The sequence below is a fragment of the Pseudomonas syringae genome (genome assembly GCF_001698815.1).
GTDB lineage: Bacteria > Pseudomonadota > Gammaproteobacteria > Pseudomonadales > Pseudomonadaceae > Aquipseudomonas > Aquipseudomonas syringae_A.
This window is the reverse complement of record NZ_LGSI01000015.1, coordinates 1-56,579: the sequence shown is the minus strand read 5'-3', so window position 1 is coordinate 56,579 and position 56,579 is coordinate 1. Positions and strand designations below refer to the sequence as shown.

At 59.5% G+C, this 56,579-nt stretch carries 53 protein-coding genes and 1 riboswitch (1 of these 54 running past the window's edge); of the genes, 26 read left to right on the top strand and 27 right to left on the bottom strand.

Annotated features, from left to right (window positions below; all coding sequences use genetic code 11):
• On the top strand, positions 1–908 hold the 3' portion of the coding sequence (locus AFK24_RS03820; protein ID WP_065831973.1) for a GlxA family transcriptional regulator. Its footprint begins 73 nt before the window's first position; only the last 908 of its 981 coding nucleotides appear in the window; its start codon lies off the left edge, out of view; it ends in the stop codon at positions 906–908.
• 373 nt (positions 909–1,281) lie between these two features.
• On the opposite strand, the gene AFK24_RS03815 is transcribed toward AFK24_RS03820, so the two are convergent.
• Positions 1,282–1,461, bottom strand: a complete 180-nt coding sequence (locus tag AFK24_RS03815) for a hypothetical protein (RefSeq protein ID WP_065831972.1) — start codon at positions 1,459–1,461, stop codon at positions 1,282–1,284.
• Positions 1,462–1,489: 28 nt separating this feature from the next.
• Here AFK24_RS03815 and AFK24_RS03810 point away from each other — a divergent pair, with 28 nt between their 5' ends.
• Genes AFK24_RS03810 through AFK24_RS03800 form a run of 3 tightly spaced genes read left to right on the top strand, consistent with a single transcriptional unit; the run spans position 1,490 to position 5,170 of the window.
• The gene (locus AFK24_RS03810) at positions 1,490–2,839 is read left to right on the top strand and encodes a gluconate:H+ symporter (RefSeq protein WP_065831971.1); all 1,350 of its coding nucleotides are present in this window, start codon (positions 1,490–1,492) and stop codon (positions 2,837–2,839) included.
• Positions 2,840–3,700, top strand: a complete 861-nt coding sequence (locus AFK24_RS03805) for a MurR/RpiR family transcriptional regulator (RefSeq protein ID WP_065831970.1) — start codon at positions 2,840–2,842, stop codon at positions 3,698–3,700.
• 3 nt (positions 3,701–3,703) lie between these two features.
• On the top strand, positions 3,704–5,170 hold the full coding sequence (locus AFK24_RS03800) for an N-acyl-D-amino-acid deacylase family protein (protein WP_065831969.1): 1,467 nt from the start codon (positions 3,704–3,706) through the stop codon (positions 5,168–5,170).
• A 96-nt stretch (positions 5,171–5,266) separates the two neighbouring features.
• On the opposite strand, the gene fahA is transcribed toward AFK24_RS03800, so the two are convergent.
• Both fahA and hmgA read right to left on the bottom strand, forming a co-directional pair.
• Positions 5,267–6,565 (bottom strand): fumarylacetoacetase, encoded by a 1,299-nt coding sequence (fahA, locus tag AFK24_RS03795; protein WP_065831968.1) that lies wholly within the window; start codon positions 6,563–6,565, stop codon positions 5,267–5,269.
• The gene (hmgA, locus tag AFK24_RS03790) at positions 6,562–7,869 is read right to left on the bottom strand and encodes a homogentisate 1,2-dioxygenase (protein ID WP_065831967.1); all 1,308 of its coding nucleotides are present in this window, start codon (positions 7,867–7,869) and stop codon (positions 6,562–6,564) included. The genes fahA and hmgA overlap by 4 nt, the downstream gene beginning before the upstream one ends.
• Positions 7,870–7,998: 129 nt before the next feature.
• On the opposite strand from hmgA, the gene AFK24_RS03785 reads away from it, so the two are divergent.
• Positions 7,999–8,796, top strand: coding sequence for an IclR family transcriptional regulator (locus tag AFK24_RS03785; RefSeq protein ID WP_065831966.1), 798 nt, complete (start codon positions 7,999–8,001; stop codon positions 8,794–8,796).
• A 135-nt stretch (positions 8,797–8,931) separates the two neighbouring features.
• Here the strand turns inward: AFK24_RS03785 and hppD are convergent, their stop codons facing one another.
• The 3 genes from hppD to glcC form a co-directional block, all read right to left on the bottom strand.
• Positions 8,932–10,008, bottom strand: coding sequence for a 4-hydroxyphenylpyruvate dioxygenase (gene hppD / locus AFK24_RS03780; protein ID WP_065831965.1), 1,077 nt, complete (start codon positions 10,006–10,008; stop codon positions 8,932–8,934).
• Between the two features lie 141 nt (positions 10,009–10,149).
• The gene (maiA, locus tag AFK24_RS03775; RefSeq protein WP_065831984.1) at positions 10,150–10,785 is read right to left on the bottom strand and encodes a maleylacetoacetate isomerase; all 636 of its coding nucleotides are present in this window, start codon (positions 10,783–10,785) and stop codon (positions 10,150–10,152) included.
• 566 nt (positions 10,786–11,351) lie between these two features.
• A complete protein-coding gene (glcC, locus tag AFK24_RS03765; protein WP_065831963.1) occupies positions 11,352–12,119 on the bottom strand; it encodes a transcriptional regulator GlcC in 768 nt (255 codons plus the stop codon).
• Between the two features lie 45 nt (positions 12,120–12,164).
• Here glcC and AFK24_RS31130 point away from each other — a divergent pair, with 45 nt between their 5' ends.
• The 6 genes from AFK24_RS31130 to AFK24_RS03740 all read left to right on the top strand — a co-directional run bounded on the left by AFK24_RS31130 (position 12,165) and on the right by AFK24_RS03740 (position 18,981).
• Complete coding sequence (locus AFK24_RS31130) at positions 12,165–12,314, top strand: hypothetical protein (RefSeq protein WP_170826281.1); 150 nt, start codon at positions 12,165–12,167, stop codon at positions 12,312–12,314.
• Positions 12,315–12,379: 65 nt separating this feature from the next.
• The gene (gene glcD, locus AFK24_RS03760) at positions 12,380–13,879 is read left to right on the top strand and encodes a glycolate oxidase subunit GlcD (RefSeq protein WP_065831962.1); all 1,500 of its coding nucleotides are present in this window, start codon (positions 12,380–12,382) and stop codon (positions 13,877–13,879) included.
• Positions 13,879–14,949, top strand: a complete 1,071-nt coding sequence (gene glcE / locus AFK24_RS03755; RefSeq protein ID WP_065831961.1) for a glycolate oxidase subunit GlcE — start codon at positions 13,879–13,881, stop codon at positions 14,947–14,949. Before glcD ends, glcE begins: the two co-directional genes overlap by 1 nt.
• 3 nt (positions 14,950–14,952) lie before the next feature.
• On the top strand, positions 14,953–16,170 hold the full coding sequence (gene glcF / locus AFK24_RS03750; RefSeq protein ID WP_065831960.1) for a glycolate oxidase subunit GlcF: 1,218 nt from the start codon (positions 14,953–14,955) through the stop codon (positions 16,168–16,170).
• A gap of 50 nt (positions 16,171–16,220) precedes the next feature.
• Positions 16,221–16,622, top strand: coding sequence for a heme-binding protein (locus AFK24_RS03745; RefSeq protein ID WP_065831959.1), 402 nt, complete (start codon positions 16,221–16,223; stop codon positions 16,620–16,622).
• A gap of 181 nt (positions 16,623–16,803) precedes the next feature.
• A complete protein-coding gene (locus AFK24_RS03740) occupies positions 16,804–18,981 on the top strand; it encodes a malate synthase G (protein WP_065831958.1) in 2,178 nt (725 codons plus the stop codon).
• Positions 18,982–19,129: 148 nt separating this feature from the next.
• Here the strand turns inward: AFK24_RS03740 and AFK24_RS03735 are convergent, their stop codons facing one another.
• Positions 19,130–20,146, bottom strand: coding sequence for a LacI family DNA-binding transcriptional regulator (locus tag AFK24_RS03735; protein ID WP_065831957.1), 1,017 nt, complete (start codon positions 20,144–20,146; stop codon positions 19,130–19,132).
• Between the two features lie 274 nt (positions 20,147–20,420).
• On the opposite strand from AFK24_RS03735, the gene AFK24_RS03730 reads away from it, so the two are divergent.
• On the top strand, positions 20,421–20,912 hold the full coding sequence (locus tag AFK24_RS03730) for a gluconokinase (protein ID WP_065831956.1): 492 nt from the start codon (positions 20,421–20,423) through the stop codon (positions 20,910–20,912).
• A gap of 104 nt (positions 20,913–21,016) precedes the next feature.
• On the top strand, positions 21,017–22,369 hold the full coding sequence (locus tag AFK24_RS03725) for a GntP family permease (RefSeq protein WP_065831955.1): 1,353 nt from the start codon (positions 21,017–21,019) through the stop codon (positions 22,367–22,369).
• Between the two features lie 193 nt (positions 22,370–22,562).
• Here AFK24_RS03725 and ligD read toward each other — a convergent pair whose 3' ends face one another.
• Positions 22,563–25,187, bottom strand: a complete 2,625-nt coding sequence (gene ligD, locus AFK24_RS03720; protein WP_065831954.1) for a DNA ligase D — start codon at positions 25,185–25,187, stop codon at positions 22,563–22,565.
• Positions 25,188–25,492: 305 nt separating this feature from the next.
• Between ligD and csrA the strand changes: the two genes are divergently transcribed.
• The 4 genes from csrA (at position 25,493) to AFK24_RS03700 (ending at position 28,150) form a co-directional block, all read left to right on the top strand.
• Entirely contained in the window at positions 25,493–25,681 is a 189-nt protein-coding gene (csrA, locus tag AFK24_RS03715) for a carbon storage regulator CsrA (RefSeq protein ID WP_002554157.1), read from the top strand.
• A 425-nt stretch (positions 25,682–26,106) separates the two neighbouring features.
• Positions 26,107–26,853: a hypothetical protein gene (locus tag AFK24_RS03710; RefSeq protein WP_065831953.1), complete on the top strand. Its 747-nt coding sequence runs from the start codon at positions 26,107–26,109 to the stop codon at positions 26,851–26,853.
• Positions 26,853–27,269 (top strand): phage holin family protein, encoded by a 417-nt coding sequence (locus tag AFK24_RS03705; RefSeq protein WP_065831952.1) that lies wholly within the window; start codon positions 26,853–26,855, stop codon positions 27,267–27,269. The genes AFK24_RS03710 and AFK24_RS03705 overlap by 1 nt, the downstream gene beginning before the upstream one ends.
• Entirely contained in the window at positions 27,266–28,150 is an 885-nt protein-coding gene (locus AFK24_RS03700; RefSeq protein WP_065831951.1) for a DUF3618 domain-containing protein, read from the top strand. Before AFK24_RS03705 ends, AFK24_RS03700 begins: the two co-directional genes overlap by 4 nt.
• Before the next feature lie 73 nt (positions 28,151–28,223).
• On the opposite strand, the gene AFK24_RS03695 is transcribed toward AFK24_RS03700, so the two are convergent.
• The 3 genes from AFK24_RS03695 to AFK24_RS03685 all read right to left on the bottom strand — a co-directional run bounded on the left by AFK24_RS03695 (position 28,224) and on the right by AFK24_RS03685 (position 31,071).
• Complete coding sequence (locus tag AFK24_RS03695) at positions 28,224–28,466, bottom strand: DUF465 domain-containing protein (RefSeq protein WP_065831950.1); 243 nt, start codon at positions 28,464–28,466, stop codon at positions 28,224–28,226.
• Positions 28,467–28,540: 74 nt separating this feature from the next.
• On the bottom strand, positions 28,541–29,476 hold the full coding sequence (locus AFK24_RS03690; RefSeq protein ID WP_065831949.1) for a ketopantoate reductase family protein: 936 nt from the start codon (positions 29,474–29,476) through the stop codon (positions 28,541–28,543).
• A 167-nt stretch (positions 29,477–29,643) separates the two neighbouring features.
• On the bottom strand, positions 29,644–31,071 hold the full coding sequence (locus AFK24_RS03685) for a pyridine nucleotide-disulfide oxidoreductase (RefSeq protein ID WP_065831948.1): 1,428 nt from the start codon (positions 31,069–31,071) through the stop codon (positions 29,644–29,646).
• A 935-nt stretch (positions 31,072–32,006) separates the two neighbouring features.
• Here AFK24_RS03685 and AFK24_RS03680 point away from each other — a divergent pair.
• Entirely contained in the window at positions 32,007–32,318 is a 312-nt protein-coding gene (locus tag AFK24_RS03680; protein ID WP_065831947.1) for a hypothetical protein, read from the top strand.
• 334 nt (positions 32,319–32,652) lie between these two features.
• Here AFK24_RS03680 and AFK24_RS03675 read toward each other — a convergent pair whose 3' ends face one another.
• Positions 32,653–32,922 carry a DUF1652 domain-containing protein gene (locus AFK24_RS03675; protein ID WP_065831946.1) on the bottom strand — a complete coding sequence of 90 codons (270 nt, stop codon included), beginning with the start codon at positions 32,920–32,922 and terminating at the stop codon, positions 32,653–32,655.
• Positions 32,923–33,249: 327 nt separating this feature from the next.
• Positions 33,250–33,732 (bottom strand): GNAT family N-acetyltransferase, encoded by a 483-nt coding sequence (locus AFK24_RS03670; protein WP_065831945.1) that lies wholly within the window; start codon positions 33,730–33,732, stop codon positions 33,250–33,252.
• 417 nt (positions 33,733–34,149) lie between these two features.
• On the opposite strand from AFK24_RS03670, the gene AFK24_RS03665 reads away from it, so the two are divergent.
• Complete coding sequence (locus tag AFK24_RS03665; protein WP_065831944.1) at positions 34,150–35,082, top strand: hypothetical protein; 933 nt, start codon at positions 34,150–34,152, stop codon at positions 35,080–35,082.
• Between the two features lie 179 nt (positions 35,083–35,261).
• Here AFK24_RS03665 and dctM read toward each other — a convergent pair whose 3' ends face one another.
• The 8 genes from dctM to AFK24_RS03625 form a co-directional block, all read right to left on the bottom strand.
• Complete coding sequence (gene dctM / locus AFK24_RS03660; RefSeq protein ID WP_065831943.1) at positions 35,262–36,545, bottom strand: C4-dicarboxylate TRAP transporter large permease protein DctM; 1,284 nt, start codon at positions 36,543–36,545, stop codon at positions 35,262–35,264.
• On the bottom strand, positions 36,545–37,177 hold the full coding sequence (locus AFK24_RS03655) for a TRAP transporter small permease (protein WP_065831942.1): 633 nt from the start codon (positions 37,175–37,177) through the stop codon (positions 36,545–36,547). The genes dctM and AFK24_RS03655 overlap by 1 nt, the downstream gene beginning before the upstream one ends.
• Before the next feature lie 80 nt (positions 37,178–37,257).
• Entirely contained in the window at positions 37,258–38,250 is a 993-nt protein-coding gene (locus AFK24_RS03650) for a TRAP transporter substrate-binding protein (RefSeq protein ID WP_065831941.1), read from the bottom strand.
• Between the two features lie 196 nt (positions 38,251–38,446).
• Complete coding sequence (locus AFK24_RS03645) at positions 38,447–39,274, bottom strand: HpcH/HpaI aldolase/citrate lyase family protein (RefSeq protein WP_065831940.1); 828 nt, start codon at positions 39,272–39,274, stop codon at positions 38,447–38,449.
• A 244-nt stretch (positions 39,275–39,518) separates the two neighbouring features.
• Positions 39,519–40,718: a CaiB/BaiF CoA transferase family protein gene (locus tag AFK24_RS03640; protein ID WP_065831939.1), complete on the bottom strand. Its 1,200-nt coding sequence runs from the start codon at positions 40,716–40,718 to the stop codon at positions 39,519–39,521.
• Positions 40,719–40,861: 143 nt separating this feature from the next.
• Entirely contained in the window at positions 40,862–42,211 is a 1,350-nt protein-coding gene (locus tag AFK24_RS03635) for an MmgE/PrpD family protein (protein ID WP_065831938.1), read from the bottom strand.
• A gap of 10 nt (positions 42,212–42,221) precedes the next feature.
• A complete protein-coding gene (locus tag AFK24_RS03630; protein ID WP_065831937.1) occupies positions 42,222–43,385 on the bottom strand; it encodes an acyl-CoA dehydrogenase family protein in 1,164 nt (387 codons plus the stop codon).
• 64 nt (positions 43,386–43,449) lie between these two features.
• Complete coding sequence (locus tag AFK24_RS03625; RefSeq protein WP_065831936.1) at positions 43,450–44,289, bottom strand: FAS1-like dehydratase domain-containing protein; 840 nt, start codon at positions 44,287–44,289, stop codon at positions 43,450–43,452.
• 147 nt (positions 44,290–44,436) lie between these two features.
• On the opposite strand from AFK24_RS03625, the gene AFK24_RS03620 reads away from it, so the two are divergent.
• Entirely contained in the window at positions 44,437–45,354 is a 918-nt protein-coding gene (locus AFK24_RS03620) for a LysR family transcriptional regulator (RefSeq protein WP_065831935.1), read from the top strand.
• On the opposite strand, the gene AFK24_RS03615 is transcribed toward AFK24_RS03620, so the two are convergent.
• Complete coding sequence (locus tag AFK24_RS03615; RefSeq protein WP_240500330.1) at positions 45,335–46,192, bottom strand: DMT family transporter; 858 nt, start codon at positions 46,190–46,192, stop codon at positions 45,335–45,337. The two genes, AFK24_RS03620 and AFK24_RS03615, sit on opposite strands and share 20 nt — an antisense overlap.
• A gap of 214 nt (positions 46,193–46,406) precedes the next feature.
• Between AFK24_RS03615 and AFK24_RS03610 the strand changes: the two genes are divergently transcribed.
• A complete protein-coding gene (locus AFK24_RS03610; protein ID WP_065831934.1) occupies positions 46,407–47,276 on the top strand; it encodes a LysR substrate-binding domain-containing protein in 870 nt (289 codons plus the stop codon).
• 245 nt (positions 47,277–47,521) lie between these two features.
• On the top strand, positions 47,522–48,478 hold the full coding sequence (locus AFK24_RS03605) for an alpha/beta hydrolase (protein WP_065831933.1): 957 nt from the start codon (positions 47,522–47,524) through the stop codon (positions 48,476–48,478).
• Here AFK24_RS03605 and AFK24_RS03600 read toward each other — a convergent pair whose 3' ends face one another.
• Complete coding sequence (locus AFK24_RS03600; protein WP_065831982.1) at positions 48,479–49,210, bottom strand: CatB-related O-acetyltransferase; 732 nt, start codon at positions 49,208–49,210, stop codon at positions 48,479–48,481.
• A 225-nt stretch (positions 49,211–49,435) separates the two neighbouring features.
• Between AFK24_RS03600 and AFK24_RS03595 the strand changes: the two genes are divergently transcribed.
• Positions 49,436–50,188 carry a DUF899 domain-containing protein gene (locus tag AFK24_RS03595; RefSeq protein ID WP_065831932.1) on the top strand — a complete coding sequence of 251 codons (753 nt, stop codon included), beginning with the start codon at positions 49,436–49,438 and terminating at the stop codon, positions 50,186–50,188.
• On the opposite strand, the gene tam is transcribed toward AFK24_RS03595, so the two are convergent.
• The 4 genes from tam to pcsA all read right to left on the bottom strand — a co-directional run bounded on the left by tam (position 50,185) and on the right by pcsA (position 53,039).
• Positions 50,185–50,949 (bottom strand): trans-aconitate 2-methyltransferase, encoded by a 765-nt coding sequence (tam, locus tag AFK24_RS03590; protein WP_065831931.1) that lies wholly within the window; start codon positions 50,947–50,949, stop codon positions 50,185–50,187. The two genes, AFK24_RS03595 and tam, sit on opposite strands and share 4 nt — an antisense overlap.
• A gap of 76 nt (positions 50,950–51,025) precedes the next feature.
• Positions 51,026–51,772 carry a DUF72 domain-containing protein gene (locus AFK24_RS03585; RefSeq protein WP_065831930.1) on the bottom strand — a complete coding sequence of 249 codons (747 nt, stop codon included), beginning with the start codon at positions 51,770–51,772 and terminating at the stop codon, positions 51,026–51,028.
• 6 nt (positions 51,773–51,778) lie between these two features.
• Complete coding sequence (locus tag AFK24_RS31125) at positions 51,779–51,955, bottom strand: hypothetical protein (RefSeq protein ID WP_170826280.1); 177 nt, start codon at positions 51,953–51,955, stop codon at positions 51,779–51,781.
• 364 nt (positions 51,956–52,319) lie between these two features.
• On the bottom strand, positions 52,320–53,039 hold the full coding sequence (pcsA, locus tag AFK24_RS03580; protein ID WP_065831981.1) for a phosphatidylcholine synthase: 720 nt from the start codon (positions 53,037–53,039) through the stop codon (positions 52,320–52,322).
• 187 nt (positions 53,040–53,226) lie between these two features.
• Positions 53,227–53,418: riboswitch (cobalamin riboswitch) on the top strand.
• A 184-nt stretch (positions 53,419–53,602) separates the two neighbouring features.
• Here pcsA and AFK24_RS03575 point away from each other — a divergent pair.
• Genes AFK24_RS03575 through AFK24_RS03565 form a run of 3 tightly spaced genes read left to right on the top strand, consistent with a single transcriptional unit; the run spans position 53,603 to position 56,447 of the window.
• Positions 53,603–54,619: an ABC transporter substrate-binding protein gene (locus AFK24_RS03575; RefSeq protein ID WP_065831929.1), complete on the top strand. Its 1,017-nt coding sequence runs from the start codon at positions 53,603–53,605 to the stop codon at positions 54,617–54,619.
• Positions 54,616–55,659 carry a FecCD family ABC transporter permease gene (locus AFK24_RS03570; RefSeq protein ID WP_065831928.1) on the top strand — a complete coding sequence of 348 codons (1,044 nt, stop codon included), beginning with the start codon at positions 54,616–54,618 and terminating at the stop codon, positions 55,657–55,659. The genes AFK24_RS03575 and AFK24_RS03570 overlap by 4 nt, the downstream gene beginning before the upstream one ends.
• Entirely contained in the window at positions 55,656–56,447 is a 792-nt protein-coding gene (locus AFK24_RS03565; RefSeq protein WP_065831927.1) for an ABC transporter ATP-binding protein, read from the top strand. Before AFK24_RS03570 ends, AFK24_RS03565 begins: the two co-directional genes overlap by 4 nt.
• Positions 56,448–56,579: the final 132 nt, after the last annotated feature.

Genomic DNA, 56,579 nt, shown 5'->3' with positions numbered 1-56,579 from the left:
TGCAAGTCTTCGCCTCGGCCAATCTCCAGGCGGCTCAGCAAGGCATGCCGCCCGCCTATGCGCTGAAGGTGATCGCCGTCGCTCAACACGGCGTGGAGTCTTCCGCTGGTCTGGGCCTGCAAACCTGGCCGTTGCCGGATGCCGACGAGCCCACCCATACCTTGATCGTCGCCGGTGGCCGTGGCGTGCATGTGGCCGCAGCCGATCCCCAGTTAGTGCATTGGCTGCGAATTCGTGCGCAAAGCGCTCGGCGCGTGGCATCGGTGTGTACCGGGGCTTTCCTGCTGGCGGCCACCGGATTGCTGGATGGCCGTGCGGTGGTTACCCACTGGAACAGTTGCGAAGAACTGGCGCGGCGTTATCCGGCACTGCGCGTTGATCCTGATCCGATCTTTATCAATGACCAGCACTTCTGGACGTCTGCCGGGGTGACCGCCGGGATCGATCTGGCCTTGGCGCTGGTGGAAGCGGATCTGGGCCATGCCATGGCGCTGGCGGTCGCTCGGGACCTAGTGGTGTTTCTCAAGCGTCCGGGTGGCCAATCGCAATTCAGCAATGCACTTTCCTTGCAGACCAGCGGCGGCGATACACGGTTCGCCAGCCTGCACGCCTGGGTCAACGAACATCTTGCCGGTGACCTTTCAGTGTCGACGCTGGCGGCGCAGGCTGGAATGAGTGAGCGCAGTTTCGTCCGCCACTACCGCGCCCAGACCGGCAGCACTCCCGCCAAGGCCATCGAACAACTGCGTGTCGAAGCGGCGCGTCGCCTGCTGGCGGATAGCTCGATGCCAATCAAACGTATCGCCGCGCGCTGCGGCTTTGGCACCGAAGAAACCCTGCGCCGCAGCCTTCTGCGAGCGCTGGCGGTGACGCCGCAGGCTTATCGCGAGCGGTTCAGCAGAGTTTGAAGCTGGATGTTGCGCTGTAGATACTCTGTTGCAGAGTATTGGAATCGCACACATATCCACTATCCCTGCGGGAGCGAGCGGGCGGCGTTCCGACTTGCCCGCGAATCAGACGCCTCGGTGACCCAGCGCTACCGCGTCATCGTTCTTCGCGGGCAAGCCTCGCTCCAACGGGTGCNGCGAATCAGACGCCTCGGTGACCCAGCGCTACCGCGTCATCGTTCTTCGCGGGCAAGCCTCGCTCCAACGGGTGCCGGTGTTTGCTGCGCGACAACGCGGCGTCAGGACGACGGGGGATCTCCCACAGGTGAAATGAAGTGCACCCCACGTTGGCTCCCTAACCAAAAGAAATTAACTTTCATTTATTGATATCTATTTAAGTTTTAGTGTAAATTAATTTCATAACGAAAACAGAGATAACAATAATGATTACCTGTGATCGCATCACCTGCTGCACCTTTGCTCCGTCTTGCGAGCCTTTAGCGATACCTCTGCCGAGATCTTCTGGAACGCCGCTGCCTTGATGGGTTAACGCCCACCGAGTTGCGCTTTTCATACCTCCCTCTTGAGCAAGGAACCGCTGTATGCCGCCCTCCTCTGGCCTGTCGCTGCTGATTTACGCTGCTGTCGCGATCATCGCCTTGATTGTCCTGATCGCGCGCTATCGTCTTAATCCGTTCATTGTCATCACGCTTATCTCCATTGGCCTGGCGCTGGTCGCCGGCATGCCAGCCACCGGCGTGGTCGCAGCCTATGAAGGCGGCGTCGGCAAAACCCTTGGGCACATCGCGCTGGTGGTGGCGTTGGGCACCATGCTTGGCAAGATGATGGCCGAATCCGGCGGTGCCGAGCAGGTGGCGCGCACGCTGATCGACCGCTTCGGCGAGCGCAATGCCCACTGGGCGATGGTTTGCATCGCATTCCTGGTCGGCCTGCCGCTGTTCTTCGAAGTCGGCTTCGTGCTGTTGGTGCCGATTGCCTTCACCGTGGCGCGTCGCGTCGGGGTGTCGATTCTGATGGTCGGCTTGCCGATGGTGGCTGGCTTGTCAGTGGTGCACGCATTGGTGCCGCCGCATCCCGCCGCGATGCTGGCGGTGCTGGCGTATCAGGCGTCTGTGGGGCAAACGCTGTTCTACGCGATTCTGGTCGGCATTCCGACGGCGATTATCGCAGGTCCGCTCTACGCCAAATTCATCGTGCCACGTATCCAGCTGGCCGACGAAAATCCGCTGGCCAAGCAGTTTCTGGACCGCGAACCGCGCGCGAAACTGCCCAGCTTCGGCCTGACCATGACCACGATTCTGCTGCCGGTGGTGTTGATGTTGCTGGGCGGTTGGGCCAACCTGATCAGCACGCCGGGCAGCGGCTTCAACAGCTTTCTGTTGTTCATCGGTAACTCGGTGATCGCCCTGCTGCTGGCGACATTGCTGAGCTTCTGGACGCTGGGTATCGCTCAGGGCATCAGCCGCGACTCGATCCTGAAATTCACTAATGAATGCCTGGCTCCCACCGCGAGCATTACGCTGTTGGTCGGCGCGGGTGGCGGTTTGAATCGGATTCTGGTCGACAGTGGTGTGACCAACGAAATCGTTGGCCTGGCTCAGGATTTCCATCTGTCACCGCTGCTCATGGGCTGGTTGTTTGCGGCCTTGATGCGCATTGCCACCGGCTCGGCAACAGTGGCAATGACCACCGCATCAGGTATTGTCGCCCCCGTTGCGCTCGGGCTTGGCTATCCGCACCCGGAACTGTTGGTGCTGGCCACCGGCGCAGGCTCGGTGATTTTTTCCCACGTCAACGACGGTGGTTTCTGGCTTATCAAGGAGTATTTCAACATGACCGTGGCGCAAACCTTCAAGACCTGGACGGTGCTGGAGACGCTGATTTCCGTGATCGCGTTCGCCTTCACCCTGGTGCTGGCGCAGGTACTCTGAGTGGACATTCTTTACCAGATCCGCGCGCGCCAGGACTCGTTCAGTGCCGGTGAAGGACGCATCGCCAAACTGATCCTCAGCGATGTGGCCTTCGCCGCCAGTGCCAGCCTGGAAGAACTGGCGGCGCAGGCCGAAGTCAGCAGCGCTACCTTGTCGCGGTTCGCCCGCAGCATCGGTTGCCGTGATCTGCGCGACCTGCGCCTGCAACTGGCCCAGGCCACGGGCGTCGGCAGCCGCTTTCTGAACCCGGAACGCGCACCCGAGCAGTCGGCATTTTTCACCCAGATTGTCGGCGATATTGAATCGACATTGCGTCAGCACCTGGCGGGCTTCGATGAAGCGCGCTTCGCGGCGGCGGTGGCGCTGTTGAGTGGCGCGCGGATGATCCACGCGTTTGGCATGGGCGGCTGTTCCAGCCTGTGCAGCGAAGAATTGCAGACCCGACTGGTCCGCCTCGGCTATCCCATCGCCGCCTGTCGTGATCCGGTGATGATGCGTCTGATCGCCGCCACGCTGGGTGCCGAGCAGAGTCTGATTGCCTGCTCACTGAGCGGGCGCACCCCGGAACTGCTGGAAGCCGTGAAGCTGGCGCGCAGCTATGGCACGAAAATCCTGGCGATTACCTTGCCCGATTCGCCCTTGGCGCAGCTAGCGGACGTGCTGCTGCCCCTGCAAATCGCCGAAACCAATTTCATCTACAAACCCACGGCAGCGCGCTACGGCATGCTGCTGACCATCGACGTGCTGGCCACTGAACTGGCCTTGGTCGCCCCTGAAGAAAATCAGGAACGACTGCGGCGGATCAAGCTCGCCCTTGATGACTATCGCGGCGGCGAAGATGGCTTGCCGCTTGGAGACTGAATCATGCTTTACGACCTGATCATCCGCGATGCGCTGGTCATCGATGGTAGCGATACCCCCGGCTTTCGCGCCGACGTGGCCATTCGTGAAGGACGCATCCAGCGTATCGGCAGCCTCGACGGCGTTTCCGCCAGCGAAGAAATCAATGCGGCGGGCCGCGTACTGGCACCGGGTTTTATCGACGTGCATACCCACGACGACACCGTGGTGATTCGCAAACCCGGCATGTTGCCCAAGATTACCCAGGGCGTGACCACCGTGATCGTCGGCAATTGCGGGATCAGTGCGGCGCCGGTGAAACTGGCGGGTGATCCGCCTGATCCGATGAACCTGCTGGGGACGGCCGACGCGTTCGTCTACCCGCGCTTTATTGATTACCGCAACGCCGTGGACAAGGCCCGCCCGGCAGTGAACGTCGCCGCGTTGATTGGCCACACGGCGCTGCGCAGCAACCACATGGCGGATCTGCTGCGCACCGCCACCGCCGAAGAAATCAGCGCGATGTGCGAGCAACTGCGCGACAGCCTGGAAGCCGGTGCGCTGGGGCTGTCCACTGGTCTGGCCTACGCCTCGGCCTTCAGCGCCGAAACCGATGAGGTCAAGCAGTTGGCCGAAGAGCTGACGGCGTTCGGCGCGGTCTACACCACGCACTTGCGCAGTGAATTCGAGCCGGTGCTGGAAGCCATGGATGAGGCGTTCGCCATTGGCCGTCACGCCAAGGCGCCGGTGGTGATCTCGCATCTGAAATGTGCCGGCGCGGGAAACTGGGGGCGCAGTCCGCAACTATTGGCGGCCCTGGAAAAAGCGGCGTTGGATCATCCCGTGGGTTGTGACTGTTATCCGTATGCCGCCAGCTCTTCAACGCTGGATTTGAAGCAGGTCACCGATGCCTTCCGCATCACGATTACCTGGTCGACGCCGCATCCGGATCAGGGCGGCCGCGACTTGCAGGACATCGCCGCCGACTGGAATCTTTCGCTGCAGGACACGGCACGCAAACTACAACCCGCAGGCGCGGTGTACTACGGCATGGATGAGCAGGACGTACAAAATATTCTGCGCCATCCGCTGTCGATGATCGGCTCCGACGGCTTGCCGGAAGACCCGTTTCCGCACCCGCGTTTGTGGGGCGCATTCCCCCGCGTGCTCGGGCATTTCAGCCGCGACCTTGGCCTGTTCCCGCTGCACACAGCCGTGCACAAGATGACCGGGCTTTCTGCAGCGCGTTTCGGGCTGCATGAACGCGGGCTGATTCGCGAAGGTTATTGGGCTGATCTGGTGTTGTTCGACCCTGAAACTGTGCGCGACATCGCGGACTTCAAAAACCCGCAACGGGCAGCCGAAGGTATTGATGGCGTGTGGATCAACGGGCATTTGAGCTATGCCGATGGCAAGGCTCAGGGTGAACGGCAAGGCAAATTCCTGCCGCGTGAAGGGTCGTTGGTGGCGGGATTCACGAAGGCCGAATGATTGTTGGAGCGAGGCTCGCCCGCGAACAACGATGACGCGGTGGATCTGGGCAAGCGAGGCGCCTGATTCGCGGGCAAGCCTCGCTCCTACAAATCATCAGCCCTGCACAACACCTCGGCATTCACCAAACCCGATGGACACCTGGCCTTCGCGCTTGCAGCGGGCGCGCAGGATTACTTCATCGCCGTCTTCAAGGAAGCGCCGTACTTCGCCGCTCGGCAAGGTGACGCTATTTTTGCCGCCTTCAGTCATCTCCAGCAGGCTGCCGAACTGGCCGGCCTGCGGGCCGGACAACGTGCCGGTGCCGAACAGATCACCGGGCTGCAACTTGCAGCCGTTGACGCTGTGGTGGGTGACCATCTGCGCCAGGGTCCAGTACATATTCAGCGTGTTGCTCAGGGCCAGGCGCTCGGCGGGCAAGCCTTGCGCCTTCATCTGCCGCGTCTGCAGGAGGACTTCCAGTTCGATATCCAGCGCACCGCTCTGTTGATCCGCTGCATCAAGCAGATACGGCAGCGGCTGCGGATCGCCATCAGGCCGTGCGGGTTGCGGGCTGCGGAATGGCGCGAGGGCTTCAGCCGTCACCACCCAGGGCGACACTGTGGTGGCGAAGCTTTTCGACAGAAACGGACCCAGCGGCTGGTATTCCCAGGCCTGGATATCCCGCGCCGACCAGTCGTTGAGCAGACATAAACCGGCAATGTGTTGCGGCGCCTCGGCGATATCGATTGCCGCGCCGCTGGCATTGCCCGGTCCGATCCACACACCCATTTCCAGTTCGTAATCCAGTCGCTTGCAGGGACCGAACTGCGGCACGTCCTGGCCCGGCGGCAGCGTCTGGCCGTTGGGCCGTTTGACTGGCGTGCCCGAGACACACAGCGTCGAGGCGCGACCGTGATAGGCAATCGGCACATATTTATAGTTGGGCAATAGCGGGTTGTCGGGGCGGAACAGCTTGCCGACGTTCATGGCGTGATGAATGCCAACGTAGAAATCGGTGTAATCGCCGACCCGCGCTGGCAGGTGCATCTGGCACTCGCTCATCGGATGCAACAACCCATCGGTTGCTGCTTGCAGGCGCGCGCGCTGCGGGCTGTTTTCATCCAGCAAATGCAGCAATTCACGACGCAACGCCTGACGTGCACCCGCGCCCAGAGCGAAGAAATCATTCAACTGATCGCGGCTGACGGCCTCGGCGGCGGCGCGGGCGGCACCGTTGAAAAAACCCGCTTCGAGTGCGGCCTGCAGATCAAAAATCGAATCGCCGATGGCCACGCCGCCGCGCGGAGTCAAACCTGGGCGACTGAACACACCCAAGGGCAAATTCTGCAACGGGAAATCAGCGTGGCCGTTGGCGGACTCGATCCAGCTGCGAGTGTTTGAAGAAGCATTCATTGCGGCATTTCCCTGTTGAAAGTCTTGGCCATGCCGGTCCAGCAGGCGTCGTAGTCGGGTTGCAGTTGCGGGCATTCCAGCGCGAACTGGCTGGGGCGCAATACCTTGCCGGTCTCGAACATGAAGGCCATGGTGTTTTCGATCTTGTGCGGTTGCAATGGTGCGGCGACGGCTTTTTCCGCCGTGGCGTTATCCGGCCCGTGGGCGCTCATGCAGTTGTGCAGCGACGCGCCGCCCGGCATGAAACCTTCGGCCTTGGCGTCGTAGGCGCCGTCGATCAGGCCCATGAATTCGTTCATCAGATTGCGATGAAACCATGGTGGGCGGAAAGTGTTTTCCGCCACCATCCAGCGCGGCGGGAAGATCACGAAATCGATATTGGCTTGGCCATGCACAGCACCCGGCGCAGTCAGCACGGTAAAAATCGACGGATCGGGATGGTCAAAACTCACCGTGCCGATGGTGTTGAAACGGCGCAGGTCATATTTGTACGGCACGTTATTGCCATGCCAGCCCACCACATCGAACGGCGAGTGATCCAGCTGCGTCGCCCATAGCTCGCCAAGGAATTTCTGCACCAGCAGCGTCGGCTCGTCGCGCTCTTCGAACCAGGCGACCGGCACCTGGAAATCCCGGGAGTTGGCCAGACCGTTGCTGCCGATAGGCCCGAGATCCGGCAGACGCAACGCGCTGCCGTGGTTCTCACAGACATAACCCCGAGCGCAATCGTCCAGCAGCTGTACGCTGAATTTCATCCCGCGCGGCACCACGACGATTTCCTGAGGCTCGACGTCCAGCATGCCCAGTTCGGTGACGATGCGCAGGCGACCCAGCTGCGGCACGATCAGCCATTCGCCGTCAGCATTGAAGAACGCCCGTTGCATCGAAGCATTGGCCACGTAGTTATAAATGCTGACGCCTTCAGCCTGCTCCGCCGACGCGGTGCTGGCCATGACGTGCAGGCCATCGACGAAGTCTGTCGGCTGCGTGGGCAGATCAAAGGCGTTCCAGCGCAGGCGGTTGGGCGTGATCTGGCCCATTTCGCCGCCAGCGATTTGCCGGTCCAGCCGCTGATAGCAAGGATGGCTGGCGGAAGGCTTGATGCGATACAGCCAGCTACGCCGCGCTTCTGCGCGGGGCACGGTGAACGCAGTGCCGGAGAGCAATTCAGCGTACAGGCCCAGAGCATGTTTTTGCGGGGAGTTCTGGCCGACCGGCAACGCGCCGGGCAGCGCTTCACTGCTGAACTGGTTACCGAAACCTGTCAGGTAATTCAGAGACTCGGCGTGTGGATGAGTGAACATCTCGACCTCTTATTGTTTTTTCAGGTTATGCGAAACCGAATAAACGTAATTCGATTACGCATAACGTAATTTGAGTTTGAAACCGGGTCAAGCTATAAAGCAGCCTTCTCAGACCGGCGCACCTGTGTAATGACCGTTGAAATCGAAAGCCCCGCAGGCGGACGCCAGCAAAAGGTGCAAGCCGCCGAAGTCGGCGTGGGTATCCTCAAGGCGCTGGCTGAACTGGCGCCGTCGACCTCGTTGTCCCGGCTTGCCGAGCACGTCGGTATGCCCGCCAGCAAAGTGCATCGCTATTTGCAGGCACTGATCGCCAGCGGTTTTGCCGAACAGGACGCTGTCACCAACCACTACGGCTTGGGGCGCGAGGCGTTGTATGTCGGACTGGCGGCGGTTGGGCATCTGGATGTCCTGAAAATCACGGCGCCGCATTTGGCGACCCTGCGCGACGAACTCAACGAAACCTGTTTCCTGGCGGTGTGGGGCAACAAGGGGCCGACGGTGGTGTATGTCGAGCCTTCCAGCGGCGCGGTGACGTTGGTAACCCAGATCGGCTCGGTGCTGCCGCTGCTTGGTTCGTCCACCGGGCTGGTGTTCAACACCTTCCTCAACGCCAGCGAAACCGCCGAGTTGCACGAACAGGAATGGGCCGCCCTGAACACCGGGCAACGGCAGATGATCGAACAGCATGTGCAGGACATTCGCAGCACGGGCGTGCATCAGATTCATGGCTTGCTGATGGCCGGCGTCAACGCCGTTTCCTCCCCGGTGTTCACCCTTGGCAACAAACTGGCTGGGGTGATCACCATGGTCGGTTCGGCATCGGTGTTCACCGGCGCCGTGCAGGCTGATGCCGCGCAACGCCTGCGGGCGACTGCGCAAGTGGTCAGTGTCAGGATGGGTGGGGATGTTGGGTTGTTTGCACATTGAATTGGAACTGCACAAACCTTGTAGGACCGGATTTATCCGGGAAGACGTCGGTGCAGTCAGCGAGATAGTCGGAGCCTGTCCCGGCCTCTTCGCGAATAAATTCGCTCCCACAATTTAGCGCCTACAGGTCCGGCTTTAATCCGCCGTCAACACCCCACGCTTGATCTGATCACGCTCGATAGATTCGAACAGCGCCTTGAAGTTGCCTTCGCCAAAGCCGTCGTCGCCCTTGCGCTGGATGAATTCGAAGAACACCGGCCCCATCAGGGTTTCCGAGAATATCTGCAGCAGCAGACGCCTTTCGCCGCCGTCTGACGTACCGTCGAGCAGAATCCCACGGGATTTGAGTTCCGCTTCCGGCTCGCCGTGATCGGGCAGACGACCCTGGAGCATTTCATAGTAGGTTTCCGGCGGTGCGGTCATGAAGCGCATACCCAGGGCTTTCAGGACGTCCCAGGTCTTGATCAGGTCGTCGGTGAAGAACGCCACATGCTGAATGCCCTCGCCGTTGAACTGCATCAGGAACTCTTCGATCTGCCCCGCGCCCTTGGAGGACTCTTCGTTCAACGGAATGCGGATCATGCCATCCGGTGCGGTCATGGCCTTGGAGGTCAGGCCAGTGTATTCGCCCTTGATATCGAAGTAGCGCAGCTCGCGGAAGTTGAACAGCTTCTCGTAGAAGCTCGCCCAGTACGCCATGCGCCCGCGATAAACGTTGTGAGTCAGGTGATCGATGAATTTCAGGCCCGCGCCGACCGGATTACGGTCCACGCCTTCGATGAAATTGAAGTCGATGTCATAGATTGACGTGCCTTCGCCAAAGCGGTCGATCAGATACAACGGCGCGCCGCCAATGCCCTTGATCGCCGGCAGGTTCAGCTCCATCGGGCCGGTGGCGATTTCCACCGGTTGCGCACCCAGTTCCAATGCGCGCTTGTAGGCCTTGTGCGAATCCTTGACCCGGAACGCCATGCCACACACCGACGGACCATGCTCGGCCGCGAAGTAGGACGCAACGCTGTTCGGTTCATTGTTGAGAATGATGTTGATGCCGCCCTGACGGAACAGCGCAACATCCTTGGAACGGTGCGTGGCGACTTTGGTGAAACCCATGATCTGAAACACAGGCTCAAGGGCATTGGGCGTTGGTGAGGCGAATTCAATGAATTCAAAGCCCATCAGGCCCATCGGGTTTTCGTATAGATCAGCCATGGTCTGGCTCCTTGCAGGAAAGTGGAATTCTGTTTGTCAGATCACTTTCCAGCGGGTGGCGCGCAGGGGATTCCACGCACGCTACGCGCGAGGAAATCACCGAAAAGCAGTTGCAGGCCGAGAATTTTCATAAGGCCAAGACTACTCCGGCTTGTCGGATTGCGCATCGGGATGCGCTTGTTGGAATGCCCGATGTTCCAGGGCCAGTTGCTCAACCCGGACAATGCGCGGGTATGGACTGAGGTCGACATTGAAACGTCGAGCGGCATAAACCTGGGGCAGCAGATAAACATCCGCCAGGCTCGGCGACTCGCCAAAACAGTAACCATGCTCGCCGATCATTACCTCGACGGCGGCGAATCCCTGATTGATCCAGTGACCGATCCAGGCACCCACGTCGTTCTCGTCATGACCCAGGCCACGCAGGCGATTGAGCACCGAAACATTGTGCAGCGGATGGATATCACAGGCGATCAACGCCGCGATTGCGCGCTGGGTGGCGCGAATCTCCAGGTCCGCGGCCAACAGCGGGCGCTCGGGATAGCGGTCTTCAAGGTACTCGATGATCGCCGGAGATTGCGTCAGCACCCGGCCATTATTCAGGCGCAACGCTGGCACGCGGCATTGAGGGTTGATGGCTTTGTATTCAGGCTTGAGATGCTCGCCGCCATCGCGAATGAGGTTGACGGGGATCGCCGTGACGTCCAGCCCCTTCAAGGCCAGCGCGATACGTACCCGGTAACTGGAAGTGGAACGGTAATAAGTTAAGAGGTCCACGGCGCAATACACCATTGTTGTTATTTTCGTAATCGGCTTACGTAATGCGTAAATTGCGGGATTGACGGGGTGCTGTCAAGCGGAGGCGGACGGGGTCGACTCCGCCGCTCGGTAGGACCGGACTTGTCCGGGAAGGCGTCGGGGCTGACAAGGAAGTTCTGCAGCGGTTGCACCGGCCTCTTCGGGGACAAGTCCCCTCCTACCGGTTGTATGGCTCGGTAGGACCGGACTTGTCCGGGAAGGCGTCGGGTCTACCAGGGGAGTTCTGCAGCGCTTGCACCGGCCTCTTCGGGGACCAGTCCCCTCCTACCGGTTTGTATAGCTCGGCAGGACCGGACTTGTCCGGGACGGCATCGGGTCTGCCAAGGAAGTTCAGCAGCGCTTGCACCGGCCTCTTCGGGGACAAGTCCCCTCCTACCGGTTTGTATAGCTCGGTAGGACCGGACTTGTCCGGGAAGGCGTCGGGGCTGCCAAGGAAGTTCTGCAGCGCTTGCACCGGCCTCTTCGGGGACACGTCCCCTCCTATCGAGTTTCATCAGACCCCACCCACAATAAACCGGAGGAGTTCAAGCCCACCCTTCCAGCCGTAACGTCGCGCGCACCAGGCGTTGTTCCTCGTTTTCGATCTCGCGCAGGTTCTCGCAGATGCTTTGAATATGCGCGACAGCCGCCTTGCGTGCCTGCTCCGGTAGACGCCCGGTGACGGCGTTGTACAGCCGCGCGTGGTGGCGGTCGATCTGGCGTTTCTGGGGTTCGCGGTGGTACAGGTTGTTGACCGACGCGAACACCGTGTTGAGCAACAGGTCAGTCAGCGAGCGCAGGGTTTGTACCAACACCGGATTATGCGACGCCTCGCAGATCGCCAGATGAAACGCATGATCCAGGCGGGCATGGCCGGACGCGTCCAGCTCACTGGCATGGGCGGCGACCAAAGCCTCGTAGCTGCGGGTGATCAGGACAAAATCGGCATCGGTGCCGCGCAAGGCCGCCAGTCGCGCCGATTCACCTTCCAGCAAACTGCGCACTTCGAACAGGTCGTACAGCGTGCGCGGTTGCGAGCCGAACAAGTGCATCAACGGTGAAGTCGACTGATGGCCATTCATCTGCGCAACGAATGAGCCTTTGCCCTGCTCGGTTTCGATGATGCCCCTGGCGCGCAACAGCTTCAGGCCCTCGCGCAGGGCGGTGCGCGACACACCGAGCTTTTCCGTGAGCCGCCGCTCGGAAGGCAATAGCTGCCCGACCTTGAGTACGCCATCGACGATCAAGCGTTCAATACGTTCGCAGACCACATCGGCGACTTGCGGCGCTCGGGGTTTTACAGTGTTTTGCATACTTCACCTACTGGTATGACCAGTTGATACGCACAGATCGATAAAATGCTCGTACAACTTCAAGCCATTGTTTTTATTTATTTATTTTTGACAATTCAACCAGAACACGATGAAAAACTGGTTCGACCACTGTTTACGGTGATAGACAGTAAAGCCCGCGCAGCCAATGATGCAAGTCAGCTGTTCATTGCCTGATTGAGCGCTCCTGTTTAAAAAACAAGCAGTCCACTATAAAAACAACGCAGGGTCAGAAGCCCATCATGAATATTCTCTACGACGAACGCGTTGACGGCGTTCTGCCCGTCATTGACAAGCAAGGCTTGCTGCAAGACCTGCAACGCCAATTGCCTGATCTGGACATCCTGCACCGTCCCGAAGAACTGCGTCCTTACGAGTGCGACGGGCTGTCGGCCTATCGCACCACGCCGATGCTGGTTGCCCTGCCCCGCCATCTGGAAGAAGTGCAGACGTTGCTGAAGATCTGTCACCAGCGCCGCGTGCCGGTGGTAGCTCGTGGCGCGGGCACCGGACTTTCCGGTGGCGCATTGCCTCTCGAAAAAGGCGTGCTGCTGGTCATGGCGCGGTTCAACAAGATTCTCGACATCGACCCCGCCGCCCGCCTGGCCCGTGTACAACCGGGCGTGCGCAACCTGGCGATTTCCCAGGCCGCCGCGCCGTTCGATCTGTATTACGCGCCGGACCCGTCGTCGCAAATCGCCTGCTCCATCGGCGGCAACGTCGCGGAGAACGCAGGCGGTGTGCATTGCCTGAAATACGGCCTCACGGTGCATAACCTGCTCAAGGTGGAGATCCTCACGGTCGAGGGCGAACACATGACGCTAGGTTCCGACGCGCTGGATTCGCCGGGTTTCGATCTGCTCGCGCTGTTCACCGGCTCGGAAGGCATGCTCGGCATCATCACCGAAGTCACCGTCAAGTTGCTGCCTAAACCTCAGGTCGCCCGGGTGTTGCTCGCGGCATTTGATTCAGTGGAAAAAGCCGGTCGCGCCGTGGGCGATATCATTGCCGCAGGGATCATTCCCGGCGGGCTGGAAATGATGGACAACCTCGCCATTCGTGCCGCCGAGGATTTCATCCATGCCGGTTACCCGGTAGATGCCGAAGCCATTTTGCTGTGCGAACTGGATGGCGTCGAAGCCGATGTCCACGACGACTGCGCGCGGGTTCGGGAAGTGCTGACCAACGCTGGCGCCACCGAGGTGCGTCAGGCCAAGGATGAAGCCGAGCGGGTGCGTTTCTGGGCCGGACGCAAGAACGCCTTCCCGGCAGTCGGGCGGCTTTCGCCGGATTACTACTGCATGGACGGCACCATTCCGCGCCGGGAATTGCCCGGTGTGTTGCGCGGCATTACCGCGTTATCGGAAGAATATGGCTTGCGCGTCGCCAACGTGTTTCATGCGGGCGACGGCAATATGCACCCGCTGATCCTGTTCGATGCCAACCAACCCGGCGAGCTGGATCGCGCCGAGGCATTGGGCGGCAAGATCCTCGAACTCTGCGTGAAAGTCGGCGGCAGCATTACCGGTGAGCACGGCGTCGGCCGCGAGAAAATCAATCAGATGTGCGCGCAGTTCAACAGCGATGAGCTGACGCTGTTTCATGCAGTAAAAGCCGCATTCGATCCCGGCGGCATGCTTAACCCTGGCAAGAACATTCCGACCCTGCATCGCTGCGCTGAATTCGGCGCCATGCATGTGCACATGGGCAAGCTGCCCTTCCCTGAACTGGAGCGTTTTTGATGGCCGCCGACAATAACTTCCAGGGCCGGGATGTCAGCGAGCAACTGCTGGAGCAGGTCAATCAGGCGCTGCAAAACGCTACGCCGCTGCGCATTCAGGGCGGCGGCAGCAAGGCTTTTCTCGGCCGTGAAGTGGCTGGGGAAATACTCGATATTCGCGCCCATTGCGGCATCGTCAGTTATGACCCCACCGAGCTGGTGATCACAGTGCGCGCCGGTACGCCCTTGAGCGAACTGGCCGCCGCGCTGGACGCGGCCGGGCAAATGCTGCCCTGCGAGCCGCCGGACTTTGGCGACGCCACGGTGGGCGGCATGGTCGCGGCAGGATTGTCCGGTCCGCGCCGTCCATGGTCTGGCTCGGTGCGCGACTTCGTGCTTGGCACGCGGGTGATTACCGGGCTCGGCAAACACCTGCGGTTTGGCGGCGAAGTGATGAAAAACGTCGCCGGTTATGACCTCTCACGCTTGATGGCTGGCAGCTTTGGCTGCCTTGGCGTGCTCACCGAAGTTTCCCTCAAGGTACTGCCCAAGCCCCGGCTGTGCAGCAGCATTGCTCTGGAAATGGACAGCGAACATGCCCTGCGGCGCCTGGCCGAATGGGGCCAGCAACCGATCCCGATCAGTGGCGCAAGCCACGACGGTCGTGTGCTGCGCCTGCGTCTGGAAGGTGGCGAAGGTTCGGTGGCTGCGGCTCATGAGCGTCTGGGCGGCGAACAATTCGACCCGGCGTATTGGCAGGAACTGAACGCGCAACGCCTGGAGTTTTTCACCAGTGGCCTGCCCTTGTGGCGCTTGTCACTGCCCAACAATACTGGCGTGCTGGATGTGCCGGGCGCGCAACTGCTCGATTGGGCGGGCGCCCAGCGCTGGCTGAAATCCGACGCTGACGGCGCGACGATTCGCGCGATTGCCAGCGCCGCCGGTGGCCACGCTATCTGCTACAGCCATGGCCTGGAAGACAGCCCGTTTCACCCGCTGCCTTCGCCACTGCTGCGTTATCACCGCCAGTTGAAGGCGCAACTCGATCCGCACGGAATCTTCAATCCGGGCCGGATGTACGCGGAGATCTGAACCATGCAGACCACCCTGAGCGACAAAGCCCGCCAACTGCCCCGCGCCGAGGAAGCCGAAAGCATTCTGCGCAGTTGCGTGCATTGCGGTTTTTGCAACGCCACGTGCCCGACTTATCAGTTGCTCGGCGATGAACTGGACGGCCCACGTGGGCGGATCTATCTCATCAAGCAGGTGCTGGAGGGCAACGAAGTCACGGAAAAAACCCAGCTGCATCTGGACCGCTGCCTGTCCTGTCGCAACTGCGAAACCACCTGCCCGTCCGGCGTGGATTATCACAACCTGCTGGACATCGGTCGCGCCGTGGTCGATGCCGCCGTGCCGCGCCCATTGGGCCAGCGCCTGCTGCGGGAAAGCCTGCGCGCCGTGGTGCCCAACGCGGCCTTGTTCAAATCCCTGACGCAACTGGGCAACACCTTTCGCCCGTTGCTGCCCGGCAGCCTGAAAATCAAACTGCCGTCGAACATTACGCCAGCCAAGGCGCGGCCTGCGGTCCGCCATGCGCGCAAGGTGTTGATGCTCGAGGGCTGCGTGCAACCTGGCCTGTCGCCCAATACCAATGCCGCCACCGCGCGGGTGCTGGATCGCCTGGGCATCAGTGTCACGCCCATCGCCCAGGCCGGTTGCTGTGGCGCGGTGGATTATCACCTCGATGCGCAAGAGGCAGGCCTGAACCGGGCGCGGCGTAACATCGACGCATGGTGGCCAAGTGTCGAGGCTGGCGCCGAAGCCATCGTCCAGACCGCCAGCGGCTGTGGAGCTTTCGTCAAGGATTACGGGCACCTGCTCAGCGGCGACCCGACCTACGCCAGCAAAGCGCAGCGCATCAGCGCGCTGACCAAGGATCTGGTTGAAGTGCTGCGCGAGGAACCTCTGGAAAACCTCGGGGTTGCCAGCGACCTGCGTCTGGCGTTCCATTGCCCCTGCACGTTGCAGCATGCGCAGAAACTCGGTGGCGCCGTGGAAAGCGTACTATCGCGACTCGGCTTCAACCTGACCGCCGTGCCGGACGCGCATTTGTGCTGTGGTTCGGCCGGTACTTATTCGATCACGCAACCGGAGCTTTCCAAGCGGCTGCGCGACAACAAAATGAACGCCCTGGAAAGCGGTCGGCCAGAAGTCATCGCCACCGCCAACATCGGCTGCCAGACGCATCTGGCTGGCGCAGGCCGCACGCCGGTACGGCACTGGATCGAACTGATCGAAGAAGCATTGCACTAAACAATAATCGCCTATAACAGCTCGCCCATCACAACCTTGTGGAGACACCGATGAAAACCAAAGCTGTCCTGACCCAGACCGAAGTCACCCAGATCCTCGCCGCCGCGCGCACCGAAGCCAACAGCAACAGCTGGGCGGTTTCCATCGCAGTGGTGGACGATGGCGGTCACTTGCTGGGCTTCGAACGCCTGGACGGTTGTGCGCCGATTGGTGGCTACATCGCCATCGAAAAAGCCCGCACCTCGGCGCTGGGCCGTCGCGAATCCAAAGGTTACGAAGAAATGGTCAACGGCGGCCGCACCGCCTTCCTGTCGGCACCGCTGCTGACCTCGCTGGAAGGCGGCGTGCCGCTGATCGTCGACGGTCAAGTGATCGGCGCAGTGGGCGTGTCCGGCGTCAAGGCTGACCAGGATGCGCAAGTGGCCAAGGCCGGTGTTGCAGCGATTGGCTGATTCTGCCTCGCCTCTGTTGGAGCGAGGCTTGCCCGCGAATCGGTATTTCAGTCGACCTGGTTATCGCCTGAAATAAAGCCTTCGCGGGCAAGTCGGAACGCCGCCCGCTCGCTCCTACGGATCGTATTCCAAACAGATGGCCAAGCGTAGTTTGCCCCCCCCCACAACCGGAGAACCCCAGATGACCGATTTCGTCCAATGCCAACGCCTGAAGGTGGCGGTTAATCTGCAACGCTTCGTCAACGACGACGTACTGCCCGGCACGGGCCTGGATCAAGACGCTTTCTGGGCCGGATTCGATGCGCTGGTTCACGAACTGGCGCCGATCAACCGCAAGCTGCTCGCCGAACGCGACCGCCTGCAAACCGAACTGGACAAGTGGCACAAGGCTAATCCCGGACCGATCAAGGATATGCCGGCCTACCGCACCTTTCTCGAATCCATCGGCTATCTGCTGCCGGTTCCGGCGCAGGTCGTAGCGACCACCGCCAACGTCGACATCGAGATCAGCGAGCAAGCTGGCCCGCAACTGGTGGTCCCGGCAGTCAACGCCCGTTATGCACTGAACGCCGCCAACGCGCGCTGGGGTTCGCTGTATGACGCGCTGTATGGCACCGATGCAATTTCCAGCGCCAACGGCGCCGACATCAGCGCCGGTTACAACCCATTACGCGGTGCGAAAGTCATCGCCGCCGCCCGTGCCTTGCTCGACGAAGCAGCACCGCTGCTCAAAGGCTCCCACGTCGATGCCACCGGCTACAGCGTCGCAAGCGGCGAGCTCAGCGTAACCCTGGCCGATGGCAGCCAGACGGCCCTGCAACAGCCGGAAAAATACCTCGGCTATCAGGGCGACCTGAATCAGCCCAAGGCGATTCTGCTGAAGAATCATGGCCTGCACATCGAGATCCAGATCGACCCGCAAAGCCCGATCGGCAGCACCGATGCGGCTGGCGTGAAAGATCTGCTCCTGGAAGCGGCCGTCTCGACCATCATCGACTGCGAAGACTCGGTGGCCGCTGTGGATGCCGACGACAAGGTGTCGGTGTACCGCAACTGGCTGGGCTTGATGAAAGGCGACCTGACCGAAGATCTGGTCAAGGGTGGCAAGACCATTACCCGTCGCCTCAACGCTGACCGCCAATACACTCGTGCCAGCGGCGGCGAAATCAAACTGCATGGCCGTTCCTTGCTGTTCATCCGTAACGTCGGGCACTTGATGACCAACCCGGCGATTGTCGACGGTGAAGGCCACGACATTCCCGAAGGCATTCTCGATGGCGTGATCACCAGCCTCATCGCATTGCACGACCTGCAACGGCGCGGCAACTCGCGCACCGGCAGCGTGTACATCGTCAAGCCGAAGATGCACGGGCCGCTGGAAGTAGCGTTCGCCGAGCAACTGTTCAGCGGCATCGAAGACATCCTCAAGCTGCCGCGCAACACCTTGAAAATGGGGATCATGGACGAAGAACGGCGCACCAGCGTCAACCTCAAGGCGTGCATCAATGCGGCTTCGGCGCGGGTCGCGTTCATCAACACCGGTTTCCTCGACCGCACCGGTGACGAGATTCACAGCGCCATGCAGGCAGGTCCGATGCTGCGCAAGGGCGACATAAAAAACACACCATGGATCAAGGCTTACGAGCGCAGCAACGTGCTGGTCGGCCTGGCGTGCGGCTTGCGTGGTCGGGCACAGATCGGCAAAGGGATGTGGGCCATGCCGGATCGCATGGCGGACATGCTCGAACAGAAAATCGCCCACCCGAAATCCGGCGCGACTACTGCCTGGGTGCCCTCGCCAACCGCCGCGACCTTGCACGCGCTGCATTATCACAAGGTCGACGTCCGGGCGATTCAGGAGGATCTCGAACAGGTCAGCCTGAACAGCGTTAGCGAAGAAATCCTCAACGATCTGTTGACCATTCCGGTGGCGGCAGAGGCCAAATGGAGCCCCGAGCAGATTCGCGAAGAAGTCGAAAACAACGCCCAGGGTTTGCTGGGCTACGTAGTGCGCTGGGTCGAGCAAGGCGTTGGCTGTTCCAAGGTGCCGGACATTCATAACGTCGGCCTCATGGAAGACCGCGCGACCCTGCGCATTTCCAGCCAGCACATTGCCAACTGGCTGCATCACAACGTCATCGACGAAGGCTTCACCCGCGGCGTTCTGGAACAGATGGCCAGAGTGGTGGATAAGCAGAACGCGGGTGACGCGCAGTACACGCCGATGGCGGCTGATTTCAAGAAATCAGTGGCTTTCCAGGCGGCGTGTGCGCTGGTGTTCAAGGGTCTGGAACAGCCGAGCGGCTATACCGAACCGTTGCTGCATGAGTTTCGGTTGGCGTTCAAGAAGGCGCAGTAACCGAAGGATTCGTGGGAGCGAGCTTGCTCGCGAATCGGCCGTAGGAGCGACTGTAGGAGCGACTTCAGTCGCGAGCCTCTCATTCTCATCAATTGCTCTCCCGGCTAAAGCCGGTCCTACAGCAAGCTCGCCCCCACCGATTGTTATCCTAAGAACTCTCCCGCACCACCAACTCAAACCCCAGGTCCACTTGGGGTTGTTGCGCAATGCCATCGATCAAACCCAATAACAACTGCGCGGCGCGTTGCCCGACTTCTTCGCGTGGGGTGCGGATCGAGGTCAGGCGCGGGACCATATGCGCCGATCCCGGCAAATCATTGAAACCGATCAGCGACACCCGCTGCGGAATCGCAATGCCATGGCGCAATGCCTCCAGCGCAGCGCCCTGGGCCAGGTCGTCGTTACAGAAAAATACCCCGTCCACGTCCGGATGCTCAGTCATCAACTTCATGAACAACTCGCCACCCAGCCCGATCGACGAAGGCAGCGGCGTGGAGACTTGCAGTTCAGGGTCGTAGACGCCCTCTTCCTCCAGCGCCCGACGAAATCCCTGCCCCCGAAGCAGCACACGTGGGTCAAGCTGCGCGGCGATGTAAGCCAGACGCTTGCGCCCTCGTCCCAATAGATGTCGCGCCGCCTCGGCCCCGGCCTGTTCCTGGGAAAAGCCGACACAATACGCGCCGCTGACGGTATCCAGTTCCATCATGTGCACGCAGGGCACGCCGCTGGCGGCCAGCAATTGACGCAACGCAGGCGTGTGGTCGAATCCCGTCAGCAACATGCCGCGCGGCCGATTCGCCAGGTAATTGCGCAGCAGGTTTTCCTCTTCCACAGGTGAGTAGTGATAGTTGCCGATCACCACTTCCAGGCCGCGGGTGCGCAATACGTTTTGAATCGCTTCCAGGGTTTCGATGAACAACTGGTTGGACAGCGATGGCACCAGCACCACCACCGTCTGGCTTTGCGAAGAAGCCAGCGCTCGCGCTGCCGGGTTGGCAACGTAGCCGAGCGTCTGCGCCGCCGCGCGGACTTTTTCGACCAGCTCGGGCGCAACCGTGGTAACGCCGCGCAAAGCACGGGATGCCGTGATGGGAGAAACAGCCGCCAGACGTGCGACTTCGTTGAGGGTCGGACGACCGGTGGAACGGGAACCAATGCGTGTCATGCGTTGCCAACTAACATAGGAATAAGCAAGGGGGTTGCCAAAAGTGGCGAATGGGCTCTAAGGTAGCGCTGTCTCACGGCCCCTACAATGCTTATTCGCAGGTCACGCAACTGACGCGAGTAGCTCCGATGACGACCGATGCAACTAAAACAATGACAAGAACTGGAAGCAGGCCTGACTGTATTTTTGTCCAAGACGACAAAGACAGCGCTGTCTCCGGAAGAGGTGGAAAATTGTGACAACTGCGAATTCTGCAATTACCGCCCTCGTGGTGATGGGTGTTTCCGGCTGCGGCAAAAGTGTCGTCGGCGCTGACATTGCCCAGAAAAGCGGGGGTCGCCTGATTGAAGGCGATGCCTTTCATCCGCCAGCCAACATCGAAAAGATGAGCGCTGGACATCCCCTCAACGATGAAGACCGTGCCGGCTGGCTGACCCGTCTGGGCGAAGAAATGGCCACCGCCCTGAGCAACGGTGAACATCCGGTGCTGACCTGCTCCGCGCTCAAGCTTATTTATCGTGAACGCCTGCGCCAGGCCGTGCCGGGCCTTGGCTTTGTGTTTCTGGAGCTGACCAAGGAAGTCGCCACCGAGCGCTGCTCGCATCGACCGGGCCACTTCATGCCTGCCAGCCTGGTCGATAGCCAGTTCGCGACCCTCGAACCTCCTTATAGCGAAGATCGCACTCTGGTGGTCGATGCAACACAACCGATCAGCTCAATCGGCACGCAAGCCGCCGACTGGTGGAAAGCGTCTAAAGCCGACTAAAGGCGTGAGCGCGAAAGACAGCGCTGTCTCATCGCCGAAACAGGTCGATGTGGCAGCGCCAACAGTAGCTCCATAAAAAACAATGACAACCGGAGAGACATCCAATGTTCGGCATGAGCCATGACACGTACCTGTTGGTCGATGCGGTGGTAACCATCATCGGCCTGATTTTGTTGATCACCAAGTTCAAGGTCCACCCTTTCATCGCGCTGACGATTGCCGCAGGCTTTCTCGGCCTGACTTCCGGCATGCCGGTGGACAAGGTGATGAAAGCTTTCCAGGACGGCTTCGGTGGCGTACTGGGCTTCGTCGGTATCATCCTCGGCCTGGGCACCATGCTCGGCAAGCTGATGGCCGACTCCGGTGGTGCAGACCAGATTGCCCAGACCCTGATTCGGGTGTTCGGCAAACAGCGCGTGCACTGGGCGATGATGTTCGCCGCGTTTCTGGTGGGCATTCCGTTGTTCTTCGAGATCGGCTTTGTCCTGCTGATTCCGCTGGTCTACATCGTGGCGCGTCGCACCGGCGTGTCCATCGTCAAGATCGGCATCCCGTTGCTGGCTGGCCTGTCTGCAGTACACGGCCTGGTTCCGCCGCATCCGGGTCCGCTGCTGGCCATCGGGATCTTCGGTGCTGACATCGGCAAGACCATTTTCTACGGTCTGCTGGTTGCCCTGCCGACCGCGATCATCGCCGGTCCGATCTACGGCAAGTGGATTTCCAAGTATGTACCCGGTACGCCATCACCTGAACTGATGGAACAGATTGGCAAGGAATCCAGCAGCGACAACCTGCCTGGCTTCGGTATTACCCTGGTAACGATCCTGCTACCGGTGTTCCTGATGCTGCTCAAGACGTTCGCCGATATCGTGTTCCCGGACGGCAATACCTTCCGCATCTGGATGGACTTCATCGGCCACCCGATCACCGCCCTGCTCGCCGCCCTGCTGCTGGCGTTCTACACCTTTGGCGCGGCCCGTGGTTTTGATCGCACCAAGATCATGAAACTGCTGGATCAGAGCCTGACACCGGTTGCAGCCATCGTGCTGATCGTCGGTGCGGGCGGTGGCTTCAAGCAGATGCTGGTGGCCAGCGGCGTGGGCGACCTGATCGGCCACATGGCGGTGCAAGCGCAGATCAACCCGATCATGCTGGCCTGGCTGGTGGCAGCGGTGATTCGCATCGCGACCGGTTCGGCAACCGTGGCGACCATTACCGGTGCGGGCATCGTCGCGCCGGTAGTTGGTCTGATTCCGGGCGTCAATCGCGAGCTGCTGGTGTTGGCGACGGGTGCGGGATCGCTGATTCTGTCTCACGTCAACGACGCCGGTTTCTGGCTGGTGAAACAGTACTTCAACATGACCGTGACCGAGACGTTCAAGACCTGGACCGTGATGGAAACCATCCTGTCGGTAGTGGGCATCATCTTCATTATGTTGTTGTCGATGCTGGTCTAAGTCCGGCTCTCGCCCGCTCCCACAGGACTCATGCTGAATCGAGATCCTGTGGGAGCGAGGCTTGCCCGCGAAGAGGCCAGTACAGGCTACGAAGCTGCCAACGAGAAATGACGCCTTCGCGGGCAAGCCTCGCTCCAACGGGGCGGTATTGCAGCCCGAAATTCAGGGTGCGGCACAGCAATAACCGAAAATCTCAACGCTTCATCCCGATCCGCTTGCGCATATCCGCCGTAATCGTCTGTTTCACCTTCGCATACCCCGCCCACGGATCGTCCTGATCCGCCAGCCGTTCCATGAAATTCTGAATATTCCAGCCATTGGCGCCTTTGAGCTGGGCGACTTCTTCGCGCACAACCGGCACTGAAATCGGCAATCCATCCCGAGTACGGGCCGAGAATGCGCAGATCGTGGTGGCACCCTGGCTGTTACGCAGGTAATCGATGAAGATCTTGCCGACCCGATTCTTCGGCCCGGATACTGCGGAAAATCGCTCCGGCAGCAACTTCGCCATATGCGTGACGATGGCCTGGCTGAAAGCCTTGACCTCGTCCCAGCCCGCCTTGGGTTTGAGCGGCACGACAATGTGAATGCCTTTGCCGCCACTGGTTTTCAGGAACGACTTGAGGCCCAGCTCATCGAGAATGGTCAGGGTCAATTGCGTGGCTTCGACCATATATTTCCAGGGCAAGGCCGGATCGGGGTCAAGGTCGAGGATAAAGCGGTCAGGATGGTCGAGATCCGCCGAAGTCGCATTCCAGGTGTGCAGTTCGATGGTGCTCATCTGCACCGCGCCAATCAGCGCCTCGGGGTTGTCGATGATCATGATGGGCTGGCCAGCGTGCTCCTTGCCGAGACTGATCAGTCCTGGAATTGCCAGCTTGTCGGCGTTTTTCTGGAAGAACAGCTCCCCGGCGATACCTTCCGGCGCCCGGACCAGCGCAACGGGCCGGTCCTGCAAATGCGGCGCGATCCATGGGAAAACCTGAGCGTAGTACTGAGCGAGCTGCATTTTCGTCGCGCCGCTGCTGGCATCGATGACCCGCTCGGGATGGGTGATGCGGATCTTGCCGTCGCCGGAAGCTTTTTCGGCAGCTTTGGTTTTAGAGGGAGCAGCTTTCGCGGATTGGGTCGTGTCTTTTTTCGCGCTGCGGGTTTTCGGCGTCTCAACCTCGGCTGCCGGCTTGGCCTGTTCCTCACTGATCTGCGTGGCGGGCTTGTCGTCGCGCAAGCCATGGAACACTGAATGGCGCACCGAACCTTCCCGAGTCATTTCGGCAAACGCCACTTCGGCCAATAACTCGGGCTTGAGCCAATGCACGTTTTTGGCTTCGAACCCGGTGGGTGGATTGACCACCGGCGCAGTCTTGACCTCAAGAGGTTTGAGACGTGCGTGAATGCTGCGCAGCGTGGCCTCGTTGAAGCCGCTGCCGACTTTGCCCGCGTAACGCAATTCGCCACTGTCAGCATCATGCAGCCCCAGCAGCAAGGCGCCGAAAGCGCTGCGGCTACCCTTGGGGTCACTGAAGCCGACCACCACGAACTCTTGGCGATGCTTGCACTTGAGCTTGATCCAGTCCGAGCTGCGTCGGGACTGATAAAGACTGCCAACGCGCTTGCCGATCAAACCTTCCATCTTCATCTGACAGACGCTGTTGAGCATGTTGTCCGCCGACTCGCTGAAGTCCTCGGAGAAACGCAGCGCGTCATCGGTGCCGCGTTCCAGAACTGCCGCCAGCGCGGCGCGGCGTTGTTCGAGCACCACCTCGCGCAAATCCACGCCATTGAGATACGGCATGTCAAACAGATAAAACACGATGCTGTCGTGACGCCCGCTTTCAAATGCATTCTGCAGCGCCTGAAAATCCGGCATACCCTCTTCATCGGCGACCACCACTTCGCCGTCCAGCCAGGCGGACTCCAGGCCAAGGTTTTCCAAGGCCTTGGTCTGACGCGGCATTTTTGCGCTCCAGTCATGGCCGTTGCGGGTAAACAGCTGGACCTTGCCCTTATCGATGCGGGCCATGATGCGGTAGCCGTCGAACTTGAGCTCATAGCGCCAATCACCGTCGGGTGCACTTTCCACCAGCGTCGCCAGTTCCGGCTTGATGGTTTCCGGCAACTGGGCGACTTGAGCGCCGGTCAGGGCAATGGCGGGTGGGGTTGTGGCCCTCGCGTTCTTTTTTGCAATTTGTTTCGGGGGCTTTGCTGAGGTTTTATCTGTGGCGCGCTGCTTTGCGATCAAGGTGCGCTCGCTCAGGACACTATCCGGCTGGTCCTCGACAATGTCGTATTCGGCCTTGGCGCGGGCGAAGGAATCGTTGGATTTGATCAGAAACCACTGTTCCTGCTTACCCTCCAAATGAGTGCGGACCAAGTTCCACAGGCCGCCGAGCTTTTCCCCTTCAAGCTGAAACTTGAGCCGGCCTTTTTCATACGCGGCCGCAGGATCGCCCTGAGGAATCCAGACGCCGCGATCCCAGACGATCACATCGCCCGCGCCGTAATGACCTTCCGGAATATGGCCTTCGAAAGCAGCGTAGTCCAGCGGGTGGTCCTCCACATGCACGGCCAGGCGCCGCACGGCAGGGTCCAGGCTAGGGCCTTTGGGTACGGCCCAGCTCTTGAGCGTTCCGTTTATTTCCAGGCGAAAGTCATAATGCAGACGAGTAGCGTCGTGCTTCTGGATACAGAATTGTAGGGCATGCTCTAAAACCTCTTTCCTACGAGACTTAGCGCCTTTTTCTCTGTTATTGCCAGAAGGTTCCGGCGTAGCTTCAAAGTCACGCCTACGCTGATACTCATCCAGGGATCTGTTCATGGTTCACCTCTGCGCATTGCAATAAAGAGCAAAGCAGTCGGTGATAGTTCAGCGCCGGGGAATGAAAGCTTTGTTAGCCCCCCAGTAAACTCGGGCATTTGCAACCAAAAACAGGCAGAATTAGCGTACTCACCACGTCAGTGATTCAAATACCCGTGACAGAAGAACGAGCCAAGGGAATTAAATTCACCCCGGCACCGTCATACTGATGGACGCATTTGGATGTACTCGGCAATATTCACCACGCAAAGGCAAACGCCAGCTTCTTGGTAGAGGCGTTTCAAGAGGCCATCAAGGAAAAGATTATGTTGATACTCACCCGCAAAGTAGGCGAAAGCATAAACATTGGTGACGAGATCACCGTCACGATTCTTGGCGTTCAGGGTCTTCAGGTCCGGCTAGGCATCAATGCTCCAAAAAATGTTTCTGTGCATCGTGAAGAAATCTACAAACGCATTCAGGCGGAGCTTGCGCCCAACCAAGACCCACAATGAATTCGTAGCGTCACCCAAATTCAAGCCGACCTGCCTCATCGTTGCGGGCAGATCGGCCGCACGGCGTCCACTATGACGCCGTTTTTTATGCCTGGGATTCAGGTATTTGCGGGAGCGACCGCAACGGTGGGAGCGAACTTGTTCGCGAAGGCGATACTCCAGATTGGCTACGGCCCGTTGGAGCGAGGCTCGCCCGCGAAGGCGTCGTTTCTGGTTTGAAGCTTCGGCGGATGTACCGGCCTCCGCCAGCAAGTTGGCTCCCACAACGCATCTCCTACCATTTGTCTGACTTCCAGAACTCTGCGAAAAAATCACCCCTCCATCTCAAGTAAGCATTGAGACCGACGCTGAGCCCGTAGTCCGCGCTGTCGTTGTGAGCTGAGCTCGTCTTCTTTTGGTGAAACCGAATGGACGGTGAATAAAAAATGAACACAACTTCTGAGAACTCGACTGGCAATACCCAACATAAAAGCGCGCCGCCCGAAGAACATCTGCAGCACTTGCAGGATGATGCCAAGGCGGCTCTGGAGAGTGCCAAGGAGCACGGAACGGCACAGTTCGAGCAGTATCGGGACACCGCTGCCGAACAGATCAATGCGCTGGCGCAAGGGGCCCAATCCGCTGCGGAACAAATGGAGGGCAGCGATACCCTGGGGCTCTCGCATTACGTCACTGACATCGCGCAAAACATGGCGACCCTGGCAGACAACTTGCGGGGCAAAAGCGCTGACGAATTGTTGCAGCAAGCGGGCAAACTGGCGCGGGACAATCCAGCGCTGTTTCTGACCGGTAGTGTGGCGCTGGGCTTTGGCCTGTCGCGTTTCCTGCGGGCATCGAGCCCTTCGCCAACGTCTTCGTCAACCTCCCCGGTGAAGTCCTCCGGGCCAGGAGATTCGGCGGGCGAGCGTTACCAGACGGGAATCAATCCGGCCATCGCCGCTGACGAAGAGCTGCCCGTCACGCCACCGCATACCGATGACGTTTATCACAGCGCCAGGCCAGGCATTCTGGACCGCTCGGCAACGCCCGACGCGGCAGGTCCCGCCAGCTCATCGGGTGCGTACGTACCTACCGATCCGTTGGGCAGCTCTGCGACCTACCCCGACACCGATGCCTCGGCCCACCAACCGGACGAGGTGCCTAAAGGCGGTTCTTCCAGAGGAGACCTGTGATGGCCACAACACCCAATATTCCTCCAACCGGTTCTGAGAACGAGACCTCGGTGCTCGGCCTGATCCGCCAGCTGGCCCATGAGGTACCGGCGCTGGTCACCAAGGAACTGGCCCTGGCCAAAGCCGAACTCAGGGAAACCGTCGAGACCACCAAGGCCGGTGTGGCCGCAGTCAGCGGCGGTGCCGTCGTGATGCTGGCGGGTTTGATCATCGTTTTGCTTGCCGCGGTGTACGCGCTGGCGATGATCATGCAGCCCTGGCTCGCCGCGCTGATCGTCGGCGTAATGGCCATGGTCGTCGGCTTCATCATGGTCCAGTCAGGTAAAAAACAGTTCGAAGCCTCGAACCTGAAGCCTGAACGCACGGTTAACTCATTGCAAAAAGACAAGGAAGCCATCCAGAGGAAAGTCTCATGAGCATTGAAAGCAGCTTTGAAACGAAGGAATCCTTTGCCGTGGAATCCGAAAAAAGTCCGGAAACCCTGGAACGGGAAATCGACGCCCAGCGTTCGAGCATCGGCAATATCGTCGATGCCCTGGAAAGCAAATTCTCCCCCGGCCAGCTGGTCGACCAGGCCTTGGCGTATGCCAAAGGCAATGGCGGGGAGTTCTTCGGCAATCTGGGCAACACGATCAAGGCCAATCCGGTGCCGACCGTCCTCACCTCGGTTGGCCTGTTGTGGCTGATGCTGGGTCAGAATCGCAGCCCCGCACCCTCTTCCGCAGCTACTGGTTCCGGGGCTTCCAGCCTCGGCCATCTCGGCGAGCGGCTCAGTGACATGGCTCACAATGTGACCGACTCACTGGGCAATGCGCGCAGTCGTATTGAGGAGACCGCCCATCGCATGAAAGACAAGGCCAGCGATGTGACCGACAAGGCCAGCAACCTGACCGGCAGCGTCAGTGACAAGCTCTCGTCCGCCGGACAACGGCTGAACATGGGCAGTCACGACGCCAGCGACGCTCTGCAGGAACAAGCCCGGAAGGCGCAGTCGAGCTTCAACTACATGCTGCGTGAACAGCCATTGGCCCTGGCCGCCATCGGCATCGCGCTGGGCGCAGCAATAGGCGCGGCGTTGCCTGCGACCCAACGGGAAAACCAGTTGATGGGTCAAGCCAGCGATCACCTGACCGACAAGGCCAAGCAGGTCGCGACCGAGGGTTACGACAAGGTCAAGGAAGTGGGCGCTGATCTTGCGGGCCAGGCCAAATCGGTCGCCTCATCAGAAAGCACGGGCAACATGGAGTTCAGCAGCCCGAGTAAAACCGCGCCCAATGCGGGTACCGGTCTGGGCTAAACAAAAAGCCACCAGCACGGGTGCGTAAAACAGGAATCGGGCCGTAATGGCCCGATTCTTTTTACCTATCCCGTCATTTAGGACTGGTGAGTTGCTGGACGATCTTGTCCTTGATCTCCAGGCGTTTTTCCTTGAGTTTTTTCAGTTGGTCATCGCTGATATTGCCCGCTGAACCGGATTCGGCATCGAGCACGCCAGTATCTATCTGGCTGTAATCAATGAGCAGCTTATTGAGTTTCCCGTCGGTTTTCGTGCGCTCGGCAACCTGCTCCCTGGTAAGCCCCAAATCCTTGTACAAATCGTGTTTGACCGGCATAGCGACACCTCTCTTCTGACTGCGATGATCTTAAAGATATGAGGCTGGGCGTTGCCTTAGGTTCGATGCAATCGTCATTGCTCGCGCAGACGCCGCGCTTCATAGGCCTTCAAATGAGTGTAGGCAAACTCAAGCAGTGACAGCTCGCCCGATGCCACGCCCTGTGCATCACGCCGTGCCAGCAAGTCACCGAGGACGTGCTCGGCCTCCGTGGGAGCCCCGCGCTCGACGTCGCGCAGCATCGACGCCATCATTTTCGAGCCCGGCGCAGTGAGCATTTTCAACAGTCGCTGACGAACCGGTTCACGCAATGGAAAGCCGCAAGCCGCCGCAACGCTGGCGCATTCTGCGAACAACCTGACGATCAACGGTTTTCCATCGGCGACCAATACATCGCCGAGACTGGCACGCATGGCGCAGGTAATACCGGCACCGCTGGCGATGAAGCACCACTTTTCCCACATTTCCTGCACGATGAACTGGCTGAGATTGGCCTCGAAGCCAGCATCGGCCAGGGCTTCGGCGACGCGCAGGATGCGCGTGGTCAAGGCGCCGCTCAGTTCGCCAAACGACAGCTGATTGGTGTCATTCAAATGCAGGATCGCACCCGTAGCGTCCCGGTCCAGGGAAATCAGGCACTGGCCGCCCAGCACGTTCGCGCCATCGAAACGCGCACAAAGCCGGTCCAGATGAGCCATGCCGTTGAGCAACGGCAGGATTGCCGTGTCGGGACCGACTGCTGCAGCGAACGAGTCCATGGCCGCATCGAGGTCGTAAGCCTTGCAACTGAGAATGATCAGGTCATAGGCATCGCCAAGCATCTGCGTCAGCACGTGGGGGGGCGATGGGTACTGGATGTTGCCCAGCGGGCTGCGCACCACCAGACCATCGCGATTCAGCTCCTCGGCGCGGCCGGGACGCACCAGAAAGGTCACATCGCGTCCGGCCTCAAGCAACCTGCCACCGAAATAACCGCCTATCGCTCCTGCCCCAACGATCAGAATCCGCATGATGTCGTTCTCCTGTCAGTCTGCTCGCCCACCCAAGTATCGAGAGTAATGGATGTACAACCGCTGCTCAACGAATGATCAATAGCGAGGTGATAACGCAGGATAAAAAAAATCCCGAGCCGCCCTGAAGCGCTCGGGATTTCTTCTGACCGTGACTGTCCGGCGTATCAGCTATTGGCGCTACTCAGGCCCGGAAACAGAAACGGCAGCCCTTCTTCCAGTCGCTCCGCCAGACTGCGGCTCGGAACCACAAGCTCGGGCGCAGGCTGTTGCAGCCTTGCAATGACCGATTCGATGACCACCCGGCTCGCGTCGTTGTGGAACTGCCACACGCCATAAATGCGTCCATCAAAGGATGGCTCGCTGCCCAACCGAGGATCAATGCCCAGTCCGGATCCGAGCCCGAACAGATGCAAACCGTGCAGGCGCATGCCGGTGGTATCCATGGGGCAGCCCGCAGAGTCAGAATCCACTCCACCTTTGACTTCGCGCAGGGTGATAAGCGTGCCATCCGAATAGCTCATGGTGGGCAGATTCGGCTGATAACCCGTGCATTGCACCACGGTATGCGACTCAAGCAGCGCCTGGGCAGCCGCTTCGTAATCTCCCGGCGCACCGCCTTGGGTCTGGAACGCCTGGACGCGCACGCCGGTCTTGCCAACCCGCGCGTGCTCAATGACCGCACGACCCACATCCAGAGCGCGGTAGCGCAGGCCACCGGAACGATTGATCCTGCCGGACACCGGGCAGACATCTTTGACTGGATCGAATGTATAACCAGCAGCTGCCGCCAGTTCAGCACTTTCGTAGAACAGGCGAATCGACGAGCGATGGATCAGGGTGATCTCCTGCAAGCCGGCAAATTCAAGGGCATCGGCCAGATTCTCGAGCATGGAAAAGGCACTGTGCGAACCGCCGACCACGGTGACCCGTCCGGAACAGGCCAGCGCTGGCGCAAAGGTTTCGCGCAGCTTGACGGCGTTCATACGCAGCAGTTCATCGGCGCTTTTAATCGTGGCTGACGGTGACACCGGCAAACCTTGCTGCGCGAGTCCCTTCACCAGATGCTGCGGATCCTGCCGACCTCCGAGGTTGAGCACCAGCGTACGGCAGCGAATACGCCGCGTGCCACCGTAAGCCTGGACACAGACGAAGAATTCGTCGTTATCGCGCACCACTTCAGTGATGGTCGTATTGCGCCAGAGCCTGGCTCCGTAATGCTGGACAATAAAGTCCAGCACCAGCCTGGAAGCCTCGGCCAATAACTCGCCAATATCCGACAACTGCGGGGCATGTTGGGCCTGGCGACGGATGCGCCAATAGGCAGGCGAATGCTCAAGCGGAGCAAAGACGTCCCGCAAGGCTGGATCGCGCAGACATTCGAGGATCACGTCGCCGACCGAATTCGCCGTAATGCGGTACTCACCGAGGCGGCCCGTCCCTGGGGAGGCACTGGCATCGACAATGATCAGCCCGTCTTTGGTCAGTTCGGCCAAGGTTCCGCTTTTCAATGCGTTGAACAGCAGGCCCATGCCCGCTGGCCCGGCGCCGCCAATCACACAACCGCAAGAAGTTTCCAGATAATCTCCAAACATAATGCCGCTCCATAGTTTGATCGACGAGTTAATACAATCCAACAGTTCCTGAGCAGTCCGTTGTTGCAAGGGCCACTGCACTTTCCTGGGGCTGAACAACGCCCTGCCGTTTAATGGGCATACAAGAAAGCGTGTCGCATCGATCTAGCATCGGCTGGCCGACTTTGAATACACATATGCAAGGGATGCGGCAATTATTCACCACTGCAAAGCACCTTGTTACTGCCCTGTACAACGCGCAGACAAAGCTACCGCCTGGTGCAATCTGGAGGCTGTTTGGAGTAAGAACTAAGTACACACAAGAAACAAATGACGGCTGAACTCGCCGCTCGCATTTTTGCTCAACAGGCCCGCACAGGAACGGCGGAGACGCTACCGCTCGGCAAGATCGCCATAAATCAATAGCTTAGGCAGAGTGCCCGTAACCAGCGCCCGGAAAACGATGTCCGGGATGGAGAGATAATTCCAAATATTACTGCAAGTGTCAACTTTTCGGTAAATGTACAAAATCAGACACAATAGCTTGTAACCAATTGATTATAATCGTATTTATTTTTTGACGGTGGATTCACCATCCAAAAAATCAAAGAAGAGCACTGTCTCGCATCATTATATTTTTAGTTGGGTAAAATTTAATTAACCAAACACCAGCGCCGGTAAGTTGACGAATAGGAATTCAACTCTGCTTGCATACCCGCCAGCGAGGCCTGGAACCTTTTATTCCATAACTTTGACGCGCGATGAGAAACAAGTGCAACACCCGTTACTTCTAGCGTATGGACTCGGCATCTAAGGTGCGTCCAGTTCTGCAGAGACGAGTCACTAAGGGCTGTCGATCAATGGTGCTACCTGTCGGTGCCGAAGACAGAACTATTCAGACTGGCCAGTATCAATCAATTAACGAAGGAGAACGGGTGTATTCAAGGGGTACCACTATGAACACTGACAAAGACCAAACAGGCATCGCCGAAATCGACTATTCACGCGATACCCTGTTTGGGCCGATCCCGATGCAAGCCACCTGCCGGGTTCGCTTGACTACGGTGGAGCACGGCGGAAACCGCTTGCGGGAGCTGACGATTCTGGGTGACGTGCCTGATTACCTGTCCAAATCGACAGTGATCCGGGTCGCTCTGGACGGCCGTATCGAGGCAGGACCGATCCGCGACCAGTTTTCAGTGCGTGACGCCGATGAAGCGCAGTTTAAATTGCTGTTTGAAAATGAACACCGGCGTGAGACGCGCTGATGGGTGACGCCCGGCTCGCTGACTGCCGCGGGCTTGGCATCGGCATGGAAACGTTGTGGCCGCCAGCACCTACAGCGAGCTTCGTCTGCGGGATTACCCGTCGCAAACCTTAAGGTCAGATGACTGACATGTGTATCTGATCTGTAACGGCGGGGCGTTTAGAGGGATTAAATCATGATTTAACTTGATGCCAGCACAACATATCGTACAACTAAAAAATTATAAGCAGCCCCGCCGACCGCAAAATAACTTTTTGCCGGGCAAAAAAAAGCCGCTAGCTCAGCAAGTTGCTTTTAAACATCGCGGCGTTTACAAGGTGTCAGATACTTTTCATCTAACCGACGGAACGTACCTGCATCTGCAAGTGTCCAGCATGCTCCAGATCGTAGCGCAGCTCAGCAACAAGCTCCGCGATAGCCCGACTGGTGTTAAGTCGATCCAGCGATATACCGGTAACAAGAAGTTCTACCTGACCGGTCTTGGGGTCGGCGATTTGCACCGTCATGGTCGAGCGCGGCGCAACGCTGCAAGTGCAACGTAAAGGCAGGAAAGCCCCCTCGATAATGCTCCGTAATTCGAGGGTGGAAAGTCGGTAAGCAAACATGCGTATCTCCTTATCGCTGCGGATCGGCGAACAAGTCGCAGCCGGCAGCATTTTTGTTGATCCAGAGGGTTGAATATCCTTGGCCTGACAAGTAAATGTCGCCATTTATTTGAGGGCATGATTCTTTATACGCTGCACGTCGTTACCTTCGCAACTTTGTTTTCAGGTGTAACAAGTTGTTAAGTTATTGAACTTTCAGAGAATCCAATAGGAGAAACGATTCACTCAACACGGTTATTTGTTCTTCACCTGACTTGGATCAAGCCAGGTGAGTATTCATATGTCAGAAAAAACATCCAATTGGATAGATACAGGTCCGCTCAGCACTCAATCGGAGCTGCGAGGCAGACGGAAATGAATCAGCGCGACTCGACCACCCTGCTTGTCCCGGCGCTCATCCACGGCATAGGGCCGAAACCCCAGCTTCGGGTAGAAAAGCAGACCCGGCACGTTATGGTTATAGCAGGAGGCTGTCATCTCGGTGGCTTCGTGTTTATCAAATGCCAAGTCTTTCATGCAGCCGATCAGATAACGGCCGACCCCTCGGGACCTGGCTTTCGGCGCAATGATCACGTTGCCCAGCGAGCAGCGCCCGCGGAAATCGCTACGAGAAAAGTTGGCGTACCCAACGACTTCGCCATTCATTTCAATGACCGTGGAGTCTGAATGATTGTGCAGAGCATCCTTTAGCTGGGGCGGCGACAGCGGATAGATGGCACGGGGGAACATATAGAACAGCTCATCGACACTCTGTGGCAGTCCGCACACAACGGCTATGTCTTTTTCTTCCAGGGGACGATGTAGAAACATTTATAAGTAACCTCTCGAAAAATCAGGGTAACCACCTAGACACTATATGCGATATGGCAGGTTGCGCACCCGTGGGATGCGAATCCGGGAAAAACCCTTGCGCATCAAGCGCCATACGTCTGTGGGTAAGATGGAACAAGCCGAATCAAGTTCAGATGATCCGCCTGGATTCCCGCGAAGTAACACCAGACAAGGCCGTTCAGCTTCGCCTCGCAACCCCTTGAAGCGCCTGCGATTACCGCTCATGCATTACGCCTGCTGAAAACCGTACGACCTTGCAAAATGCATGAAGCCGAACACAGCTTTTATTTTCAACCAATTGAATTTATTGGAGTTTTGTTTTTATAAAACTGGCATAGAGGCTGCAATACTCCATTTGGAAAGATGTAACAAATTTATTCATGGAGTAGAACAACAATGATTTCATCCCCCGATACTTATGTAACTGCCCCGCAGGATTCGCAAAATCACTCAGGTGTATCCTGGGGTGCGATCTTTGCCGGTGCTGCTGGCGCCGCTGCGTTGTCTCTTATCCTCGTCCTGCTGGGCTTCGGCCTGGGCTTCTCTGCTGTTTCGCCTTGGGCGGACAGTGGCATAAGCGCTAAAGGGCTAGGCATTTCCACGATTATCTGGCTGGCGTTGACGCAGATCATTGCCTCAGGCCTGGGCGGCTACATTGCCGGCCGACTGCGTGTTCGCTGGGCAAATCTGCATGGTGATGAGGTCTACTTCCGTGACACGGCACATGGCTTCCTGTCATGGGCTGTTGCGACGCTGGTTGCCGCGACCTTGATCGTTGGATCGATCGGCAGCATGGTCAGCGGTGGCGTTCAGGCTGGCGCGAGCATGGCATCCGGCGCAGCCGGGGCGGTCACTCAGGTTGCCGGCAGTGCCGCCAGCAATACCAGCAGTCAGGATTACGGCTACTTCATCGACAGCCTGTTCCGTGACGATCGTCCGGCTGCCGTCAGCGATGACGCTGCCCATGGTGTGGTATTCCGCATCTTCGCCAAAACGCTGAACAATGGTGGCGCCATGGCTGCTGAAGACCGTACGTATCTGGCGCAGATGGTTGCCCAGCGTACCAACCTGAGCCAGGCCGACGCAGAGCGTCGTGTGGATCAGGTCTATGGTCAGGCTCGCCAGGCTGTTGAAGATGCCAAGCTGGCCGCCAAAAACGCTGCTGACACCGCCGCAAAAGTTGCTGCCTGGACTGCGCTGTGGATGTTCATCTCACTGCTGTGTGGTGCGTTCTTTGCCAGCTACGCAGCTATCTTCGGTGGTCGTCGTCGCGATGCTGTGACTTACACCGAAGTCCGCGCCTACACCACTACAACAACGGCTCGATAAGCCAGGAGAAAGACAATGCGCTCATTACTACTGCTGTTCCTCGGCGTGCCGATCCCGATCATCATCCTGATCGCGCTGTTCATGCACTGATGTGCTGACCGACTAAATAAAGAAGCCGTCTTCTCGCAAGTGAAGACGGCTTTTTTGTTGCCGTTGCGAACGCTAGCGGCTACCGCGCTTCAAGGCATGCCCAACCAGTTAGGCAATGCCAGCGAGATGAACGGTACGTAGGTCACCAGAATCAGGAACGCCAACAGGATCGTCAACCAAGGCATCGCTGCACGAATCGTCTGACCCAACGTCAGTCCGGTCACAGCCGACGTCACGAACAGGTTCAGCCCGACGGGCGGATGCACCAGTCCGATCTCCATGTTCACCACCATGATGATCCCCAGGTGAATCGGGTCGATACCCAGCTTCATGGCAATCGGGAAGAAGATCGGCGCCAGAATCAGAATGATCGCCGACGGCTCCATGAAGCTACCCGCCACCAGCAGCACGATGTTGACCATGATCAGGAAGCCGATTGGCGTCAGCCCTTCCGAGAGCACCCAAGTGGTGATCTGTTGCGGGATCTGTTCAGTGGTCAATACATGAGCGAACAACATTGCGTTGGCAATGATGAACATCAGCATGATCGTCAGCCGACCCGATTCCAGCAGCACCTTCGGGCAGTCGCTGAATTTCATGTCCTTATAGATGAACAAGGCAACAAAGGCTGAATACACCGCTGCGACTGCCGCCGCCTCGGTTGGCGTGAACATACCGCTGTAGATCCCGCCGAGAATGATCACCAGCAATAACAGGCCCCAGAACGCCCGTTGTGCGGTGTGCAGCCATTGGCGGAAGGTCACCCGTGGCTGGGCCGGCAACTTCTTGACCCGGGCGACGATGTAGATCACCACCATCAGGATCACGCCGAGGAGAATCCCCGGAATAACGCCGGCAATGAACAGCTTGCCCACCGACGTTTCAGTTGCGGCGGCGTAAACCACCATCACGATGGAAGGCGGAATCAGAATGCCAAGTGTGCCGGCATTACAGATAATCCCAGCGCCGAACTCCTTCGGATAGCCGGAACGTACCATGCCCGCGATGGCAATGGAGCCCACTGCCGCCACCGTGGCTGGCGAGGAACCGGACAAGGCCGCGAACAGCATGCACGCCAGCACGGCGGCGATAGCCAGGCCGCCACGAATATGCCCGACGCACGCGTTGGCGAAATCGATCAGGCGTTGCGCCACGCCGCCGGTGGTCATGAACGCACCGGACAACAGGAAGAATGGGATAGCCAGGAACGTGTAGCTGTCAGAAGTTTCGAATAACTTGATCGCCAACGAACTCAGAGAATCCTGGCTGAACATCAGAATCGACACCGCGCCCGACAAACCCAGGGATATCGCGATGGGCACCCCAAGGAACATGAACACGAACAGCAGCAGGAACAGACATATGACTGTCATCAGTGTTGCTCCTCGTTAGACTGCGCCAGTTTGCTGGCTTCGGCGGCTTCATCAGCCAGCCCGAGTCCGGTTTGACGATGGGTATAGATGCGCCAGAGGATTTCCAGATAACGCACCAGCACAAGGGTGAAGCCGATCGGCACGATGATCGCAATGTGCGACACCTGGATGCCAAAACGGTCAAGATCCTCGGCACCGATGTGAGCCGTGAATAGCGCAGACACCCACTTGTAACTGGCAACCACGAACAACCCTGCGTAGACGAGGCAGCACAGACAGGCAAGCATGGCCAACAGACGCTGCACCGGTTTGCTGGTGAGTTTGACCAGCGCGTCGACGCCCAGGTGGCCGGCAGTGCGCACGCCATAGGAGATGCCGAAGAAGATCAACCAGCCGAACAGCGCTTTGGTGAGGGCAACACTCCAGGTCATGCCCTGGGCATAACCCATCATGTGGTCGCCGATGTAACCGAAGAAGCCGCTCGTTACCGCCCATTGATCGCTCAGGGTATAAAACAGCGTGTAAATGTTGTTGAGCGCCACATAGACGAATGTCACCAGCGTCATAGCGGCCAGCAGGAAGGCAATCATGCCTTCCTCAAAATGCTCCCAGAGTCGCGTCAGCGAATGCATAGGAATTCTCCGTATATAGAGAGAGAGTGGCCATTCAGAATAGAATGGCCAGCTGCCTTGATTACGTCATGACGAGGGCGTTACAGGGCTTTGTTCGAATCGTCCGCAGCCTTGATCAGGTCGGCACCGATGTCCTTGGAGAACTCTTCCCAGACCGGTTTCATGGCGTCGCGCCATTTTTCCCGCTGCTCAGGGGTCAAGGTCACGATTTCACTGGTCTTGGAGTCGATGATTTTCTGCTTGGCCGACTGGTTGAGTGCTTCGGCCTGTTTGTTCACCTCAACCGAGACTTCGGCGAGGATTTTTTCCAGTTCGGTGCGCACATCAGGTTGCAGGCCGTTCCAGAACTTGGAGTTGGTGATCACCATGTAGTCGATCAAGCCATGATTGGACTCGGTGAAATACTTCTGCACCTCGTTGACCTTCTGGCTTTCATAGTTGGACCAAGTGTTCTCGGTGCCATTCACGGTGCCGGTCTGCAAGCCTTGATAAACCTCGGCAAAACTCATTTTGCGCGGGTTGGCTTTAAGTGCGACGAATTGGGCTTCAAGGATGCTTGACGCTTGCACCCGGAACTTCAGGCCACGGGCGTCCTTGGGCTCGACCATTTTCTTGTTGGCTGAAAGCTGCTTCAAACCGTTGTGCCAGTAGGCAAGGCCGTGAATACCCTTGTCGTCCATGGAGGTCAGCAAAGCCTTGCCCTGCGGCCCTTGCTGGAAGCGGTCGACAGCGGCGAGGTCGTTGAACAGGAACGGCAGATCGTAGATTTGCACCTGCTTGGTGTAATGCTCGAACTTGGCCAGGGATGGCGCCAGTAACTGCACGTCGCCCAGCAGCAGCGCTTCCATCTCCTTGCCGTCACCGAACAGCGAGGAGTTCGGGTACACCTCGACCTTCACTTTCCCCGCCAGACGCTCCTCGGCAAGTTTTTTGAACAGCAGCGCGCCCTGGCCTTTGGGCGTATTTTCCGCCACGACGTGAGCAAACTTGATAATGACGGGATCGGCGGCCTGTGCAAGCGATGCCACGGTCACAGCGGCGGCGCAGAACAGCGCCCTGGTCAGCTTCAACATTGATTTCACCTTCTTATTGTTGTGTAAGAGTCAGCCTCTACGGGCCTTCTTTTTCGAAGCACTAGTAGCAAGATGCCCAACTGTCTGTGTTTGTAGAATCAGCTTTTATGTAACCCCGCGTTTGGTTTAGCTGAATGCGGACATTTTGCACGGCAAACGTCGGATTTTTCAGCGGTTCACTCGGCATCATGCCGTCCTAGACGGGCTGCTGCACCATCAGCAAACGTTGCGCGCGAATCAGCACCGGCGCGTCGATCATCTGCCCGTCAAGTTGAAAGGCCCCTGCCCCGCTGGCTTTGTTGCTGGCGTCGACCACCCGCCGGGCCCAGGCCAAATCGTCGGCGCTGGGTGCCAGGGCCTCATGAATGATCGGGACTTGTTTAGGGTGAATGCACAACGCGCCGCCGAAACCCATGTCGTAGGCGTGACGAACCGAGCGGCGCAGCCCCTCGGGATCACCAATGGCCGGATAAACCCCGTCCAGCGGCGCTAACAATCCGGCGGCGCGGGAATGCAGTTGCACTGACATGCGCGATTGGTCGAGGACGAACGCAGCGGCCGCCGATCCATTATTCAAGTTCAGGTCCAGCGCCAGGTCCAGGCCGCCAAATGACAAACGCTCGACCCCCGGGCATTGGGCGATCTGCTCAACAGCCAGCAAACCTCTGGCACTCTCGATGATCGGCCAGATCGGCTTGCCGCCCTGCCACACCGCAGCAACCTGTGCAGCGGTTTCAACTTTGGGCAACAGCACTCCGGCCACGCCAGGCTGCTCGGCGCAGAACCGAAGATCCGCACCATGTTCGGCGTGGTCAGGCGCATTGACCCGCACCCACACGGCGGCCTCGGGATTGGCGGCAAGAAATGCCGCAAGGTTATCGCGTGCCTGACGCTTGAGGGGTTCTTCGACGGCATCTTCAAAGTCGACGATCACCGCATCGGCACCGGCAGCCAGCGCCTTGGCAAACCGCTCGGGTCGACTGCCGGGCACAAACAGTGCGGAACGGACGATGGGTTGCGGCATGGTGGTGTTCCTCATCAGTAAATTCATCGCAGTTCGTTGGAGGCTTGCCCGCGAATCGGCCGTAGGAGCGACTGTAGGAGCGACTTCAGTCGCGAGCCGCTCATCAATTGCCCTCCCGGCTAAAGNGTAGGAGCGACTGTAGGAGCGACTTCAGTCGCGAGCCGCTCATCAATTGCCCTCCCGGCTAAAGCCGGTCCTACAGCAAGCCTCGCTCCAACAGATTTTCGGGGGCGGAGCTGGAGGCTCAAACCACCCCAGCCGCCAGCAACCGCGCGTGGTCCGCCGCCGACAATCCCAGCTCATCGAGAATGCTTGCGGTGTGCTGCCCCAGCGACGGCACGGCATCCATGCGCGGGGTGAAGGCGGCATTGCGACCCGGCGGCAGCAGCGACGGCAGCTTGCCGGCCGGGCTGTCGACTTCGCGCCAGCCGTCCCGCGCTTTCAACTGCGGGTGGTCCCAGACGCCTTGCATGTCATTGACCCGGGCGTTGGCGATTTGCGCGTCTTCGAGCCGTGCAACCACTTCATCAACGCTCAGTTGCGAGAAACCGTCGACGATGATCTGACGCAGCACCTCCCGGTTTTCCGATCGCTTGAAGTTGGCCGAGAAACGTTCGTCGGTGATCAAGGCGCTATCGAGCAAGACTTTCTCGCAAAACAGCGCCCATTCACGTTCGTTCTGCAAACCGAGCATGATCGTACCGCCGCCCTTGGTGGGGAACGGTCCATAAGGATAAATCGTCGAGTGCGAGGCTCCGGCCCGTGGCGGTGGCGGCGCGCCGTTATAGGCGTAATACATCGGATAGCCCATCCACTCCACCAGGCTTTCCAGCATGCTGACGTCAATGCGGCTGCCGACGCCGGTTTTGCCGCGCAGCAACAGCGCGGAAAGAATCCCGGTGTAGGCGTACATGCCAGCGGCAATGTCAGCGATGGAGCAGCCGGCCTTGGCCATTTGCTCTTCACCCGGCCCGCCGGTTACCGACAGGAAACCGCCCTCGCTCTGAATCAACAGGTCGTAGGCTTTCTTCTTTTCATAAGGGCCGCCCTCGCCGTAGCCGGAAATATCGCAAACGATCAGTTTCGGGAAACGCGCATGCAGTGCCTCAAACGACAGGCCCATGCGCGCAGCGGCGCCAGGCGCAAGGTTTTGCACCAGCACGTCGGCCTTGCCCAGCAGCGATTCGAGAATATCCCCGGCTTCGTCGTGCTTGAGGTCCAGGGTCAGGCTTTCCTTGGAGCGATTGGTCCAGACGAAGTGCGAGGCCAGGCCATCGACGCGCTGGTCATAGCCACGAGCGAAATCGCCGCTGCCGGGACGTTCGATCTTCACCACGCGAGCGCCCATGTCGGCCAGTTGCCGGGTGCAGAACGGCGCGGCAATGGCGTGCTCCAGGCTGACGACGGTGATGCCGTCCAGAGGACGGGGGTTTTGTTCGGTCATGATAGCTACCTCTTGTCTCGTACCCCGTGGGAGGGGATTCATCCCCGAAGGCGTCGATGCAGCAACAAATTATCCGGGGCCTGTACCGGCCGCTTCCCGAATGAATTCGGTCCCACAAAGGCACGTTCGGCTCGGTATGCGCCTTAAATCAAATCGCCCAGCGTTTGCGCATCCCGCAAACCCCAGACTTTGTCGATCAACGCATGACCCTGTTCAGGCGTGCGTGCGCCGGAGAACGCCAGCAAACGCTGGAATTTGTCCTCCAGCTCAGGCCGCGACAAGGTATTGCCCGGATCGCCCTTGGGTTCGTCGATGGCGCCGATCAGCGTGCGACCGTCGGTGGTGGTGACGATCACGCGTCCCAGCCAGCGCGCTGGATAGGCCTGATCGACCTCGTCATCCAGCTCCATGCTGACTTTCTCGCGGAACGCCGCCACGGCCGCATCGGTCAAGGCGTGCTGCTGGAATTCAATCAGTTGCGCCTTGCCATGCACGGCGATCAAACCCAGCACCGCGCCCATGGAAAACTTCGCCTGGTGCACGGTGGTCGGCACGACAACCCGACCCAATACGTCGATAGCGCCCTGATGCACCCGCGTCACCACCTTGGCGATCTGCTCATGGCTCAGGCCTTCGCGCTGCATCAAGTCCAGCAAGGCGTCGGCGGCAGGATGGGTGTGACGGCAGGAAGCGTGAAACTTGAACGAGGTCTCGACCAACGCCCAGCGGCTGCCGAGGCGATCCGACAATTTGCTCGGGTCAGCGTCGCTGGACATCCCCGCCGCCATGCCCTGATCGCCTTCGAGGATGTTGCGTGCGCCGGTCAGACCGTCTTCGGTCATGTACGCCGCGAGCAAACCATCGGCCGCGGCCTTGGCGGTGTGCAGTTGTTTGGAGTCGGCAGCATCGCGCAGGAACTCCCACAAACCCGCCGCCTGAGTGCCGGCGTTGCCCAGCAGGTTGATGAACTGCTCCTTGTCAAAACCGAGCAACTTGCCCACGCCGACAGCCGCCGCAAGGGTGCCGACCGTCGCTGTGGTGTGGAAGATGCGGTAGTGGGAACGGCCCATGAACTCGCCGATGCGGATCCCGGCTTCATAACCGGCGACCGATGCCAGCAGCAGATCCTTGCCGGATTTACCACGATCCTGTGCCGCTGCCAGCACCGCCGGGAATACCACCGTGGCCGGGTGCAGCACTGAGCTGTTGTGCAGATCATCCTGCTCGACCAGGTGCGAAGACGCGCCATTCACCAGCGCAGCAAAATATGCCGAGCTGCTTTTGCCGTTGACGAGGATTTTCGCGGGGCCCTCGGCGGGGCCCATTTTCGCGGCATAGCGCTCGAACAACGGGATTGGCCGCGAACCCTGGCTGGCCAGCGCGGAGCCGACCCAGTCAAGAAACAAATCCTCGGTGCGGTCCAGCACGGAGTTGGGAATCTGCGAGTATTCGAGGTCGGCCAGAAACGCCGCCAAGGCTTGGGTATGGCTCATATTCCGGTCCTCAGAAGCTGCGTGGCAGTTCGAGCAAATGCTCGGCGACGTAGGAAAGAATCAGGTTGGTGGAGATCGGCGCGACCTGGTACAGACGGGTCTCGCGGAATTTGCGCTCCACGTCGTATTCGCAGGCAAAGCCAAAGCCGCCGTGGGTTTGCAGGCAGGCATTGGCCGCTTCCCAGGACGCCTTGGCCGCCAGGTATTTCGCCATGTTGGCGCTGGCCCCGGCGTTCTTGCCGCTGTCGTATTCCTCGCAGGCGCGCCAGCGCATCAGGTCGGCGGCTTCGATTTCGATGTGCGCTTCGGCAATCGGGAACTGCACGCCCTGGTTCTGGCCGATGGGCCGTCCGAACACCACCCGGTCTCGGGCATAGGCGCTGGCTTTCTCGACGAACCAGCGACCGTCGCCAATACACTCGGCCGCGATCAACGTGCGCTCGGCGTTCAGGCCATCAAGGATGTACCTGAAGCCCTTGCCTTCTTCACCGATCAGGCTGTCCAGCGGCAGTTCGAGGTTGTCGAAAAACAGTTCGTTGGTTTCGTGGTTGACCATGTTAGCGATGGGCTGCACGGTCAGGCCGTTGCCAATGGCATCGCGCAGGTCGACGAGGAAAATCGACATGCCTTCGGATTTCTTCTTCACCTCGGCCAATGGCGTCGTGCGCGCCAGCAGGATCATCAAGTCCGAATGCTGGACCCGGGAGATCCACACCTTCTGACCGTTGATCACATACTTGTCGCCCTGCTTGATCGCGGTGGTCTTGATCTTGGTGGTGTCAGTGCCGGTGGTCGGCTCGGTAACGCCCATGGATTGCAGGCGCAATTCACCGCTGGCGAGCTTGGGCAGGTAATAGCTTTTCTGCGCCTCGCTGCCATGACGCAGCAAGGTAAACATGTTGTACATCTGGCCATGAACCGTGCCGGAGTTGCCGCCACAACGGTTCACCTCTTCGAGAATTACCGAAGCTTCAGCCAGGCCCAGGCCCGAGCCACCGTATTCGGTGGGGATCATTGCCGACAACCAGCCCGCATCGGTCAGGGCTTTGACGAAGCTTTCCGGGAAGCCTTTTTCCTCGTCGATCTTGCGCCAGTACGCCGCGTCGAATTCAGCACACAAGGCACGCACGCCTTCGCGGATGGCATTGAAGTCTTCATTGTCATTGGGGTTCATCAATCTGCTCTCTTGAGTTCGCGCGCCAACAGCACCGGCACGGTCTGGCTAATGAGTGAGGTGTTCAGTCGAACAGCACTTCGGCGCTTTGCCCGACGCCGTCCTGATTGCCGGCCCACAGCTGCGCCTTGCCTGGCTCAGTGACGCGACCGCTGACAGTGAAAGGCGTCGGCACATTCAACGGACGCACGCCGCGATAGGCGAAATGGCGCAGACGCGCTTCGGGATGGGCGCGACAGAACGCACGCAGGTTCAGGGTGGCGATCATCGGTCCATGCACGACGAGGCCCGGATAGCCTTCGGTGCCGGTGACATACGGATAGTCGTAATGGATACGATGGCCATTGAAGGTCACTGCCGAATAACGAAACAGCAGGGTCGGCGTTGGCGTGACGACTTCGTTCCACTCACCGGTTTCGGCCGCGTCGCCACTGTGCAACTTCGGCGGATTCGGCTCGCGATAGACAATGTCCTGCTCTTCGCGGATGCACAGTTGGCCGTTTTGCGAGTAATCATGACGAACGGTGACGAATAGCAAGGCGCCAGTGCGGCCGTGCTTTTCTTCAATGTGGGTAATGGTCGACAAACGATGCGCATCGGCGCCGACTTTTAGCGCTTCGATGAATTCGACACGACCGCCGGCCCACATGCGATTGCGGTTGTCGGCCGGTGGCAGAAAGCCACCACGTGCCGGATGGCCATCGGTGCCCAGCAGCGACTCTTCAACCGGTTCCTGGAAGAAACACCACTGCCACAATGGTGGCAGCGCGTCGCCATCGGCTGGCGTGGCCTCACCGAACGTGGCCGCGATGCGTTTGATCAGATTACGGCTCAGATGGTCGTGAGCCTCTTCAGTGCGTCCAAGCCAGGCAGTGAAATCCTTCGGCGACTCTGCAGCGCTCATGCGGGTAACCCCTTAGCATTTGTTGTTATGCCGGGATCATGCAAGGCGCTGGGCATTCTGTGAATTTGCATTTGCGTAAGACCGCGTTCATATATGCTGAACACTGCTGACACCCATAATTCCAATAACTCTCACCGGACGCCACCCATGCATTTCGACTTGGCCGATCTACGCCTCTTCATTCACATCGGCGAATCCCCGAGCCTGACCCAGGGCGCGCGCCGCGCCTTTCTGTCACCCGCCGCAGCCAGTGCGCGGATCAAGGCGCTGGAAAGCCAGTTCGAGACACGCCTGCTGTACCGTGACAGCCGTGGCGTGGAACTGACCCCGGCCGGGCAACGCCTGCTCAAGCACGCGCGATTGGTCATGCGTCAGGTGGAATACCTGAAAAGCGAGTTCACCAGCTACGGCACCGATTCGGCCGGGCACATTCGCATCTTTGCCAATACCACGGCCGTCACTGAATTCCTTCCGGAAGTGCTGGCGGGTTTTCTCGCCCAACGGCCCGGCGTCACCGTCGATCTGCAGGAACGCCTGTCCCGGGACATCGTGCGTGGCGTGCTGGATGGCAGCTCTGACATGGGCATCATCGCCGGTCCGGTCGAAGCGACGGGTCTGCAGGTGATGCACTTCAGCACGGATCGCCTGGTGCTGGCGGTGCCGGTGGGCCACGATCTGGCCAGCCAAAGCCCGGTGACGCTCAAGCAGACGCTGGCTTTCCAGCACATCGGCTTGCATGAAGGCAGTACGTTGCTGAGTTTTTTGCGCGATCACGTCGAGCGCATCGGCCAACACCTGTCGTTGCGTATCCAGGTGTCGAGCTTCGAGGCGATCTGCCGCATGGTCGAAGCGGGTGTGGGCATCGGCATCATTCCCGAGTCCGCTGCAGTGCGCCACAGCCGCACCATGAACCTGGTGACGGTCCAGCTGGACGAACCCTGGGCGATTCGCGAACGCAGCATTCTGGTTCGCGAACTGGACGCCCTGCCCGGCACGGTCCGCGCATTGATTGCGACCTTGATGCCGGACACGGAGCAGCCTGGCGCTACGGCTGCGGACGCCTGAGAAACGGCAGCCCCGCCAACGTCAGCGCCACGCCGACCAATGCGCTGACGGCCAGCGGATCACCGAATTGCAGATACGCCCAAAGCATCGTCACCGGCGGCGTCAGGAACAACGCGCCGCTAACGCTTTGCAGGGTGAAGCGGCGCAGGCACAACCAGTAGAATCCGTAGCCGCCCAACGTCCCGAACACCACCAGCCAGAGCACACCCAAGCCAAAACCGCTCGCCATCACCGGACGCAGGCTGCCTTCCTGCAAGGCCAGCAGCACAAACACCGGCAATATCGCGCAGACCTGAATGAACAAGCCCACCAGACCCGGAAGTGGTGGGTGACGCGACCGTTTCTGATAGATCGTCGCCAGCGCCAGTGACGCCACGCCGAGCAGCGGCAGCGAGTACGCCCAGATCGACGCCCTGGAAAACTCCAGGCTGCTGCCACTGGCAATCAACATGCCGATCAGGCACAAGCCGATGCCCAGCCACTGCCAGCCACGCGTCGCCTGACCGGGAACAAAACCCGCCAGCAGGACGATGCTCAGCGGCAACAGGTTGGCGATTAACGAACTGGTGCCCGGCGCCACGCCCAGGGCGATGGATGCGGCGATGGGCGCAATGTAACCGGCGATGCCCAGCAACCCGACCACGCCCTGATCCGCCCAATTACGCCAACTCAGTTCGCGCAACTGCCGCCACACCAGTGGCAGCAACAACAAGGCCGCGAGCACGAATCGCCAGAATGTGGCGAGCATCACGCCGCTGTGCTCCGACACATAGCGATAGCCGATAAAGCCGGAACTCCAACTGAGCACCATGGCCATGAGTAGCAGACCGCTGATCACGTGTGCCGCAGTGAACTTTCGTAGGAGGGGATCTATCCCCGAAAGCGTCGCTGGCGCTGCACAGTAACTGGTGCCAGACACATCTCCTTTGATTCCCCTGCCTTGCGCATCCATCAGCCCTTCCCCTTTCCATCACATGAACCTGATGGTATGAATGACCGGGTGATTCAATCAAACGAGATGATAAGCATCACTCATGCAGGACTTCTGAACTATGCAAAGCACTCTGGATATCGACCTGCTGCGCACTTTCCAGGCGGTGGTGCGCTTCGAACAGTTCCTCGCCGCCGCGACTTTTCTCAACCGCAGCCCGTCGGCCGTGAGCCTGCACATTCGTCGCCTGGAAGACATCACCGGCGGGCGCTTGCTGGAGCGCGACAACCAGACCGTGACGCTGACGCCGCTGGGACGCCGCTTTGCCTTGCAGAGTGCAGAATTGCTGCAGATGCACGATCGAATGCTGGCCGGTTACAACGCGCCATCGGTCAGCGGCAAAGTCAGACTGGGGATCTCCGAGGAGTATGCCGGCGCGTTGTTGCAATGCACCCTGCCGCCATTGTCCGAAAAATTTCCTCACATCGAACTGGAAGTCGAAACGGCTTCCAGCGGCCGCCTGCACAGCCAATTGCAACGCGGGCAAATGGACCTGGCGTTGGTGGTTGAGCTGATGTATGCGCAAAACACACGCGAGCCGCCGTTATTCCGTTTTGGCACCACCGAGCCGGTCTGGGTCGCGGCCCACAGTTATCAGGCCGATCCTGACAAGCCGCTGCCGTTGGCGTTACACGGCAATGGTTGTCCGTATCGCAGCGTCGCCATCGACGCGCTGACTCGACTGGGTCGGCCGTGGCGCACCATGGTCATGAGCGCCGGCACCAGCGCGCTGGAAACCACGATTTGTGCGGGCCTGGTGATCGGCATCATCGACCGGGATCGGGTCAGCCCGCAGATGCGCATCCTGAGCGAAGAAGACGGCCTGCCGACCTTGCCGCTGCACGAACTGCAACTGGTCAAGGCTCCCGGCTCTCCCAGCGCGGCCTGTGAAGTGTTGATTCGGTTGATCGGCGATCATTTTCGGTTATGAGCACCCAATGAGTGAGGCGTTTGAATTGGAATTCATTCCGTAGGACCGGCTTTAGCCGGGAGAAAGTCGTACAAACGGTACATTTCTATCGTCTGTACGATTGTTCTCCCGGCTAAAGCCGGTCCTACGACCTCGTGGAGTCCCGACCAACCACCGCTGCAATATTCTGTAACCAACCGGTTAATCGGTATCATGACAACGTCGTTACAGTCGGCATTTGGCCATTTCGTTGGGGAACTGTATCCATGCCTTATTTTTCCCTGGCGCGCTTCAAGGCGCGCTGGTTCGCCTGGTCCTGCATGGCCCTGCTGATCGTCGGGCTGCCGGTGGGTTGTGCGGTGTTGCAGCATACCGAGCGGGAACTGGTGTTTCGTATCGAACCGGGCACTGCCAGCTGGTACAGCGGGCTGCCCGCCGGTGTGCAGGAGTTCGAGCTCAAGGCCCCGGACTTCGGCGTGGCGCAAAACATTCACGCCTGGTGGTGGCCGGCTAACCGCAAGGACGCGCCGGCGGTGCTGTATCTGCATGGCTCCCGCTGGAACCTCACCGGTCAGCTGTTTCGCATTGAGCAACTGCGCGCCCTGGGCTTCTCGGTGCTGGCCATCGACTATCGCGGTTTCGGCCAGAGCCAAGGGCGATTGCCCTCCGAAGCCACGGTTTATGAAGACGCACGCGTTGCCTGGGAACGCCTGAAACTGCTGCAACCGGACCCGCGCCAACGGCTTATCTACGGCCACTCATTGGGCGGCGCCGTAGCGGTGGACCTGGCCGCCGAGCTGGGCCGTGATACCCAGGACGGCAAGGAACCCGCGCAAGCCCGGGGGCTGATCATCGAATCCACCTTCACCACGCTGGCTGATGTCGCCACCGCAGTGGCCAATACTTCGTTGCCGGTGCGCTGGTTGCTGTCGCAGAAATTCGACTCCATCGACAAGATCGCCGAAATCCACATGCCGTTGCTGATTGTCCACGGAACCGAGGACCGCTACGTGCCATCGCGTTTCAGTGAGGAGCTTTTCGCGGCGGCCCAGGAGCCGAAGAAACTCCTGCTGGTGCCGGGTGGCTCACATAACAACAGCATGAGTCTGGGACGTCAGGCGTATGGTCAGGCGATTCAGGCGTTGTTCAGAGCCAGCGAGGCGCCGGCCCATGCAGCGAAATCCCCGGCGGGCGCCGAGGTTGCAAACCATTCCCCAGGCTGATCACTGTGGATCGATATGGCTCACGGTGAACGGCTTGCTGCGCACCACCACCTGCCCCGGATGACTGGCCGGCGCGACGCTGCCGTTCAGTTGCTTGAGCAATGCCTGCGGGTCTTCGATCGGCAAACCGGCCAGCTGCTGCGCCGGCAAGTTCCACCACTGGCTGGCCAGCAAGCCGTCGATGATGTCCTGCTCGAAACGATAACGCACCACCTGGGCCGGTGAACCGACGGCGATGGCGTAGGGCGGAATATCCTTATTGACCAGCGATTGCGCGCCAATCACCGCGCCGGTGCCGATGGTCACACCCTCCAGAATCAGCACGTCCATGCCGATCCACACGTCATGACCAATGGAGGTTTGCTTCACCCCATCGTGGTGCGGCGCAATACCGCCTAGCTGCTGGCGCAGGCCGACCAGCCCGCTGTGGGAAGTCAGCCAGCTCAGTGGATGGGATTTACGGTCCTGGCCGATGGTCACGTTCTTGGCGATCGAGCAATAGCGCCCGATGCTGGAGACGTCATGCAGCTCGGAGCCGCTGACAATATCGGTGTAGGCGCCGATGGTCAGCTTGCGGGACAGAATCTTGATCTGATGCAGCTTCACGCCATGCTCCAGCGTCAGCTCGGTTTCACGGCGCAGGCCTTTGATCCCGCTGTCCAGACGACACTTGTTCTTCGAAAGCGCCTTTTTCAGCTTTCTGTCCAACAGCGCTCGCTTGAAGAAATTCATGGTCTGGTTCCACAGATGATTGGTGAGCTGGTGGCGATTCCACGGCATGAGTGGAATTTTCCTACGCCAGCCTAAATGCCATCCCACACAAAGTCGGGAATCATCGCACAAGCCGAGCGAATCCCAAAAAGCTTGTTCACGGTACGAAGTTGTCGATTCGCAGACGGGTCATTCGACTATCCAAAGCTTCACCCGAATGAATGAACAACGACGAGGAACACGCCCATGAGCACTTATCCAGTCGCCCCACACGAACTCGACAGCCACCCGGTCGTCTCTCGGCAAGAGTGGCTGACGGCGCGTAAACAGCACCTGATTCACGAAAAAGACCTGACCCGCCAGCGTGATCAACTCAGCGCCGAGCGCCGCGCCCTGCCCTGGGTCAGGATCGACAAGGCGTACAGCTTTGAAGGTCCCAACGGCAGACAAAGCCTGAGCGAGCTGTTCGGCAATAACAGCCAGTTGATCATCTATCACTTCATGTTTGGCAAGGATTGGGAGGAAGGTTGCACGGGCTGTTCGTTCCTGACCGATCACATGGACGGCGCCAATTTGCATCTGGCGCACCACGACATCAGCCTCGTCGCCGTTTCCCACGCGCCATGGCAGCAGTTTCAGGCGTTCAAGCGGCGCATGGGCTGGCAGTTGAACTGGGTGTCATCGGCGGGCACTGACTTCAACCATGACTTCGGGGTGTCCGCCACGGCCGAACAGATCGCCGACGGCAGCGTCACCTACAATTACGAGCCTTCCACCGAGCCCTTCGAGGAACTGCCCGGCCTGAGCGTCTTCTACAAAAACCCGGCGGGGGAGATTTTCCACACTTACTCAACCTATGCCCGAGGCCTGGACATCCTGGTCGGCGCCTACAACTATCTGGACCTCACGCCCAAAGGCAGGAATGAGGTGCAAATCATGGACTGGATGCGTCTGCATGACCGTTATGAAGACCAGGACCCGACGGCGCCCCAGGCTTAGCGCGTCGCCACCACAAACAACCGTGGAAACGGCAACAGCACCGTGCCGTCTTCCAGTGCCGGATAGGCCTCGCTGATCGCGGCGAGATAACGTTCTAGGAACGCGCGCTTTTGCGTCTCATCCAGCGGTTCAAGATAAGGCCGCAATGCCGAACCCTTGAACCACTCGACCACCGCCGCATGGCCACCTTCCAGCGGATGAAAATAGGTGGTGCGCCACACGTCTACCGAACTGCAATGGCCCTTGAGCAGTGAGTAATAAAAACTCGCGTCATGGCGATCGGGATGTTTGACCGCCGCAATCTTGCTCGCCCAAGGGCCGTCCGCTGCCACTTCACGGGCCAGCCGATGGGCTGGCTCCTGCATATTGTCAGGCGTCTGCACCGCCAGGCTGCCACCGGGCGTGAGCTTGCTGACCAGGCGCGGATACAGCGCGGCATGATCCGCCACCCATTGCAGCGAAGCGTTGGCGAGAATCACATCCAGTGGTTGCGCGGGATTCCACGCCGCGATGTCGGCCAACTCGAAACTCAATGCTGGCAGGCGTTGGCGCGCGTCGATCAGCATGTTTTCCGAACTGTCCAGGCCGGCCACTCGCGCTTGCGGGTAGCGTTCAGCCAGCACTTGTGTCGAATTACCGGGGCCGCAGCCCAGGTCCACTGCCGTCTGTACGTCCTGCGTCCGGATCGCCGCGACCAGATCAACCACTGGACGCGTGCGTTGTTGCTCGAAAATTGAATACTGCTTGGCTGACCAGGACATGGCGGCTCCCGTGCTGTGTTGAGAAGTGGACCAGAGACTAAAACGTGCGGCGCCCGGAAACAATGTCCGGCCTGGATCAGCGGGATAAGAGCGTCTGCAACTCCAGCCCATTGCCCACGGCAAAACCGCTGGCGGTGTTATCGAAAATGCACCAGCTGGGGATGTTTTTTTGCCGCGATACGAGCAGGTCGCTGGCGAGTATTTCCAGCCGGGATGGTTCATAAGTGCTGTGGTAGATCCGAGGCGAACCGTGCAGGCGCCAGTAGCGAACGCCCGGCCAGCCGGCGGGAAGCGTGCCACCGGGGATCGGCGACGGATCAGCGGCGACCCGGCCAATTCGATGTTCCACCAGTAGATCTTCGGCGTTCAGCCAGCTTGCGTGCCGCGGTTCGAGCACCACATCACCGGAAAAACGCTCTCGCAAAGCCTGAAAGAAAACCTGTGCGGTTTGAGGTTCATAAGCCAGCGACGGCGGCAACTGAACCAGCAGGCAACCAAGCTTTTCGCCAAGCCCGCTGCACTGCGCCATAAACTCATCCAGCACTGCATCGCAATCCAGCAGGCGTCGTTCGTGGGTAATCAGCTTGGGCACCTTCACCGCGAAGCGAAAGCCGGCGGGAACAGATTCAGCCCAGCGCACGTAGGTTTGATGACGATGGGGACGGTAGAACGAGCTGTTGATTTCCACCGCGCCCAGGCGTGAGGCATAACGCTGTAAATGGGAGCCTTGTTCGTCAAACGCTGCCTTATGTTCCCGAGGCAGACTCCAGCCGGCGCAGCCCACATAAATGGGCGACGCCTGACGGTCGTGGCTGACTACCACGCTGGATTAGCTCGGCTCACCCGAGCTGTCATCGCCCGCAATATCGGGATCATCCGGCTCCACTTCATTGTCCTCGGCGTTGCGCACGTCATCGTCCGGACGCGCCTTATCATCGGATTCCATCGGATTGGGATTAGGGCCCGGGGATTGCGCAGCTTGGGTGTCGACAGGTCGAATGCTCATGATGCCCTCGCAGAATCAGATCAAATGGGAGTGACCTGATTTGGAAGCGGCAGAATGGCGGGAGTTCGGATTATTGGATGACTGGTGATGAACCTGTGGGAGCGTTCGGAGGTTACGACGGCCGCGAAGAACGATGATGCGGTAGATCTGGGCCATCGAGGCGTCTGATTCGCGGGCAAGCCTCGCTCCAACGAGGCCTAAGGTTGCCTTCGTTTCATCACGACACGTAACCATTGAATTGAAATGCACTTCGTTGGAGCGAGGCTTGCCCGCGAAGGCGTCAGTCCTGACACGGCGCTGTGTCAGGCAAACATCCATTAATCTCGCCGTCCTCTTCCCGGATAAGTAGGGTCCCACAGGCTATTCAACCGCGCAACTTGCCCAACCACTCAAGCGAAGTACGCCATAGGCAAATCCCCAGGAAATAGGCGGACATCGCGGACCAGACGATCATGACGGTCGGGCTTTGCGCCGGGTGGTCGATTACCAGCAAGGCGCTGCACACCAGCCAGATCGTGGTGACAGTGATGTTCAGTGGCATCAGGCGGCGGACGCGGAAGGGATGGAGGAATTTCATCCGCGTCAATGTCAGCAATGCCAGGCCGAAGACGGTCAGCAACGTCACCCACGAAGCGGGCGAGATGATGTAGACGCACAGCGCGACCACGTTCCAGGCGGCGGGAAAGCCCTGGAAGTAATTGTCCTTACTTTTCATTTCCAGGTTGCAGAAGCAGAACAGCGAGGACACCAGGATCACCGCAGTGCTGAGCAGCATGGTGTGATCCGGCAGGTCGATATAGCGATAGATAAACAACGCCGGAATGAACACGTAGGTCAGGTAATCAATAACCAGATCGAGCACTGAACCATCGAAGCCTGGCAGCACCGACTGAACATTGAATTTGCGCGCCAGGGAGCCATCGACTCCGTCTACCACCAGCGCGAGGCCCAGCCACAGCAAGCACGCCTTGGGCTGGTCTTCGAACAGCGCGATAGTCGCCATGAAGGCAATGACCACGCCGGTGGCGGTAAAAGCATGTGCACCCCAGGCTTTGAGCCAGGCCGTGCGTTGAGTCGATATCACAGGGGGAAATCTCCAGAAATAATACGGGCCGGGCATCATCATCGCCGATTTGTTACCGGAGCACTCAGCCAGCGTGCATGTATCGACCGGCCATCGGCCGATAAGGTTCACCAACCGGTCATCTGCGAGCAATCTCCAGGCCAGGGACTCGACCGCCGGGAAAACTTCCCCGTCGCGGTTGATATCCATTACCATGCCGCCCGTCGGTTCCCAAACGGGATTAATAGGGAATCCGTGATGGCCTCAGGGTCACAACCGGAACTGCCCCCGCAACTGTAGACGCTGAGCCGCTCCATCAATGCCACTGGGTTATCCCGGGAAGGCCGGAGCATGGCGATGACGCGTCAGTCAGGAGACCTGCCGACATCAGGGTTGCACGAGAGCGCGCCCTGGCAATTGACCCACCGGCGGGGTGTCCGGGGAGGACATCCGTCAGAATCGGTTCATCGCCGTTGCGTCCAGACCCTGCTCGACCGGCCCCGCCGCAGTCAGCAGCGGTGGCTGATGTGTTTCCTGCCCTTACACCGCCGTCCGGACATCCGTTCGAATGGAGATAGCCTTTCATGACGTTGCCTCGCCTTGCCGTACTGTTTGCCAGCCTTGGATGTTCTGCACTGGCGATAGCCGCCGGTCCGACGCACTACCCGCTGACGGTCGAGAACTGCGGCGTGCCGCTGACTTTGAAACAGGCGCCCGGCAAAACAGTCACCATCGGCCAGGCCGGCACTGAAATCCTCTACTCCCTTGGGCTGGCCGACAAAGTGGTCGGCACTTCGCTGTGGTTCAACGATGTCCTGCCGCAGTTCAAGGCCCAGAACGACCGTATTCCGCGCCTGGCCGATAACGAGCCAAGCTTTGAATCAGTGATTGGCAAACGCCCTGACCTGGTGCCGGTGCAGTTTGAATGGATGGTCGGCCCGCAAGGCGCGGTCGGCACGCGCGAGCAGTTCAGCGAGCTGAATATCCCGACCTACATCATGCCGTCGGACTGCGAAGGCAAAGACAATCTGGTCGGCGCCGACGGCACGCGCCTCAAGCCGTTCTCCGTGGAAACCGTATTCAAGACCGTGACGCAACTGGCGCAGATCTTCGATGTGCAGGACCGTGGCGACGAGTTGAGCGGCCAGCTGCGTGCCGGTTTGACCAAGGCTCAGGCCAGCGTCAAGGCCAAGCATTTGACCGACGCTTCGGCGCTGTTCTGGTTTTCCAGCGCCGACCTGCACATCGACCCGTACGTGGCCGGGCGCAAAGGCGTGCCGGATTTCATGATGAACACCCTCGGCCTGCGTAACGTGATCGAGTCCGATGAAGAATGGCCAACCGTTGGCTGGGAAACCATCGCCAAGGCCGACCCAACGGTGCTGGTCATTGCGCGTATGGATCGCCGTCGCTTCCCCGCTGACGATTTCCAGAAAAAGCTCGAATTCCTCAAGTCTGATCCGGTGACGAAAAACATGGATGCAGTGAAGCACAACCGCATCGTGATCCTCGACGCCGACGCCATGCAGGCTTCGGTGCGCATGTTTGACGGCATCAACGAACTGGCCAGCGCCATTGATCAGGTTGATCCGGGCAAATGAGAGCAGTGACCGGCGGTCAGGTGTTGCGCAGGGTCTGTCTGCACGCAGCGTGGGTGATCCCGGTGTTGCTGGCCGCGATACTGGCCGGTATCGCCATTGGCGAGACGCCGGTCAGCCTGTCGCTGGTGTTTCAGGTGCTGGCCAACAAGTTGTGGGGCGCCGGTTTCGTGCTGGACCCTATCGATGAAGGCATCGTCTGGAACTACCGCCTGACCCGCGCGCTGGTGGCTGCAGCCTGCGGCGCCGGGTTGGCGATTTCCGGGGTGGTTTTGCAGTCATTGCTGCGTAATCCGCTGGCCGATCCATACCTGCTGGGGATTTCAGCCGGAGCTTCGACCGGCGCGGTATTGGTGTCGATCATCGGACTTGGTGCCGGAGCCATCTCCTTGTCGATGGGCGCCTTCGCTGGCGCGGTTGCGGCGTTTGCCCTGGTCGCCTTGCTGGCGCGCAGCACCGGTGCGGTCAGCGGCAGCGGGCAAATCATTCTGGCTGGCATCGCCGGTTCACAGCTGTTCAATGCGCTGACTTCGTTTCTGATTACCAAGTCGGCCAGTTCCGAACAGGCGCGGGGCATCATGTTCTGGTTGTTGGGCAACCTCAGCGGCGTGCGCTGGCAGTCGGTGACATTGGCGGTGCCGGTGGTATTGATCGGGCTGGCTATTTGCCTGTGGCACCGTCGCGCGCTGGATGCGTTCATGTTCGGCAGCGATTCGGCCGCTGCGCTTGGCATCCCGGTGCGCCGCGTACAGGTCATCCTGATCGCCACGGTTGCGCTGGTCACGGCGGTGATGGTGTCGCTGGTAGGCTCCATCGGCTTCGTCGGTCTGGTGGTCCCGCACGCCGCGCGCCTGTTGGTCGGCGTGCGCCATGGGCGGCTGATCCCGCTCAGCGCCTTGAGTGGCGCGCTGTTCCTGATCGCCGCCGACGTGCTGTCGCGCACCGTCATCAAGGGCCAGGTGCTGCCGGTCGGCGTGATCACCGCGCTGATCGGCGCACCGGTATTTGCCATAATCCTGATCAAAGCCAAGGGTGGCCGATGAATAGCCTGCAAATGCCTGCACTTCAGACGAGCGTGATGGCGTGTTCTGACCTGAGCTGGTCAGTCAAAGGCAATCTGATCGTCAAAGGTGTCAGCCTGGAGCTGCAACGCGGGGAAACCCTGGGCTTGATCGGCCCGAACGGTTCCGGCAAATCCAGCTTGCTCAAGTTGCTGTCGGGAATCAGACCACCTGACAGCGGCCGGATTCAGCTCGACGGCGAGGCGCTGACCGACATGACGCGCCGTGACATCGCACAGATGATTGCGGTAGTCGAGCAACAGGCGGAGACCTCGGACGCCATCAGTGTGCTGGACGCCGTGGAACTGGGGCGCACGCCCTGGCTGTCGGCGCTGACGCCATGGTCCGTTGTCGATGATGAAATCGTTCAGCAGGCACTGGTCGATGTGGACATGGCCGACAAACGCAAGCGCGCCTGGCACAGCCTGTCCGGTGGCGAACGCCAGCGCGTGCACATCGCCCGCGCTTTGGCGCAACGCCCGCAAATCCTGCTGCTGGACGAACCGACTAACCATCTGGATATCCAGCATCAGCTGAGCATTCTGGGTCTGGTGCGATCGCTGCCGGTCACCACGCTGATTGCGCTGCACGACCTCAATCAGGCGCTGGCCTGCGATCGGCTGGCGGTGATGGACAAAGGTGAGCTGATTGCTATTGGCGAACCGGCCCAAGTGCTGACCTGCGAACTGCTGCGCAGCACCTTTGGCGTCGAAGCCCACTACCTGATTGATCCCCACGATGGTGCGCGAATTTTGCGGTTTCGTTCATAACCGCACAGCCCGAAAAAACACATAAGCCCCGTGGGAGCGGACTTGTCCGCGAAGGCGTCGGGACTGCCAAGGAAGATCCTCAGCGCTTGCACCGGCGTCTTCGGGGACAAGTCCCCTCCTACCGGGTTGTGT

What these genes read in the sequence shown, in the direction of transcription:
- hmgA (WP_065831967.1), bottom strand. Translation starts at nt 7,869, where the DNA reads ATGTTCACTCATCCACACGCCGAGTCTCTGAATTACCTGACAGGTTTC.
- AFK24_RS03565 (WP_065831927.1), top strand. Translation starts at nt 55,656, where the DNA reads ATGAATAGCCTGCAAATGCCTGCACTTCAGACGAGCGTGATGGCGTGT.
- AFK24_RS03675 (WP_065831946.1), bottom strand. Translation starts at nt 32,922, where the DNA reads ATGTTTGCTTACCGACTTTCCACCCTCGAATTACGGAGCATTATCGAG.
- glcF (WP_065831960.1), top strand. Translation starts at nt 14,953, where the DNA reads ATGCAGACCACCCTGAGCGACAAAGCCCGCCAACTGCCCCGCGCCGAG.
- tam (WP_065831931.1), bottom strand. Translation starts at nt 50,949, where the DNA reads ATGTCCTGGTCAGCCAAGCAGTATTCAATTTTCGAGCAACAACGCACG.
- AFK24_RS31125 (WP_170826280.1), bottom strand. Translation starts at nt 51,955, where the DNA reads ATGAGCATTCGACCTGTCGACACCCAAGCTGCGCAATCCCCGGGCCCT.
- AFK24_RS03735 (WP_065831957.1), bottom strand. Translation starts at nt 20,146, where the DNA reads ATGACACGCATTGGTTCCCGTTCCACCGGTCGTCCGACCCTCAACGAA.
- AFK24_RS03745 (WP_065831959.1), top strand. Translation starts at nt 16,221, where the DNA reads ATGAAAACCAAAGCTGTCCTGACCCAGACCGAAGTCACCCAGATCCTC.
- AFK24_RS03785 (WP_065831966.1), top strand. Translation starts at nt 7,999, where the DNA reads ATGACCGTTGAAATCGAAAGCCCCGCAGGCGGACGCCAGCAAAAGGTG.
- AFK24_RS03575 (WP_065831929.1), top strand. Translation starts at nt 53,603, where the DNA reads ATGACGTTGCCTCGCCTTGCCGTACTGTTTGCCAGCCTTGGATGTTCT.
- AFK24_RS03670 (WP_065831945.1), bottom strand. Translation starts at nt 33,732, where the DNA reads ATGTTTCTACATCGTCCCCTGGAAGAAAAAGACATAGCCGTTGTGTGC.
- AFK24_RS03740 (WP_065831958.1), top strand. Translation starts at nt 16,804, where the DNA reads ATGACCGATTTCGTCCAATGCCAACGCCTGAAGGTGGCGGTTAATCTG.
- AFK24_RS03810 (WP_065831971.1), top strand. Translation starts at nt 1,490, where the DNA reads ATGCCGCCCTCCTCTGGCCTGTCGCTGCTGATTTACGCTGCTGTCGCG.
- AFK24_RS03570 (WP_065831928.1), top strand. Translation starts at nt 54,616, where the DNA reads ATGAGAGCAGTGACCGGCGGTCAGGTGTTGCGCAGGGTCTGTCTGCAC.
- AFK24_RS03680 (WP_065831947.1), top strand. Translation starts at nt 32,007, where the DNA reads ATGAACACTGACAAAGACCAAACAGGCATCGCCGAAATCGACTATTCA.
- AFK24_RS03655 (WP_065831942.1), bottom strand. Translation starts at nt 37,177, where the DNA reads ATGCATTCGCTGACGCGACTCTGGGAGCATTTTGAGGAAGGCATGATT.
- AFK24_RS03730 (WP_065831956.1), top strand. Translation starts at nt 20,421, where the DNA reads ATGGGTGTTTCCGGCTGCGGCAAAAGTGTCGTCGGCGCTGACATTGCC.
- AFK24_RS03710 (WP_065831953.1), top strand. Translation starts at nt 26,107, where the DNA reads ATGAACACAACTTCTGAGAACTCGACTGGCAATACCCAACATAAAAGC.
- glcD (WP_065831962.1), top strand. Translation starts at nt 12,380, where the DNA reads ATGAATATTCTCTACGACGAACGCGTTGACGGCGTTCTGCCCGTCATT.
- AFK24_RS03725 (WP_065831955.1), top strand. Translation starts at nt 21,017, where the DNA reads ATGTTCGGCATGAGCCATGACACGTACCTGTTGGTCGATGCGGTGGTA.
- AFK24_RS03595 (WP_065831932.1), top strand. Translation starts at nt 49,436, where the DNA reads ATGAGCACTTATCCAGTCGCCCCACACGAACTCGACAGCCACCCGGTC.
- AFK24_RS03815 (WP_065831972.1), bottom strand. Translation starts at nt 1,461, where the DNA reads ATGAAAAGCGCAACTCGGTGGGCGTTAACCCATCAAGGCAGCGGCGTT.
- AFK24_RS03700 (WP_065831951.1), top strand. Translation starts at nt 27,266, where the DNA reads ATGAGCATTGAAAGCAGCTTTGAAACGAAGGAATCCTTTGCCGTGGAA.
- glcC (WP_065831963.1), bottom strand. Translation starts at nt 12,119, where the DNA reads ATGCAAAACACTGTAAAACCCCGAGCGCCGCAAGTCGCCGATGTGGTC.
- AFK24_RS03610 (WP_065831934.1), top strand. Translation starts at nt 46,407, where the DNA reads ATGCAAAGCACTCTGGATATCGACCTGCTGCGCACTTTCCAGGCGGTG.
- AFK24_RS03665 (WP_065831944.1), top strand. Translation starts at nt 34,150, where the DNA reads ATGATTTCATCCCCCGATACTTATGTAACTGCCCCGCAGGATTCGCAA.
- ligD (WP_065831954.1), bottom strand. Translation starts at nt 25,187, where the DNA reads ATGAACAGATCCCTGGATGAGTATCAGCGTAGGCGTGACTTTGAAGCT.
- fahA (WP_065831968.1), bottom strand. Translation starts at nt 6,565, where the DNA reads ATGAATGCTTCTTCAAACACTCGCAGCTGGATCGAGTCCGCCAACGGC.
- AFK24_RS31130 (WP_170826281.1), top strand. Translation starts at nt 12,165, where the DNA reads ATGCTCGTACAACTTCAAGCCATTGTTTTTATTTATTTATTTTTGACA.
- AFK24_RS03635 (WP_065831938.1), bottom strand. Translation starts at nt 42,211, where the DNA reads ATGAGCCATACCCAAGCCTTGGCGGCGTTTCTGGCCGACCTCGAATAC.
- AFK24_RS03645 (WP_065831940.1), bottom strand. Translation starts at nt 39,274, where the DNA reads ATGCCGCAACCCATCGTCCGTTCCGCACTGTTTGTGCCCGGCAGTCGA.
- AFK24_RS03640 (WP_065831939.1), bottom strand. Translation starts at nt 40,718, where the DNA reads ATGACCGAACAAAACCCCCGTCCTCTGGACGGCATCACCGTCGTCAGC.
- glcE (WP_065831961.1), top strand. Translation starts at nt 13,879, where the DNA reads ATGGCCGCCGACAATAACTTCCAGGGCCGGGATGTCAGCGAGCAACTG.
- AFK24_RS03600 (WP_065831982.1), bottom strand. Translation starts at nt 49,210, where the DNA reads ATGAATTTCTTCAAGCGAGCGCTGTTGGACAGAAAGCTGAAAAAGGCG.
- AFK24_RS03705 (WP_065831952.1), top strand. Translation starts at nt 26,853, where the DNA reads ATGGCCACAACACCCAATATTCCTCCAACCGGTTCTGAGAACGAGACC.
- AFK24_RS03800 (WP_065831969.1), top strand. Translation starts at nt 3,704, where the DNA reads ATGCTTTACGACCTGATCATCCGCGATGCGCTGGTCATCGATGGTAGC.
- AFK24_RS03625 (WP_065831936.1), bottom strand. Translation starts at nt 44,289, where the DNA reads ATGAGCGCTGCAGAGTCGCCGAAGGATTTCACTGCCTGGCTTGGACGC.
- AFK24_RS03650 (WP_065831941.1), bottom strand. Translation starts at nt 38,250, where the DNA reads ATGTTGAAGCTGACCAGGGCGCTGTTCTGCGCCGCCGCTGTGACCGTG.
- AFK24_RS03690 (WP_065831949.1), bottom strand. Translation starts at nt 29,476, where the DNA reads ATGCGGATTCTGATCGTTGGGGCAGGAGCGATAGGCGGTTATTTCGGT.
- AFK24_RS03605 (WP_065831933.1), top strand. Translation starts at nt 47,522, where the DNA reads ATGCCTTATTTTTCCCTGGCGCGCTTCAAGGCGCGCTGGTTCGCCTGG.
- AFK24_RS03620 (WP_065831935.1), top strand. Translation starts at nt 44,437, where the DNA reads ATGCATTTCGACTTGGCCGATCTACGCCTCTTCATTCACATCGGCGAA.
- csrA (WP_002554157.1), top strand. Translation starts at nt 25,493, where the DNA reads ATGTTGATACTCACCCGCAAAGTAGGCGAAAGCATAAACATTGGTGAC.
- dctM (WP_065831943.1), bottom strand. Translation starts at nt 36,545, where the DNA reads ATGACAGTCATATGTCTGTTCCTGCTGCTGTTCGTGTTCATGTTCCTT.
- AFK24_RS03630 (WP_065831937.1), bottom strand. Translation starts at nt 43,385, where the DNA reads ATGAACCCCAATGACAATGAAGACTTCAATGCCATCCGCGAAGGCGTG.
- AFK24_RS03685 (WP_065831948.1), bottom strand. Translation starts at nt 31,071, where the DNA reads ATGTTTGGAGATTATCTGGAAACTTCTTGCGGTTGTGTGATTGGCGGC.
- AFK24_RS03695 (WP_065831950.1), bottom strand. Translation starts at nt 28,466, where the DNA reads ATGCCGGTCAAACACGATTTGTACAAGGATTTGGGGCTTACCAGGGAG.
- hppD (WP_065831965.1), bottom strand. Translation starts at nt 10,008, where the DNA reads ATGGCTGATCTATACGAAAACCCGATGGGCCTGATGGGCTTTGAATTC.